Consider the following 55,789-nt stretch of genomic DNA (forward strand, 5'->3'; position numbering starts at 1 on the left):
TGAGGAGTTCTTCAGCGCTTAGTGATTGTCCGGCACCTAGATAGTTACGGAATCCATCTGCAGTTGGTTCAAGAACTGCAAAGGATGCAACATCGGTCTGCTCTTGCGTTGCATCTGTGCGACCTGGTGTAAAGGGCACTTTGATGTTAAAGCCTGCATTATCAATAGCCTTTTCGATTGCAGCAGTTCCAGCAAGAACGATGAGATCTGCAAGTGAGATCTTCTTCTTTGCTCGCTTATTAAATGTTGTCTGAATCTTCTCAAGAACTTTTAGAACCTTTGCAAGCTCCTTAGGATTATTGACCGCCCAGCTGCGTTGTGGCTCAAGGCGAATACGAGCTCCATTTGCTCCACCGCGCTTATCTGTTGCTCGGAAGGATGCAGCAGATGCCCATGCAGTAGTAACAAGCTGAGAGATGGTCAGATCACTCTTGAGAATCTTCTTCTTCAGTGATTCTGCATCTGCCTTTGAGATTGTTGATTTTGGAGCTGCTGGAAGTGGGTCTTGCCAAATCAATTGCTCCTTAGGAACTAAAGGACCGAGGTAACGTGCGATAGGTCCCATATCGCGGTGGGTGAGTTTGAACCATGCACGTGCAAAGGCATCGGCAAATGCATCAAGATCTTGTGCAAAGTGACGCGAAACCTTTTCATAAGCAGGATCCATGCGCATTGCAAGATCTGTTGTGAACATAACGGGAGCATGTGTGACGCCCTTGAGATGTGCATCAGGAACAGCCTTTGCTGCAGATTCATCTGTTGGAATCCATTGCGTTGCACCTGCTGGTGACTTTGTCTGCTTCCACTCATACTTAAAGAGAGTCTTAAAGTAGGTGTTATCCCACTTTGTTGGAGTCGGAGTCCAAGCACCTTCAAGGCCGCTAGAGATAGTTTCTGCGCCATTGCCCTTGCCATTGCTGTTCTTCCAGCCAAGGCCCATCTCCTCTATTGGTGCACCTTCTGGTTCTGCGCCAACATACTTTCCAGGATCTGCAGCTCCATGTGCTTTGCCGAATGTGTGACCACCTGCAATGAGTGCAACTGTTTCTTCATCATTCATCGCCATGCGAGCAAATGTTTCGCGGATATCTCTTGCAGAAGCTAAGACATCTGGATTTCCATCTGGACCTTCAGGGTTTACATAGATCAAACCCATTTGAACTGCAGCAAGAGGATTTTCAAGTTCACGATCTCCGCTATAGCGCTCGTTGGTAAGCCACTCTTGCTCTTTGCCCCAGTAGGTCTCGTCTGGCTCCCAGACATCTGCACGTCCGCCACCAAATCCAAAAGTTTTTAACCCCATGGAATCAAGTGCACAGTTACCTGCAAGGATCATGAGATCTGCCCATGACAAACTCTTTCCATACTTCTGCTTAATCGGCCATAAAAGTCTGCGTGCTTTATCAAGGTTGACGTTATCGGGCCAGCTATTAAGAGGTGCAAAGCGTTGCATTCCTGCACCAGCACCGCCACGACCATCGTATGTGCGATAAGTACCTGCGCTGTGCCATGCCATGCGGATGAAGAATGGACCGTAATGTCCATAATCTGCAGGCCACCACTCTTGTGATGTTGTCATCAGCTTTTCAATATCTTTCTGCACAGATTTGATATTGAGTTTCTTAAATTCTGCTGCGTAATCAAAGTCTTTATCCATTGGATCAGATGCTGTTGTGTGGCTACGTAAGACTGTGAGGTCTAAGTGGTTAGGCCACCAATCAGTGTTGTAGGTGCCCTCTTTATTGAGCTTGCTACCTGTATAGGGACACTGGGCTGCTGAAGTCTTTGATTCTGTAGTCATGCCCCAAGGTTAATGAATTTAGGGAAAATTGCTAACCGAAGATTTCAATACCGATAGGCAGATGGTCACTCACCCCTGTGGGGGCGAAGTTCCTCACAGAATATTCACCGAAGGTGAGGTCGGGTGAGAGGATGTAATCAAACTGGATCTTGCCGCCCCAGCTGGGGTAGGTGTTCTGGGTAACAAGTGATTTCCACTTGGAAGCCACAACGGGCAGATTCTTTGGCAGGTTGAGATCACCAAGGACTATCGCACGCGTTCCAGTTGATTCTGCAATCTCAAGTGCCCACTTCTTCACGCGGCGCAATTGCGCAAGATTAAATCCTGGAACAAAAGAGAGATGTGTATTAACAACGGTAAATCCATTTTCTAGAACTGCAGCTAGTGCAAGACGCGGCTCGTCTTTGACATAGATAAATCGCGGTTTACCTTTTCCAGTTTCATCACCGGGAACAATGAGAGGTAGCCCTAGTGGTGAGTTACCGAGATTAAGTCGATTCCAACTTAAGACAGGAATCTTTGAAACGATTCCAATGCCGTAACACTCATGCATTAATTCCGAGTGTGAAGAAGTATTGGAGATAATTTCCGGTTCATCTTCGTGCTTTTTGCGCCAACTCTCACCAGGTGTTCCAATAACACTGGCTCCCATTGCCCAATCTCGAGCTGCGATGCTCTCTGCAATATCGCGCATCTGTGGTCGCGACTTAGAACGCGGTAAGAAGTGATCAACTTCTTGAAAGGCGAATACATCAGATTCAAGAGATTGGATGGCGCGCTGTAGCGCCTCTGGATCGGCGCTGCCTTGCGGGGGGATAGCCATTCCATGCAGGAGATTCCACGAGGTGATGCGCACCCCCACAGACTAGTAACCTGCACCTGTGAGCGCGATACATCAACACCCTTCCCATATAGATCGCGCCGGAGAACTACGCACCAATCAATCCACATTGGATACTTTGTGGCAGAAGGCCAAGATTGCTCATATTGCAGATGGCCGCATTGCATCTGTTGATGAAAAGCTCACCTTTGCATCGGCGAAAGAGATTGCAGCACTGGTTGACTCTGGAAAATTTGAAAGTGGCTCTCGCTACTTCCTAGGTCTCGATCTTGCAGATCGCACCCCGTACTTCGTCTGGGATACGCAGTGGATCGGTGAAGTATCTGATGAGAAAAAGAGCGAAGGCTTCACAACATTGCGTGAAGTTGGGGCTCAGCTTTCTCCCCTTGAATTTGAACTGGCACTGCATGCAACAGCGCTGAGCAATTGGCATAGGGCGCATCCACGATGCCCACGCTGTGGTGGGGCAACACGGGTCGATCTTGGGGGAGCTGCGCGTTTTTGCGATGCAGATCAGAGCCAACATCACCCGCGCACAGATTCAGCAGTCATCGTTTTGATTAAGGATCGCGCAGATCGCATCTTGCTTGGACATCAACCAGTATGGCCTGAAGGACGCTTCTCAACTTTTGCAGGTTTTCTTGAACCCGGTGAAACCTTTGAACAATGTGTTTCTCGCGAAGTCTTTGAAGAATCCAATATCACTGTCAGTGAAATCAAATACTTGGGCTCTCAACCTTGGCCATTTCCTGCAAGCATCATGATTGCCTTTGAAGCAGTCACAGATAATCCAGGTGATGCAAAGGGCGATGGCGAAGAAATCACTGATGTGAAATGGTTTAGTCGAGAAGAACTTAAAACTGCAGCCAAGGATGGTTCACTCCTACTTCCACCAACAATTTCAGTTGCTCGCAAGATGATTGAAGGCTGGCTCGGTGAAGTAGCACTTGGCGGCGAAACGTGGCGATAGAAGATGAAATTCTTGCAGCGCTAGACCCTGACCAGCGCGCTGTAGCACTGGCATCTCGTGGTCCTGTCTGCGTTATTGCAGGAGCAGGCACTGGAAAAACTCGTGCTATTACCCATCGCATTGCCTATGCAGCAGCAATTGGCACGATGGATCCGCAGAAAGTATTGGCGCTGACTTTCACAGCAAAAGCTGCAGGTGAGATGCGTGCACGACTTCGCTCATTAGGTGTTCCCACCGTTGCAGCACGCACAATTCACTCAGCAGCACTGAAGCAACTTCTCTACTTCTGGCCTTCAGTATTCGGTGGTCGCACACCAGATCTGATCACAACCAAGACAGGTTTTCTTACAGAGGCGATTAATCGCGCGGGCTTAGGTGATTCTGTGCGAGCAACAAATCGCGAACTCATGCGCGATATTGCATCAGAGATTGAATGGGCAAAGGTTTCTCAAGTTGCTCCCAGTGATTATGTGGATGAAATCTCAAAGCGCATGCAGAAACCACGTGTATTACCTGAGCAGATGGTGCAGATTTACACCGCATATGAATCTGTAAAAAAACAAGAGCTGGCAATCGATTTTGAAGATGTACTACTTCTCTGCACTGCGATGTTGGAGGAAGAGCGTGAAGTGCGCGAGAGAGTACAAGATCAGTATCGATACTTCACTATCGATGAGTACCAGGATGTCTCGCCTGTGCAGCAAAGACTGATTAATGCCTGGCTTGGAAAGCGCAATGACATTTGTGTTGTGGGAGATCCTGCACAAACTATCTACTCATTCGCTGGAGCTACTCCGGTATTTCTTAATACCTTCACGCAACGTTTTCCTGATGCTGAAGTAATTCGCCTGAGCACTGGATATCGATCCACTCCAGAAATTACCTTTGCAGCAAATGCCCTCCTGCGCCATGGTGCGATGGGACAAGAACTTGTTGCTCAAAATGAACATGGCACTCAACCAAGCGTCGTTGGCTACTCTGACGAGGCTGCTGAAGTAAATGGTGTGCTCTCTGAGATCACTGAGCTTTTAAGTAGTGGAACACCACCACACGAGGTTGCAATTCTTGCTCGCACTAATTCACAGCTTAAGAGCGTTGAACGCGCTATGCAGAAAGTGAATTTGCCCTATCAGGTGCGCAGTACCGAGAGATTCTTTGATCGCAGAGAGGTTCGTGATTTCTTAAGTGAAGTTCGTAAAGCATCTGTTATTCCTGCTGAAGGCCAAGGCTGGATTGATGAACTGCGCACGCTTGCACAACCATATTTAACGGGTGAGGCAATCGATGGAATTGCAGCACTTCTACATTTAGCTCGAGAACTCGATAGCGATGAGAATTTCACACCGAAAACTCTGCGCGGATACTTGCGTGAGGTCGAAGATCGCGTGCAGCAAAATAATCCACCAACGATGCCTGTCATCACCCTTGCAACGCTGCATGCGGCCAAAGGTCTTGAATGGGAGCGGGTCTTTTTGATCGGCGCATCTGAGGGGCAGTTGCCAGTCTCTGATGCATCCATTGATGAGGAACGACGCCTGTTTTATGTGGGAATTACGCGTGCCAAGGCTGATTTACATATCTCCTACCGCAAGAGCCCCAGCCCATTCCTGCGTGAATCCGGGTTACTCGCCAGTTCGTAGGGAATTTAATTAACTTGCCAGAGTTGATAGGGCTCGCGTACCCTTGACACTTCATCGAATAATCGATGATTGATAACAGGAGGCGTTGAGATGAATTCAGTATTCACTTCAACAACAGCAGGCGCACGCGCTGCTGTTCCTTCTGCTGCTCATACAACCTCAACAGCCACAGCTAAGCGCACTCATAAGCGCGCAGCTTGGCCCACAGCAACGAAGTCAGCGTTTTACGCCAACTTTTATGCAGTGGTTGAGGCCACAGGAGCTCTAGTCGAGTAACTTCGAACAGACCCACAAGGGCCTCAAATCCACCAAGGATTTGTAGGTCCTTTTTTATTTTCCTAAAAAAACTAACAAGACAAAAAAGAAAGAAACGAGATAGATCGAAAGGTCTAGAAACAGAGAGAAGAGGTGAGAGCTATGACAGTTCTCTTCAGCGAACTACAGGTACCAGGCTGGGCAGATAACGGCGAAAAGATTGGCTTGAAGGATGTGACTTTCACATATGACAACGCCAAGGCTTTCACCCTGCCATGCCATCTAGCAGACCCTGAGCTCTTCTACTCTGAAACAGACCAGGGAGTTCTCGAGGCTAAGGCGCTCTGCGGAACATGTCCTGTGCGCAACAAGTGTCTTGATGGCGCTCTATCTCGCCAAGAGCCATGCGGCGTATGGGGCGGGCAGTTAATCGAAGATGGCGTCATCATCGAACGCAAGCGTCGTGCTGGACGACCACCACGTCAGGTGATTGCAGCTGCGCGACTTATTGAAAGCCAGATGTAAGAAGAGTTAGAAAGCACATCCACAGAGTGGGTGGCGAGTAATCGCCACCACCTGTGGTTGCCCAAGCCTTTGATAGTCAATGACAGTGATTTTTCCAAAGATCTCGGGCGCTTTGAGAGCTTCTCCTTCTGAAAGTGTGATGGCATCGCAATAAGTAGTTATCTGAGAGGCTGCCAACGCAGCAACTGCGTGAGCTGCAATTTGTGGGTATTCCACTTTCTCAGGCGCTGCCAATGTGCGACTTGAGATAACTCCACTTTGATCACATTCTGCTAATTGTGCACACCGCAAGCATGGCGTCTTTCCCGGAATAACAATCGGCCCTATCTCCGCGCGAGCTGCGCGTGGATGTGGGATATGCATAAATGCTTGTCCATAACTCATCCAGAGAGATAACTTTTCAGGATCGATATCACCACATGCAATTGCAAGATCTGGAGATGATGCCTCATCTAAGTAATTGGCGCTCTTATCAAGAGGAAAGAGTGAGTAATCACGACGAAGATCTTCACGATTTTTGGTGAAGGAGAATCCAAAATCACTTGATGTTATGCCATCGACTCCTAGATCTAGGTCTGCGATAACAGAATTCCTGCTTCTTGCTGCATAGCGGACCTGAGTAAAGCCACTGGTGAGTAAGAGCGTATAGAGCAGTGTGGCAACTCGATTGCTGCCAGAGATTTCAATCAGGTAATTCTGTCTGGCACTTAAGAGCGAAACTCCTCCATCTGTTACGCCATCAATCCACGTGCTCTGTTCAAGTTCAGGTGCAAGGCGATTGTGAAGTTGGATGTATGCACCATCTCTATTGGGCTTACTATTTTTTGTTGCTCGGCTATCGAGCTTTGAAATAAATCGATCGCTGACTGTGATGGAGCCTTGGGAAGTGTCAATCAGTGACTCATGTGCAAGTTCTGTCATCAGGTTATGAACTGCGATGGGGGAGACTCCTGTGATCTGAGAAATATCGTTCTCATCCACTCCACGAGCAAGATGTTCAGCGATGACTTTCTGTTCGCAGGTGTAGATGCGAATTGCTCGCGATGCTGTGCCGAGAAAATACTCCCCGGGTGTTGTTGTGGTAAAAAGTGATATTCCGCGCTTTAACGTTCTCATAGCTGCGCATTGTGGGTGCGCTCTTGTTATGGCAAGCGAGCGCGGATTCGAATCTGTGCAGTAAGCCCTTATTTCTCAACGCGCTGCAGTTGGTCTCTCAACGGGTAGTGAGGGTGAGCTAGTTAAGAAGAGTGGAGAAAAGAAATAACCCCCACCCGTAAAGGGCGAGGGCTATTGCTACGTATGAGTGACGTAAAACTTATTCTGGCTTCTTGCCAAGAATGCGATTTACCTTGGTGCCACACACTGGGCAGATGCCCTGTGCCATGCGACGACCAGAGTCTGAGATCTTTACAGTTCCCTCGAAATCACGCTTGGCTTTGCACTTAACGCAGTAAGCGTCACCCTTGTATGTCTCTACCTCTGCCATTTTTGCCTCCGTTCGACCCATGTGCTTGGCGCTCATGTGTACTGGCTGGAACGATACTCCCGCTCACGCTCAAAACACGCTCTCCACGCGGTGATTGTGCGTGGGGATTTGGACTAGATCTTCTCCAGCTCCGCAGGGGCAAGGAGAGACCTCTCAGCGGCCTCATATCCATCGAGATAGGCACTTGCCAGCTCTGAATCCTCGAATCTGGCCAGCGCTTCCGTGAATTCAGCTCCATGGTCGAAGTATTGAAGGTGGATTGCTTCATGAAAGAGGACGTAATCGAGTGCATAGTCAGGGGCAAGCTTGAGGCGATCTGAGATGCGGATTGAGCGATCAACGCTGGTGCAGGAGCCCCAACGCTCTCTCATCGCCCTCCATGTCACTGAAACAGGTCGTTCAGTGATTTCTGGGGCAAGTTCGGTCAGCAATTGATCGATACGTGCGATCAGGTCAGCCTCTCCCGGGGTCTTGGACTCCTCTTGGCTGCGAATCTTGGCGATCATCTCGGGAACGATGGCTCTCTCGTCAGCTTTACTGAGTCGTGCAGGGATAGAGATGACGATGCGACCACCTTGGCGATAGGCAGAGATGCTCTTTTTACGTCGAGTCGAGCGAATGACAAGGATTTCACCCTCATCGACCCCAGGGAGAGTGACCTCTTCAAATTCTGGCTGAAAGTCTCCAGTAGTCATTGAGGAAATGTATTAGATAAGACAATTATTTATCGAGGTATCGATAAATTTTGACTGAAAATTTTTCTTGTGTCTTAGCCTTTTTCGTTTGATTCTGCTCACTATTCGTCGTACTTTTCGCATACGAAGTCCTCGGATAACCGTTTGATATCAGCAAGGGGAAGGCTGATATCGAAATGTGCGCCCGGGGACTTCGCTTTTCTTTTCCCTTTAGAAGAAGTGGCTTAGAGCAGACCGCTCAGGTCATCTGGAATCTCAGATGACGTTAAGAACTTCTCAGCTTCCAATAATTCTTCGGCGCTGGGCAAAATCCCACTCCAAATCTGATCACGGGCTGCAACATCTTTTGATTCGCGCACCTTCTGCCAGAAAGCGCTCGCCTCTCGTGCAAGTTTGGGAGTTACCTCAAGTCCTAGGAGAGTTTTAAAGAGTTGTTGTGATGGCGCACTTGTTGCTCTCTGTCGCCGATTCATTTCACGAAGCTGAGCAAGTGCAGGAAGTCGCTCACCTGCTGCAAGTGTTGTGACCTCATCAGCCCAACCATCAACAAGTGCAAGTGCTGTCTCTAACTTGGAGAGAGCTGCGCGCTGTGCTGGTGTTTCCTCCGGTGTGAAAATCCCATTATTGAGTGCAATAGTGAAAGAGTTTTCATTGGATTCAGGGTTGCCTTGCGATGGATCAAAGTTCTGCATCGCCTCCTCTGCTTGACGTTGAATTGCTTCCATATCAATGTGAATACCTCGACCGTAATCAACGATGGCGCTGCGAATATAGGAGACAAGCCACGGGTTTGATTCAAAAAGTCTTGCTACAGCTGCTTCGCGCAGTGCATGGAAAAGATAGATCTCTGTCTTTGGTATCTCAAGGTCCTGACTCCACTTCTCAATGTTTTCAGGAATCAACAGTGGGCGCGCAGGGTCCAGAAGGGGTAGCCCCACATCATGAGCACCGGTTGCTGTTGCTGAAATTCCACCTATTGCTTGGCCTAATTGAGTAGCAATGAGAGAACCAATAAAGGTGCGCAGTAAACCTGCGATAGCGCCCATAGGTCCTGCCATCGCTTCACCAGAATCGACATCTTGTGATTGTTGGGCCATCGCATCATCGAGAAGGGATGAGATTGCTGATGAGAGACCTGTGGCAAGTGGCTCCATCGTTGCCTGCCACCCAGCGAGAGTTTCATCTACCCAATCGAGTCGACTGACAGAGCGCTGTGATGAAGTCCCAGAGGTTGCAGGAAAGACTGTTGCTTCATTGAGCCAGAGATCTGCAATTTCAAAGGCGTTATCTACGACAGTGACATCTTTAGTTCCAAGAGGTTGAGATCCTTGAGCTTGCACAAATTTCTTTGCCGTATCACGGACGACTGCTTGAGGAAGTGCATCTTGTGAACCTTGCGCAAAAGATGCAAAGGGGTTGACGAAACCCGCTGGGTTAATTCCAAGTTGTTCAAATTGTTTTTGAATCTGTTCTTGCATCTGACGCATCATCGCATTTAAGTCTTCTGGCTTACCATTTTCTTCATCACCATCATCAGGTGTGAATCCAAAAGGTGACATCAGTTACTCCCTTAAGAAAAGCTAGGCCAGGTTGCGGATGGATTGATTCTATCTACAGGGTGTAACCATCAGAGTGGGCACTTTCTTCCCAGAAGGACTAAGATTTTTACATGCCCCACACCGAATTACTCGCAGGATCAAGCGCCTTCGCAGCCCTTATCTGGTGGGTCGTTCCCGCAGCTGGCCTCATTGGGGCGATCGGTTATGTCATCTGGATCTCAAAATTCAAGTCAAAGTTTGAAACTGAAACTTCTCGCTCAGTGGGGCAATTCCAACGTTTCCAAGATTCCTTCCGCGACACAGAAATTGCTGAGCAACAATCTGTTGAACCAAAGCCCGATAAAGATTCTCTGTTGTAGGTAGTAGTAATCCCACCATGGCGCCTCGTTTCTCTAAGACTCCGCGTTTACTGACTCTCTTCTTCTCACTCTTCTTCCTCATCCCGTTAGTTACACCGGTCAACTTTGTCGTGATCCAACCTGGTGAAGGCACGCCCCTTTTTCCTAAAGTGCTGAAGGTAAAGAGCGCAGATGTTAAGACATATAAGCCCAATGGCCAGGTCTATCTTCTCTCCATTTGGGTCTCTACAGCAGATGCAAAGATTCTTGGAGCTGAAGCAATTGGCTGTTGGGCTCGCGCAGACTGTGTTCTCTTCCCTCGCTCGGCTATATATAAACGAAATACGACATCTGTTAAGGAAGAGAAGATCGCGTTACGTGAGATGAAGCTTTCACAGAGCGATGCAATGGCTGCGACGAAGAATTATCTGAGAAAGAATTTTCCATCGATAGATATCTCCAAGCTCTCTGATAGCTCATTGAAAATTTCCCTTCCCAATACGGGTGGCCCTAGTGGTGGATTGATTTTTACTATTGGTCTCATTGATTTCTTTACACCTGTTGATATTTTGCAGGGACAGAAAGTTGCAGGATCTGGAACTATTGCAGCCGATGGAAAAGTTGGAGCAATTGGTGGCATCTCCGAGAAGATCATTGCTGCCAAGAAGGCTGGCGCCACCGTGCTCTTCGCCTCGCGTGAAAATTGCGGAGAAATTCCGGAGAATGTGAGTGGCATCTCCGTGGTGGCCATTTCCACGCTTGAAGAAGCTATGACATACCTTCGTAAGCCACCTGATTCCAATTTTCGAGGGGTTACAGGTTGCACTAACCTAGGTGCATGAATAGAAATCGCAATCCGCTTGTCATTACCGCAGCAATCTTGGTCGCACTCGGTGCGCTCGTTGCCTACTTCAGTGGCTTCTACATAGATTGGCTTTGGTTCAAATCAGTTGACTTCACAACAGTGTGGTCAACGGTTCTAGTGACAAAGATTCAACTCTTTCTGATTGTTGGTCTCATTACCTCGCTTGTGATTTCTCTCAATATATTCCTCGCATATAAGCGCCGCCCACTCTATGTTCCAACAAGCATCGAAATCAGTGGCCTTGAAAGACTGCGCGCACAAGTAGAACCGATTCGCCAATGGGTATTTCTAGGAATTGTTCTTGCACTTGCTTACTTCGGTGGAACATCAGGAATGGTCTTCTGGCGTGAGTGGATGCTCTTTAAGAACTCAACAGATTTCGGTGTCAAAGATCCTCAATTCGGTCTCGACATCTCATTCTTTGCCTTCCGTCTTCCAATGTGGCAGGCAATTATTGGGTGGGCAATCTCTACCCTCGTTCTTGCAACTCTTGCATCAGCATTTATTCATTACATGTATGGCGGAATCCGTACTCAAGTACAGACAGATCGCACAACAGTTGCAGCTCGCGTGCAGATCTCTGTTCTTCTTGGTCTCATCGTTCTTCTCAAGGCTGTTGCGTATTGGTTTGATCGTTATGCGCTTGCTCTCAAGGAGAGCAGACTCATCACAGGTCTCACCTATACAGATGTCAATGCAACACTTCCCGCCAAAGCGATTCTCTCCGCCATTGCAGTTGTCTGCGCAGTTCTCTTCTTTGCAAATATCATCCGCCGTTCATGGCTGCTTCCAGCTGCCGGAACCGCGCTCCTTGTTGTCTCATCAGTTCTGATTGCAGGTATTTATCCAGGTGCTATTCAGCAGTTCCAGGTGAAGCCATCAGAATCATCAAAGGAAGCCCCATACATCCAGCGCAATATCGATGCGACCCGTGCTGCCTATGACCTCAATGACGTAGTGATGCAGGATTACAACGCAACCTTGTCAACGAGTGCAGGACAGCTCGCAAAGGATGCAGCAACTATTGCAAATATTCGCTTGATGGATCCAAACGTTCTTTCTGCAACATTCCGTCAGCTTCAGCAAATCAAGCCTTACTACACATTCCCAGAGTCACTCGATGTCGATCGTTACACAGTCAATGGAGTATCTCGCGATGCAGTTGTTGCGGTTCGTGAACTCAATATTGATGGCAACCCAAGCCGTAACTGGATTAACGACCACCTTGTCTATACACATGGATTTGGATTCGTAGCTGCATATGGAAATCAAGTTGATGCAGATGGAAAGCCAAACTTCCTTGTTGGCGACCTTCCACCAACAAAGGGGCTCGGAACATTCCAACCTCGCGTTTACTTCGGTGAGAACGTTCCCGATTACTCCATCATTGGCGGCAAGAAGAGCAATGCACCAGTCGAGTTTGACTACCCAGATGACACATCTGCCAATGGGCAGAAGAATTACACCTACACAGGTCAGGGTGGAGTTCCTGTCGGAAGCACCATCAACAAGTTGCTCTTTGCAATCAAGTATGGCGAACAGCGCATCTTGCTCTCTAACTTGATTAACGCAGATTCAAAGATTCTCTACAACCGTTCACCTCGCGAGCGAGTTGCAAAGGTTGCTCCATGGCTCACACTTGATGGAGACCCATATCCAGCAATTGTGGATGGAAAAATCACATGGATTATTGATGGCTACACAACAAGTGCTGGTTACCCTTATTCAAGGTCAACCTCTCTTGCAACAGCTACCAATGATGCACTCACTGCAAACTCTGCATCCATTACTGCTCAATCAAATAGGGCTGTTAATTACATCCGTAACTCAGTGAAGGCAACTGTTGATGCATATGACGGATCAGTTACTTTGTATCAATGGGATACAAAAGATCCTGTTTTGCAGACATGGATGAAGGCATTTCCTAATACGGTCAAGCCAAAGAGCTCTATTTCTAAGGGACTTCTTGAGCACATTCGCTTCCCAGAAGATATGTTCCGCGTTCAACGCGACATCTTGAGTTCGTATCACGTCAAGAGCTCAGCTGCGTTCTATGGTGGACAAGACTTCTGGCGCGTACCTCGTGATCCATCAACATTCGGAGCTAATGCGGGCGCACAACCTCCTTATTACATGACAGTTCAGATGCCAGGTTCTGCAACTCCAGCATTCTCATTGACCACACCATTTGTTCCACGTGGTGGCCGTGAAAACCTTTCTGCATTTGCAGCAGTTAATTCAACAGCAGGTCCTGACTACGGAAAGATCACTGTGTTGCAGCTTCCACGAAGCACCAACATTGCAGGTCCTTCACAGGTAGCATCAAACTTTGAAGCAAAACCAGAGGTCGCAAATGCGCTCTCACTCTTGCGCCAAGGTGGCTCTGATGTAGTTCTAGGAAACCTTCTTACGCTTCCAGTTGGAAATGGTCTGCTCTATGTGCAACCTGTCTATGTTCGTGCAACAGGAAACTCATCTGCATATCCTCTCTTGCAGAAAGTCTTAGTTTCATTCGGCGATGTCATCGGATTTGATAGTTCACTCAAGGGTGCACTTGATCAAGTATTCGGTGGAAACTCCGGAACAATCTCGACTTCAGCAAATCCAACAACATCAAATAGTTCAGCAGATGTTGCAAGTGCACTGCAAAGTGCAAAGCAAGCAATTGCTGATGGACAAGCTGCACTTGCAAAGGGTGATTTCGCTGCATATGGTCGTGCGCAAGATCGACTTAAAGCAGCGATTGCTGCAGCAGTTGCTGCGCAATCACGTAAGTAATTCAGTACAAACTTCACCGATTTGGTAGAAGTACCTGGCTCGCTCTACACTTGCACTTCCGACGCGGGGTGGAGCAGCTCGGTAGCTCGCTGGGCTCATAACCCAGAGGTCGTAGGTTCAAATCCTGCCCCCGCTACCAAAAGATTAAGGCGCCTATATAGGCGCCTTTTTCACTTTATACGCAGTGAATTGGTAACGACAAAGAGGCTACTCATCGCCATCGCAGCGGCTGCATACATCGGCGACATCAAGCCCATCGCAGCGATAGGAAGTCCGATTACGTTATAGGTAAATGCCCAACCGAGATTTACTTTGATGGTGCGCAGGGTGCGCTTGGAAAGTGCAAGTGAATCAATAATGCTCATTAATTGAGGGCGCATGATGGTGATATCTGCTGTCGCAATTGCAGTATCTGTTCCCGTTCCCATAGCGATACTCAGATTTGCCTGAGCAAGGGCTGCTGCATCATTGACGCCATCGCCAACCATCAGCACATGCTTTCCAACCATTTGCAGTGCTGAAATCTTGGCTAATTTTTCTTCAGGTTTTGCAGAAGCGATGATGCGATCGGAGTTAATTCCAACGAGTGCACCAACTTTTGCTGCTGCCTCTGCGTTATCTCCAGTGAGTAGCCACACATCAATATTTCGATTACGAAGCTCTGTAATAGTTGCAGAAGCATCGCCCTTAATGACATCACCTGCGGCAAAGACTGCAATAGCCACGCCATCCCACGCGAGGACGGAGACTGCATGAGAATGTGTCTGCCCATCGCGAATCGCCTGTTGAATTTCAGAATCAAAAGGAACGCAACTATGTGCGACAGAGTCAGGGGAGCCGATAATGACAACAGGTGATTTATCTCCGATGCGCACGCGTCCTGCAACACCTACTCCTGGTGTTTGCGTGAATTCAGTGACCGGCAATTGTTCAGCGCTTCGAGAAATGCAATAAGTAGCTATTGCCTGTGAGACAGGGTGATCGCTCTGACTTTCCAGCGCTAGCGCTGAGGAGAGAACATTCTTCTCAGTGAGAATGGATGCAAATGTTGCGCCCAATACCTTCTGAGGAGATAAAGGAATAGATGCCTGCTGCACCTTCATCGCACCGTCTGTGAGAGTTCCTGTCTTATCGAGAACTACAGTGTCGATGGATTGTGATGCTTCAAGGACTCGTGGATGGCGGATAACAATTCCACGTAGCGCACCACGGCCTGATGCGACGAGAAGCGCAACAGGTGTTGCAAGCCCCAGAGCGCATGGGCATGCAATCACAAGGACTGTGATTGCAGTTGAGATTGAGTATGTCAACGACTTATCGCCTAAGTAATACCAGCCAGCAAATGTTCCAATTGCAAGCACGGTAACGACCGGAACAAAAATAGATGCAATCTTGTCAGCAAGTGCCTGAATAGGAGCCTTGGTACCTTGGGCTGTAACAACCATCGCAGTGATTCGTGCTAGTTCTGTATCGCTACCAATTCGAGTTGCTCGCACAATGATGCGACCATTGTTATTGAGTGCTGATCCAATGACGTTCATACCAGGAGTAATCTCAATTGGTTTTGATTCACCAGTGATGAGTGAGTTATCAACGGTGCTCTGACCTGAGATAACAACACCATCTGTTGCGATTCGAGCACCAGGCTTTACGACAAATTCATCGCCTATAACTAAATGTGAGATTGGAATAAGCACTTCGGTGCCATTGCGAAGGACGGCGACTTCTTTTTCGCCAAGAGCTAAGAGAGTAGAGAGAGCGCTGCCCGCACTTCTCTTTGCGCGAGTTTCAAGGTATCGACCAAGAATGACAAAGAGGAGGACGCCTGCAGCAACTTCGGTGTAGACATCACCTTGGTTTGTATAGGTTGCATAGATTGACCATATATACGCACTCAAAGATCCAAGTGAAATCAGCGTATCCATCGTTGGATGCAAGATGTTTCTTATAGCTGCTCGGTGAATAGGAAAGGCCACAATGAAGATGAGGGGTGCTGTAATTGCAAGTACGAGCCAGGAAGCAAAGAGATGATCGGCATGAGGCGGAAGTGCGATGGAGTAATTGGTAAATAGCTCAATCAACCAATCATTAATGGGTTGATGCCAACTCATCACCATAGAGATTGCAATCGAAGGAACGGCTAAGACAATAGCGAAGAGGAGCGCGCGTGCTGCACCTTTGCGATGCAGTGCTGGATCTGCGCTATCTTTCAACAGAGTTGCGCTATATCCCGCAGATTTGATTTTCTTCATCACAACATCAGGTGAAAGATCTGCAGGTCTGACTATGTGAACGGTCTCTGATGCGAAATTAACTGAGGCTGTGACGCCATCAATCTCATTGAGTGCGCGCTCGATGCTATTGACGCAAGAAGAACAGGTCATGCCTGATACTGCATATGTCTGGACCTGAATATCTTTCATAGTTTTCTCAACCCGCTACTTTAAGAGCGCTTACTACATAGTCGTGAAGTGCTGCATTGGTGGAAAGCCCACTACCCCCGAGTGATCCATCGACTCCGTCAACGTTGGTAAAACGACCACCAGCTTCGCGCACAATAATGTCTAGAGCTGCCATATCCCAGAGAGCAAGTGAAGGTTCGACTGCGATATCGACAGCACCTTCTGCAACCAACATATGTGACCAGAAATCACCGTGTGCTCGTGTGCGCCAAGCCTTATCCAGAAGAGCGCGAAATGGCGCAAGACGTGAGCCCCACCCGATGAAATCGGAGTGAGAAATAGATGCATCTTCAATCTTTGCAATTGAGGAGACGTTAATTCTCTTCGGTACTTCGCCATTTACTCTGACAAAGGCCCCACTACCTTCGAGTGCATACCAACGTCGGAAGAGTGCAGGTGCGCTGACAACTCCAACAATCACGCGCTCAATTCCATCTTCGCCTTTTTCAATCAATCCAATCAGAGTGGCCCATGTGGGAACTCCACGCAAGAAATTCTTTGTGCCATCAATAGGATCGATAACCCAGTAGCGATTCTTCTCTGTTCCTTCAGTACCAAATTCTTCGCCAACGATTCCATCATCTGGGCGGTGTGCATGAAGTAATGAGCGAATTGCATCTTCTGCTGACTTGTCTGCATCTGTCACAGGTGTGTTATCTGGTTTTGTTGTGACGGTGAGATCAATTGCTTGATAACGCGAAAGAGTTATTGCATCTGCCGCATCAGCTAATCGGTGGGCGAGAGCGAGGTCTTCACCACGTCGCGTGCTCATAGTGCGAGTCTACTGCTCGTCGCTCACGGGCTTGACTTCTAAGAGAGAGCGCAAACTTGTGACTCTAATCAATCGTTCACTCTTCAGCGCAGAATCAGATTCAATCCAGGCATTGAGTGCACAGGATGCTTCGTGGTGTGAGCAGTTGGGCATACATGTTTGTATCACCTGATAGATATCAGGAAATGACTCAATGACGCGATCCTTATTGAGGTGAGATAGGCCGAAAGCTCGAATTCCAGGAGTATCAATAATCCAGCCCCCATTGATTAACGGGAGAGCAATTGCACTAGATGAGGTGTGACGACCGCGACCAGTGACATCATTAACATCGCCAGTCATACGTTGTGCCTCCGGTACCAAATCGTTAATCAGCGTTGATTTTCCCACTCCAGAATGGCCAACTAAGACTGAAATCTTCTCATCGAGAATTGCAAGGATTGCCTCAACATCCTTGGTGCGCTCTTCACTCTTTGATGAAGTAGTGATGATTTCAACGCCAAGTGCTGCATACTCTTTAATAAAATCTGGAACTGGTGAAACATCCACCTTGGTAACAACGATGATTGGCTTAATCGATTCATGAAAGGCACTCACCAAAAAGCGATCGATAAGCCCTCGTCGTGGTTCAGGGTTTGCTGACGCAACGACAATGAGTAGTTGATCAATATTGGCAACGATGGTGCGCTCAACGCGGGCAGCATCATCGACTGTGCGACTTAACGAGTTAGTGCGTTCGTTGACGGTAACGATACGAGCAAGAGAGCCCTCGGTTCCTGTCACATCTCCCACGATTTCAACGAGATCACCAACGACGACAGATTTAGGACCTAGTTCGCGAGCTTTCATTGCGGTAATTACTAGCCCATCGTCGGTGACGCATGTTGTGCGACCACGATCTACTGTGGTGACAAATGCAGTAATGGAATCAGAGTGAGATGGTCGATCCTTGGTGCGTCTACGCGTGGTGCGAGAAGGGCGGATACGTGCATCCGATTCGTCGTATTCGCGTGGACTCATAGAACCAAACTATTCCAGAGCCCTGGGAAATCAGTGAGCGTCTTACGTGTTGTTGCAACATTTTCAACAAGAACATCAGGAACGACCAGACCAATGACTGCCCCTGCTGTTGCTAGGCGATGGTCTTCATAGGTATGAAAAGTTCCACCGTGAAGAGGTGCAGGAGTAATGTGAAGAGCAGTCTCTTCTTCAACAACGTTGCCACCAAGTGAGTTAATTTCACGGGTCAGAGCAGCAAGGCGATCTGTTTCATGAAGGCGCAAGTGACCGATTCCGCGCAGATGCGAAGGAGAATCAGCAAGGGCTGCAAGGGCTGCAATAGATGGAGTGAGCTCACCAACATCATGAAGGTCAATATCAATTCCGTGAATTGTTTTGCCACCAGTAAGAGTTAGGCCATCTGCAGTAAATTCAACATGCGCACCCATCTGCGTGAAGATGTCACGGAGTTGATCACCAGGTTGAGTGGTGCTCTCTGGCCAATCAGCGATAGTGATACTTCCACCACAGACCATTGCAATTGATAAGAAAGGTGATGCATTGGAAAGGTCTGGTTCGATGACAAGTTCTTGTCCGCTCAATGTGCCAGGTTCGACTCTCCAGCTTTGTGCTTTCTTATCAACATGTACCACTGCTCCAAAATCTCGAAGCATTTGCACTGTCATATCGATATGAGGCATTGATGGAAGAGGTCCACCGCGATGCTGGGCTGTAATTCCATTTGTCATACTTGGCGCAACAAGGAGAAGAGCCGATAAGAATTGGCTTGAAGCACTTGCATCAATGATGAGCTCGCCGCCAGGGATTAATCCCTTTGCTTTAATCACCATCGGCAGTGAGTAACGACCTTCATGTTCTATCTCGATACCGAGTTCCTCAAGGGCCTTAATCACAGGGCCAAGTGGACGTTCATATGAACGGGCATCGCCATCAAATGAGATATCACCTTGAGCAAGTGCTGCAAGTGGTGGAAGAAAACGCATCACAGTTCCTGCATTTCCAACATCAATCTTCGCCGGCCCACGCAGTGGAGCAGGAGTGACTACCCACCCATCTTTTCCAGTAATGGTTATGCCCATTGCTTGGAGTCCAGCCGACATCAATTCTGAGTCACGTGAAATCAATGGTCTGCGTAGCTTTGATGGTGAATTTGCTTGAGCAGCCAGAATGAGCGCTCTGTTTGTTACTGATTTTGATCCAGGGATGGTGACACGAGAAGTTACTGGCTTTTGTCCGCGAAAAGGCGCGGGCCAGAGTTCGTGTGCAGTCATATGCGAAGTCTAACGGTTCAAGCAGCACGTAGGATTGCCTATATGTGCGGTAGATATGCGCAATCACTTGGCGCCGAGGAGATTGTTGAATCCTTTGATTTAGCTGGCTCGACTCTTGATCAGTCACTTCCTCTTAATTGGAATATCGCTCCCACCAACGATATCTACATCATCCGCAATGAATCTGAGTCTCGCATTCTTGACTCTGCATCGTGGGGGATTATCGCGCCGTGGCAGAAGTCCTTAACTGAAGCGCGAGCATCACAATCACATGCAATAAACGCACGTAGTGAATCAATTCATGAGAAGCCAACTTTTCGACATGCATTTAGAACTTCACGTTGCTTAATTCCTGCAACGGGATATTACGAATGGGCTACATCACTTGGACGATATGCACCTAAGCAACCGTTCTATATTTCTAATGAAGATGGCAACCAACTTTCTATCGCTGGCATTTGGAGTTCATGGCAGAGCGAAAAGGGGCAGGTAATTCAAAGTGCAGCAATCATTACTCGCGAAGCAGTAGGAGAACTTGCAACCATACATAGCCGCATGCCAGTTTTCATGCCGAGTGAGCGATGGAGTGATTGGCTCGATCCACAATCACGCGATATCAATCGCCTGATTAACATGATGAATATTGCCGATCCCGATGCAGGACTGATTGCCACACCCGTATCTTCAAGAGTGAACGTAGTTGCTAACAACGGCCCTGAGCTAATTATTCCCATTGAACTTGGAGCGCCAGAGACTCTATTTTGAGATAACCTAACGGTGATGACATCGAAGGATTTAGTTCTGGAAAGCGCTGCCGATCGCACCACTCGGTTCGAGCGCGATGCTCTCGTGTTCACAAATCAGTTATATGCAGCAGCACTTCGCTATACAAAGAATCCAGAAGATGCACGCGATTTAGTTCAAGATACTTACCTCAAAGCTTTTTCTTCCTTCCATCAATTTGAAGAAGGAACGAATTTACGTGCTTGGCTCTATCGAGTGCTGACAACAACTTTTATCAATACTTACCGTAAAGGTCAGCGTCAACCACAGATTGCCAATAATGAACTGGAAGATTGGCAAGTAGCGCAAGCGCAATCACATACGAGTGATCAAGGAAAGTCAGCAGAGCAAGAAGCTCTAGAGAACTTGCCTGATAGTGATATCAAACGTGCACTTCAAGAAATTCCAGAAGATTTTCGCATCATTGTCTATCTTGCCGATGTTGAAGGCTTCTCTTATAAGGAGATTGCAGAGATTGTTGGCGCGCCAGCCGGAACAGTGATGTCACGTCTTCACCGTGGTCGCAAGCAACTGCGCGAGAAGCTTTCAGATTATGCACGTGAACTCGGTTACTCAACCGATGCTCCTGCTCCAAAGGCTAAGAAGAAAGGGGGCACAGAATGAGTTTCATAGAGATTCAATGCGGAGATGTCTTGGCATCTGTCGTATTCATCGTTGAAGGTGAACTTCAAGAGATTCCACAGGCTGATGCGATCCAATCTCACATCATTACCTGTGCTGCCTGTTCTGCTGAAGTCGAACATGAACGTTTAATGCATCAAATGCTGCAAGATGTCTTGAAGCGCTCATGCGATGAGCAGGCACCCGAGGAACTTCATCAGAGCCTTCACAACCAGCTACGCGCACAGATGGCTGGGGCTGGAGCGACCGAAGTTGTTACTCAGTTCAGCATGACCGAAATTTCTATCGAAATTGATGAGTTTGGAAATGTTGAGCATCGGGAAATTCAAATAGAACAGACTCATATCCAGCACTTTATCGACGACGAGGACTAACCTCTTAAGTATGAAACCAGCTGATGAGGTACTCGGAGCAGTTGGATTCTCCGTCCTCTCAGTTCGTCCAGGAGATACCTGCGTGACGATGGGCGTCTCAGATCTTCCCGTTGTAGCTCCCTCTATCTATCTCTCACTCATGGAGAGCGCATGTGTTGCAGCGCTGATGGAGTATCTGGAATCTGGTGAGACAACTTTTCTTACCCATTCTTCTCTTGAGATAGTGGGATCAGCAGAAGCAGGCGTTGAAATCCGCGCCAATGCACGTGTGATAAATATTGAAGGGCGCGAGCTCACCTTTGAATGCGATGTCTATGACGGTGAACGCCATCTTGCGCAAGCAGAAATAAAAAGAGCGACTGTCGAGCGATTATCTTTCCTCGCTCGCACAGCCGCTCAATCTTTAATTAACTAATTAAGCCTTCTTGGTCTCCCAGAAGATTGCTGCAATTTCGTCGATCTTTGCGATCAAACTATCTGCAACTGCAACATCTTGAGTTCCCTTTGTGCCTGCAGCACCTGCAAGCTTTGTCGCCTCGTTAAAGAGTGAGTGCAACTGTGGGTACTTCTCAAAGTGTGGTGCCTTGAAGTAATCAGTCCAGAGAACCCAGAGGTGCTCCTTAACCTGATGTGAACGCTCTTCTTTAATTGCAACAGAGCGTGAACGGAAATCTGCATCTGGGTTAGCTGCATACTTTTCCATGCATGCCTTAACAGAGAGCGCTTCAATCTTCGCTTGTGCTGGATCGTAGACACCGCAAGGTAGATCGCAGTGTGCGTGGACAGTTATTTTCGGTGTAAGAATGTTTCTCATAAGCGCGAGAGTACTCGAAGCTCTAGAATCCTGCCATGGCAAAGCATGCATCGATGATCATCGAAGGCGATTCCATGGCGCCCACATATAGCGCTGGCGATTGGTTGATGGGGCGATGGGCCAAGTACAAACTCACAGGGTTTAATCGCATCAAAGTAGGTGATGTAATCGTCATCGAACGAGATGAACAACCAGGCATCTTCTATGTGAAGCGCATCAGCGAGACCCGTGCATCTGGTGGCCATATGCCCACAATTTTTGTCTTAAGCGATAACGAGGCGGGCACCGATTCACGTACCTGGGGCTGGCTCCCAATCACTGCAGTGCGCGCAAAAATTCAATTCAGAATGAAGCGCGGAAAGTAATTTAAAGGCTAGCGAGCTTCTCTTTAACTGCAATGACAGATGGATTGGTGAGAGCTGCACCATCTGAGAAGAGAAGTGTAGGAACGACGCGGTTTCCGCCATTTACCTTCTCAACAAATGATGCATAGTTCATCTCTTGCTCAACATTGATTTCTCGGAATGTAATTCCATTTTCATCAAGCTGACTTTTGAGGCGCTTGCAATATCCACACCAGTCGGTGCTAAACATGACAAACTCTTGTCCAGTTAATCCGAGCTCTTGAACTTCAGCGCTCATCGAGTAAATGCCTCATCCATTAATGCCTTTGCCTCATCCTCGTGCAAGTGGTGATTACCAGTTGCAGGGGATGCGGATGCTCGACGAGAAATGCGACGGAGAACACGAGAATCGACGGCAGTGCCACCAATTACTTCAGTCGTGCTGAGTGCGACGTGTGGCCATGCACCTTGATAAGCAGGCTCATCTTGAACCCAGAGCAAGTTAGCATTTGGATGCTTCTTCGCTTCAACTTCCATTTGTGCAACAGGAAGTGGGTAAAGGCGCTCAACACGAACAATCGCAGTGCTGCTGTCATTAAGACGTGTGCGCTCTGCAACAAGATCGTGATAAACCTTTCCTGAACAGAAGATTAAGCGTGATGCGTTATTGACAGTTGAATCACCAATAACAGGCAGGAACGTTCCTGAAGTGAAGTCACTGATGGATGATGCAGCAGCTTTCAGACGCAACATCGACTTCGGTGTGAAGACAACCATTGGACGTCGCTTTGGATTGGCTGCATGAAAGCGCAGCAAGTGGAAGTAAGAAGCAGGAGTTGAAGGCTGAGCAACAGTCATATTCTTTTCAGCACAGAGCGCCAGGAAGCGCTCAATGCGAGCGGAAGAGTGATCTGGTCCTTGGCCTTCATAACCGTGAGGCAACAAGAGCACTACAGATGAACGCTCACCCCACTTTTGTAGTGCAGAAGATATGAATTCATCGATGATTGTCTGTGCTCCGTTGGCGAAGTCACCGAACTGACCTTCCCACAAGACGAGAGCTTCATCGCGGACTACTGAGTATCCGTATTCAAAGCCCATGGCGGCATATTCGCTGAGCAATGAGTCGACAACAAAGAATTGATTTGCATCTGAGATGAGCGAGCGAAGTGGCGTCCACTCGCTTCCATTCTCTTTATCAATGATTACTGCGTGGCGATTCGAGAATGTTCCACGACGTGAATCTTGTCCTGCAAGGCGAATTGGTCGACCTTCCTTAAGAAGGGAGCCGAATGCAAGCATTTCACCTGTTGACCAGTCAATGGTTCCATCGTTAATTGACTCTGCACGCTTTTGTAGCTGTGGCAAAAGCTTAGGATGCACATGGAATCCTTCTGGAACTGCAACTTGTGTAGCTGCAATCTCGCGGATGAGCTGCTCAGAGATGAATGTAGGAACATCCTCTGCATTAGGAACAATTGGTGGAACAAAGTTTGGATCATGCTCTTCTTGGTAGTTGGCAACGGATGCGAAGACTTCTTCAAGTTGAGCCTGGTAATCACGTGCGATCTCTTCAGCTTCAACAGGTGTGATATCTCCACGCCCAACAAGTGCTTCTGTATAGAGAGTACGAGTCGTGCGTTTTTCATCGATGAGCTTATACATGAGAGGTTGAGTAAAGCTTGGTTCGTCACCTTCGTTATGGCCGCGACGTCGGTAGCAGACCATATCGATTACTACATCTTTATTAAATTCCTGACGATATTCAAATGCAAGATGTGCAACGCGAACACAGGCTTCAGGATCATCTCCATTAACGTGGAAGATAGGGGCTTCAATCATCTTTGCAACATCTGTGCAGTAACGAGCAGTGCGAGAAGCAACAGGTGAAGTTGTAAATCCGACTTGGTTATTGACGACAATGTGAATAGTTCCACCAGTGCGATATCCCGGAAGTCCAGCTAGCTGCATGGTTTCAGCATTCACGCCTTGCCCCGCAAAGGATGCATCACCGTGGAGAAGAATTGGAAGAACGCTGTATGCACCCTTGGTATTGAGGCGATCTTGCTTAGCGCGCACAATGCCTTCAAGCACTGGGTTAACTGCTTCAAGGTGTGAAGGATTTGCTGCTAGATAAATCTTTGTCTTAGCTCCTGATTCGGCAGTGAAGACACCTTCAGTACCTAAGTGGTACTTCACGTCTCCTGAACCATGAACTTGGTTCTCGGCATAGTGGCCTTGGAATTCCTGGAAGATCTGGCCGACTGGCTTACCTGCAATATTTGCAAGCATATTGAGACGACCGCGGTGTGGCATACCGATACACACTTCATCAAGCCCTCGTTCTGCTGCTGCAGAGACAATTGCATCTGTAAGTGGAATAACTGATTCGCCACCTTCGAGTGAGAATCGCTTTTGTCCAACGAATTTTGTTTGCAAGAAAGATTCAAATGCCTCTGCGCTATTGAGTTTACGCAAGATTCGAAGCTGCTCTTCGCGTTCAATGGAAGGCAATCCCACTTCAATATGTTCTTGCATCCACTTACGTTCTGCAGGTTCTGAGATATGCATGTACTCAACACCGATAGAGCGGCAGTAAGAGTCACGAAGAATTCCAAGAATTTTACGAAGTGGAAGGAACTTCTTTCCACCAAACCCACCTGTTGCAAATTCGCGATCGAGATCCCACAAAGTGAGTCCGTGAGTCACAACATCGAGATCTGGATGTGTGCGTTGTGCGTAGACAAGTGGATCGATATCTGCCATGAGGTGGCCCCAGATGCGATATGCCTGAATAAGTTGTTGCACGCGCGCTGTCTTATCAATTTCTTCATCTTTTGTTACTGCAAAGTCAACTGCCCAGCGAATAGGCTCGTATGGAATTCGAAGTGCGGTAAAGATTTCATCATAGAAGTGATCGGCACCGAGTAAGAATTCGTGAATACGACGTAAGAAATCACCTGATTGAGCACCCTGAATAACACGGTGGTCATATGTACTGGTGAGCGTTACGACCTTACTAATTGCCATGCGAGCAAGGGTCTCTTCATTTGAACCGTGGAATTCTGCTGGGTAATCGAGTGCACCAACTCCCATGATCAGGCCCTGGCCTTGAACTAGGCGTGGAACAGAGTGAACAGTTCCGATTGTTCCTGGGTTTGTTAGTGAAACGGTTGTTCCTGCGTAATCCTCAACAGTCAGAGTTCCGCTACGTGCCTTCTTCACAATTGCTTCATAGGCAACCCAGAAATGGCCGAAATCAAGTTCTTCACAACCCTTGATTGATGGAACAAGTAGTTGACGAGTTCCATCTGGCTTTGCCAAGTCGATGGCAATACCTAAATTGATATGTTCTGGTTTTCCAAGAGCTGGCTTTCCTTCGAGTTCTCCGTAGAAAGCATTCATCTCTGGCATGGCACGAAGTGCTTTGATCATGGCGTAGGCGATGAGATGAGTAAATGAAACTTTTCCGCCTCGTGTGCGCTTAAGGTGATTATTAATAACAATGCGGTTATCAATCATCAACTTTGCAGGAATTGCTCGCACTGATGTTGCTGTTGGAACAGTCAGCGATGCTTCCATGCTCTGCACAACACGAGCTGGCACTCCACGAATTGGTTCTAGCGTTGACGCGCTCTGTGTTGCAAGAGTTGGAATAGGTTTTGCAATTGGCTGTGCTGGGGTTGCAGGAGCTGCGTTGACGTTACGAACAACAGGTTGTGTCTGCGCGGGTGTGGCAACAACAGGGGCTGCAGGAGTTGGCGCAACAGGTGTAGTCCCTGTCATTGAAATATTTGGTGGAGTTACTGTCTTCGGAGTTGGCGGAGTTCCACCTTTAGGAGCGCCTGCAACGGGTGCGGTAGGAGTACCTGCTTGAGGATTATTTTGGAAGTGGACTACCCATTCAGGTGGAACGGAGGTTGGATCGGCTTGATATCGCTCGAACATTTCTTCGACGAGCCAATCATTTGCGCCGAAGTCCTGACCTGATTGCGACACTGAGCGCCCCTTTGCAAATTCCAGTATTTTTCAGGCTAAGACTATCGGCTGTGAGCGCATGAGTTAAATGGCGTAATGGGCCAGATATCGCGAGATTGCGCACATTTTCAAGGGTTACAACCCAACCTTCACCTTCGAAAGGCGAGGTATCCCAAATTTTGAGAGAGTTCGTTCATGTCATCTCAGAGCACCCGCCCGATTGCCATCATTACGGGCGGAAGTCGTGGACTTGGCTTTGAGGTCGCAAAGGCGCTGACTTTGCAAGGTTTCGATATTGCACTGATTGCAAAAGATCAGCAAGGTCTTGAAAGTGCAGCAAATCTGATTCGCGAAGCAGATCGATATCACAATGGGGTTTCCACTTCACAGATTTCAACTTTTGCATGTGATCTCGAGCAGCCTCATCTAGTTCGGGAATTGATTGATGCACTTAACCAATCTCTTGCAACTCCAGCAGTACTTGTTCTGGCTCATGGAGTGATGAGTGAAAAAATGTCGAAGACTTTGAAAACTAATGATGCTGAATGGCGACGAGTAATGGCAATCAATCTTGACTCGGTCTTTCAACTTGTTAATGGCATCGCACCTGCAATGGCTGATGCACGTAATGGTCGCGTCATTATCTTCTCTGCATGCCTCGGCCGAATGTCGGGACCAGGAAATGCGGGAGGACTTGCTCCATACAGAATCAGTAAGGCAGGAGTCAATGCACTTGTTCGAAACCTTGCACATGAAACAGGATTAGGTGCTCGTGGATTCCTTGTCGATGCAACTTGTCCTAATCATTCACGCACAGATATGGGTGGGCCTGATGCGCCACGTTCTGCAGAAGAAGGTGCAGCGACTGCAATTTGGCTCGCAACCAGGCCATTCAACGCGGGAGATGTAACGGGAGTTCTCTGGGAAGATCAGAAGATAGTTGAGTGGTGATGCGTATCCGCATCAAACCCAACTCCTGATGCGTATCCGCATCATCCTCATACCCTGATGCGTATCCGCATCAGCCTCATACCCTGATGCGTATACGCATCAGCCTCATACCCTCATGCGTATCCGCATCAGCCTTCGTCTTTAGCGATACTGAAAGCAAAATACAGCGTTGGAAGTGCGAGAATCAGAATCACTAGTGCACCGATATAGAAGGCCCCTTGTATTTGATAGTAGGCAACGCCAAGTGCAATCAAATTGGCCAAAATCGCAGGAGATCTTCCATAATTTCTACCTTTCGCATATCCGCGACCTGCAATAAATAGCCCAAAAGCCCCGAGTGAAGCGAATGAAATTTCCCCCAATAAAGGAGCAACTTCTTCATTTTCATGGGTGAAGCTAAAGAAAATTAGCCACAAACCAAGGGCCAGCACGATGGCGGCTTCGATATATAGAAGTATTGCGATTTTTGCTCTCATGCCTATCACTTTATCAGTCACATAAATTTCATGTAAAAGTAGTCGCTATCCTTTATCTATGGCTCGCGAATACAACCTTGAGATAAACGAGATTGGCGCGACCCTTACCTCTATTGAAAAGGTATTAGATCTTCCAAAGCTCGAAGCAGAAGCTGTTGAACTTGAGGCTGCAGCAGGCGTTCCTAATTTATGGGATGACCCCGAAAAGGCTCAGGCGGTCACAAGTAAGTTATCTCGAGTTCAATCAACGATTGCCCGTCTCAAAGGATTGCGCCGCCGCGTAGATGATCTACCCGTCCTCTTTGAGTTGGCAGCAGGCGAACCTGGCGGTTCGGCACTTCATGATGCAGAGAGTGAGCTCGATGCAACAATCAAAGCAATTAGTGAACTTGAAGTAACGACACTCCTCAATGGTGAATACGATGATCGTGATGCTCTAATCACGATTCGCTCCGAAGCCGGTGGCGTTGAAGCAGCGGATTGGGCTGAAATGCTGATGCGTATGTATTTGCGATACTGTGAACGTCACGAATACAAAGTTGATGTACTTGAAACTTCCTACGCTGAAGAGGCTGGAATAAAATCAACAACATTCCGGATTACGGCACCTTATGCATATGGAACTTTATCTGTCGAGCAAGGAACACATCGCTTGGTGCGCATTTCTCCATTTGACTCACAATCTCGTCGCCACACCTCCTTTGCGGGAGTTGAAGTAGTCCCAGTTGTTGAACAAAGTGATCACATAGAATTAGATGAAAAAGAAATTCGTGTCGATGTCTATCGCTCTTCAGGTCCTGGAGGGCAAGGAGTTAACACAACGGACTCGGCCGTGCGCTTGACTCACATTCCAACCGGAATTGTTGTCTCATGCCAGAACGAACGTTCACAGATTCAAAATAAGGCAACGGCAATGGCAGTATTGCAATCAAAATTGTTAGAGCGCCGCCGGCAGGAAGAGCAGGCAAAAATCAATGCGCTCAAAGGCGATAACTCTGGATCTTGGGGAAATCAGATGCGCTCCTATGTATTAGCCCCGTATCAAATGGTGAAAGATCTCCGAAATAATCATGAGACAGGCAATACATCGGCTGTATTAAACGGCGAAATTGATGATTTCATCGAAGCTGGAATTCGCTGGCGCCGAAGCGCATCACATTAATTCTCACCTTAAATATCACCAGTTTTACGCCTGCTGTGATTCTTCTTTCCTCTGTGAATTCTCATAAAAAGCTCGAATTAACCCAGAAATAGCAGCTTCGCTCCATAAACTAGGGGCAGGTCTCAAAGGAGCAGCGTGTGATTAAGTTTGAAAATGTATCGAAGATTTATTCGGGGCAAGATCGTCCTGCCCTTGAGAGCGTGAATATTGAAATTCTCAAAGGCGAGTTTGTCTTCCTTGTGGGAATGTCAGGTTCTGGTAAATCAACGTTCCTGCGATTGATCTTGCGCGAAGAGCGTCCAACATCAGGAATCATTCATGTCGCTGGAAAAGATCTTGGAACTCTGGCAAATCATAAAGTTCCCGAACTTCGCCGCCAAGTAGGAACTGTCTTCCAAGATTTCCGATTGCTTCCAAATAAAACAATTTCAGAAAACATTGCATTCTCACTCCACGTTCTAGGATATTCACAGAAGGAAATCAATCGTGAAGTTCCTGAAATGCTTGAACTCGTTGGACTCGAAGATAAAGGTGACCGCTTACCTTCAGAGATTTCAGGTGGAGAACAGCAGCGCGTAGCAATTGCTCGTGCATATGTGACTCGCCCATCAATCATCATTGCTGACGAACCAACTGGAAACTTAGACCCCGCACTTTCAGTGGGCATTATGAAGTTACTGGATCGCATTAATCGCGAGGGCACAACAGTTCTTATGGCAACTCACGATTCAGGCATTGTGGATCAGATGCGCAAGCGCGTTATCGAACTCGATGGCGGCCACGTTATTCGCGATCAAGTTCGCGGCGTCTATGGATACACGGGATAAGGGGCAGATACATGCGCGCAGGATTCTTAATGAGCGAAGTCCGTATTGGACTTCGTAGAAACCTCACAATGACTTTTGCAGTTGTCGTCACCGTGGCAATCTCGCTATCCCTCCTTGGAATTGGATTGCTCTCTAACTCACAGGTGAGCGCAATGAAGGATTATTGGTATGACAAGATCGAAGTTTCAGTATTTCTCTGCGGATCACTCTCTGAGTCCCCTTCTTGCGGTGCAGGAGTAGTTTCACCAGATCAACGCTCATCAATTAAGGCAGATCTCGAAGCACTTCCAGTAGTCCAGAGCGTCTTCTATGAATCTCAGTCTGAAGCCTTTAAGCGTTTCCAAGAGCGATTTAAGAATTCTGCAATCGCACAGAATGTGACTGCAGATCAGCTTCCAGAATCATTCCGCGTCAAACTCAAGGACCCAACACAATTTGATGTTGTTGTTAGCGCATTTAGTGGTCGTCCTGGCGTCGACATCGTTCAAGATCAACGCACAATTCTTGAGAAGTTCTTTAAATTGCTTGCAGTACTTCGCAATGGCGCACTGATTGTTGGCCTTCTTTCAGTTCTCACTGCAGCGTTGCTCATTAGCAACACACTTCGTATTGCTGCATTTAACCGACGACGCGAAACAGGCGTGATGAAACTTGTTGGTGCATCCTCTTGGTCAATCCAGCTCCCATTCCTCCTCGAAGGAATTTTCTCTGCATTTGTTGGATGGATTTTGGCAACCGGACTCCTCAGTGCACTGAAATACGTTGTGCAGGAAAAAGTGGCCCCCCTGCTTACCTTTACTAAGTTCTTTGGGTGGGGCGAAGTTGCAGCAGCATCTGCCTGGTTATTACTGACAGGCCTTGTTGTTTCAACAATCGCATCGCTGGTTACACTTCGCCGTTACTTAAAGGTTTAATTACCTCAACGAATCAACACTTACTGGGAGGTGAGCTCATGGTCAAAGAGGTAGGCAAGAAGCTCATCGCTCAGAATAAGAAGGCTCGTCACGATTTTTCCATCGATGATGTCTATGAATGCGGCATTGTCCTCATGGGCACTGAAGTGAAATCACTACGTGCAGGTCGTGCATCTCTGATCGATGGCTTTGCCATGATTGAAAATGGTGAACTCTGGCTACATGGCGTTCATATTCCTGAATACACGGAAGGAACATGGACTAATCACACACCTCGTCGTAAACGAAAGTTATTAGTTCATAAACTTGAACTTAGAAAGATCGCCGCACGCGTGAAGGATTCTGGAATTACTCTTGTGCCTTTGCAGCTCTACTTTAAGGATGGAAAAGCAAAGATTGAAGTAGCTGTTGCTAAGGGAAAGAAGGCGCACGATAAGCGCAGCACCTTGATGGAGCAGCAAGCGACCCGTGAAGTAAATCGTGAGCTTTCCCGCCGCCAATCAGGAAAAGATAGTTTTTAACGAGCGTAATTCTGAGTGGATTTCTCACTTGCCGTGGTGTTCTCTATACTTGGCACATAGCTTAGATAGATCGAGTTGGTAGACAAGAATGCCGCTCCATACCTTCTAAGAAACAAATCCACTTCAATTTTCATTGGGTGAGTTGTCTAAAAATATAAGTAAAACTAAATAGTGTGAATTACGTTTTCCACGTAATTCCCCAATTTAACTTGGGGGTGAACGGTCTCGACTTTAGTTGTTGGGGCAGGGGAAGCGGGCCGAGGAAGCCGGGATGATCTCGTAAACCATGAAACCTGTGCAAAAATAACTGCAGACAACAGTCGCAGTGATTTCGCTCTAGCTGCATAAGCTAGTACCGAATCCGTCAGCCCGGGCGCGCTCTCGTCCCGGAACCTGGCGTCGCTAGAGAGCTCTTCATCGAGATAGCGTTGCGAATATCTCGAGAGAACAGTTTCGCAAATGAGTTCGTTGAATACTTGTGTGTAAGAGATTCAGGACTGAGAAAACGTTAAACGCACTACGCCCGTAGAAGCCCTGTTTTAATTCTGAAGGACCCGGGTTCGATTCCCGGCACCTCCACCAATATTTAAAAGGAAGTGTTATTCCTTGCTGTCTCCATCATCAGAACCTGGTTTTAACCCCTCGAATATTTCTTTACAGATTGGGCAGACAGGATATTTCTGAGGATCGCGAGAAGGAACCCATTTCTTTCCGCAGAGTGCGCGAACAGATTTTCCACTTACTGCAGATTCAATAATCTTTTCTTTCTTGATGTAATGAGCGAATCGATCATGACCGCCATCATCTTCTTGCTCAACAGGGCGCGTGAGTGTGTCTTTATCAGAATCCAGAGTCGGAGTACCGCGTCCAAAGAGAGGCATGTGCTTATTATCTACGGAAAACCTGTCGACGTGAACAATCTAAACCACTGTAGAATCTCCCAATGAAAGACTTATTGCGCACTGAGCACCTTTCCCGTGCTGATGTCGACCTACTGCTCGATACAGCTGCTGACTTCGCATCAAAGCCGCTCCGCTCCAACACAGCGTTAAGCAATAAGACTGTCGCAATTTATATGACCAAACCTTCAACACGTACCCGTCTAGCCTCTGAAACTGCAGTAGCGCACCTAGGTGGAACTCCAATTTTTATCCGTGGTGATGATCTACAACTAGGTCGCGGTGAAACTATTGCCGATACTGCAAAAATTATTAGCGGATTCTGCGATGCACTCATTATTCGAACATTTAAGCAATCTGATGTGGATGAACTGGGTGCGCAATCTTCAATTCCTGTAATCAATGGCCTGACCGATGATGATCACCCAACACAGTTGTTGGCAGATTGGGTCACCATCCGAGAAAACTTCGGCAAGGACATCAAAGGTCGCAAGTTTGTCTATCTTGGCGATGGAAACAATATGACTCACGCATGGTTGATCATGGGCGCAATCATGGGAGCCCATGTTGTTGCTGCAACTCCTGATGGCAAGTGGGCACCTGATGCAGCCATAGTTGCAAAGGCGAAAGCGATTGCAACAAAGAGCGGTGCAACGATTGAAGTAACAACAGATGCAGAAGCCGCCGCAAAGGGTGCATCAGTTCTCTATACCGATGTCTGGATGTCGATGGGTGATCCTGAAGCGGAGCGAGCTGAGAAGATGAAAGCACTTGCACCATATGCAGTGACAGAAAATCTCATGAAACTTACTGAGAAAGATTCCATCTTTATGCATTGTCTTCCTGCGCATCGTGGCGAAGAAGTTGAGGCGTCTGTCATCGATGGCCCGAAGTCGGTCATCTGGCGAGAGGCCTATCACCGCCGCACAACCATTCAAGCTCTGCTCTATCACTTAACTCGCGGTGAACTTAAGGGAAATTAACTCGAAATCAAGTAATTGAGTAGTGCCCCTCAGCAGAAACTGACGTAATTCACATAGCCTTCATGGCATTGACCCACTACCTTTAGCCGCATGAGAATTGCCGTTCCTAGAGAAATTAGAGATGGTGAGAAGCGCGTAGCGCTTGTGCCAGATGTCATCAACAAGTTGACCCGACTTGGCTATGAAGTGGTCATTGAAGCTGGAGCAGGCGTTCATTCGCAGGCAACTGATGATCTCTACACTGCAGCAGGTGCCACAGTAAAGAGTGGCAATGTCATCAGCGATGCCGATGTAGTTCTCTCTGTTACATCACTGACACCAGCACAGATGGGTAGCCTGAAGAAAGGCGCCGTCACAATCTCTTTTTTGTCCCCTGTCACCGGAACTGATTCAATCGATGCAGCAGCAAGTGCGGGAGTGACTGCATTTTCACTCGAACTTGTTCCACGTATTTCACGTGCACAATCAATGGATGCACTCACTTCGCAAGCTCTCTGTGCTGGATATCGCGCAGCACTTGTTGGCGCAGAACTTTCACCACGATTCTTTCCCATGTTGATGACAGCTGCAGGAACAGTGACACCAGCACAGGTATTGGTTCTCGGTGCAGGAGTTGCAGGGCTGCAAGCAATTGCAACAGCTCGCAGACTCGGTGGAGTCGTTAGCGCTTACGACGTTCGCCCTTCATCTGCTGATGAAGTTAAATCAATGGGTGCAACATTTATCAACCTTGAACTTGAAGCGCTCGAAGGCGCTGGCGGCTATGCACGCGAGATGACTGAGGAGCGGGCTGCAAAGCAACGCGAACTTCTAACTCCTTACATCGCCAAATCACACCTTGTCATTACTACTGCAGCAGTTCCTGGTCGCACAGCGCCACGATTGATGACAGCGCAGATGGTTGATGCGATGGAAGCTGGAACAATCATCGTTGACCTTGCTGCTGAAACAGGTGGAAACGTTGAAGGTTCTAAGCCTGGCGAGATTGTTGTTACAGCAAAGGGAGTTCAGATCTGGGGCGGTAAAGATGTCCCTAGCCAACTCCCATTCCACGCTTCTAGCCTGTATTCACGAAACGTCGTCAACCTACTGACGTTAATGACCACTCCAAGTAAAGATGGAGCACCGGTTTCGCTCAATATTGATTTCACTGATGAAATCATTGATAAGTCAGCAACAACTCATGGCGGTGCAAAGCACACACCAGGTGCGAGCGAGAAAGGCGGTGCAAAGTAATGGATGCAATCGCAATCATTTCCATCTTCGTTCTCGCAGTATTTGTGGGATTTGAAGTTGTATCAAAAGTTTCTTCAACTCTCCACACGCCTCTAATGTCAGGTGCTAATGCTATTCACGGCGTGATCCTTGTGGGCGCAATCATTGTTGCCGATCACAGTGAGACCAATCTAGAACTTGGGCTTTCACTTGCTGCAATTGTTCTTGCCACCATCAATATGGTCGGAGGATTTGTAGTGACCGACCGAATGCTCGAAATGTTTAAGCCGAAGAAGTCTGCAGATAAGGGAGGCGAAAAATGAGTAGCACTCTCTATAGCTTGATCGGCCTCGGGGCAGGCGTTGCCTTTATCTTGGCCCTTAAAGGTCTATCTCACCCAAAGACGGCACGTCGCGGAAATCTCATCGGGGCATTCGGTGCAACTGTTGCAACTCTCTCAGTATTTCTCTATGTCACTCCATCACATGGGGAAGAAGTTGGTCACTCACTTCCACTACATAACTTCTGGTGGATTCTTGGTGCAATACTTGTAGGTCTCATCATTGGTGTTCCTGCTGCACGTAAGGTCGAAATGACACAGATGCCGCAACTTGTTGCACTCTTTAACGGAGTTGGTGGCGGTGCAGCTGCCCTCGTTGCAATCGTTGAATATCTCAACCTTGGCGCTGAGGCGACAACCGCAGAAGTCATCTTTACCGTATTCACTGTTGTCGTTGGTTGCGTCTCTTTCAGCGGATCAATCATCACCTTTATGAAGCTTCAAGAGTTGATGACTACTCGTCCTGTTGTATTCCCAGGTGGACGTTTCCTCATTGCAGGAACACTCGTTGCAGTGCTTGGTGTATCTGTCTGGGTTGTTGCAGCTCTGGGCACAACTCCACTTCTAGTGCTTGCAGTGCTCTCACTTATCTTTGGTGTGCTCTTTGTGCTTCCAGTTGGTGGTGCAGATGTGCCGATTGTTATCTCACTTCTTAACGCATTCACAGGTCTTACCGTTGCGGCAAGTGGTTATGTACTCTCATCAACGCTTCTGATCATCGCAGGAACACTGGTCGGTGCATCAGGCACTATCTTGACTCGCTTGATGGCAGAGGCCATGGGTCGTTCTCTCTTTGGAACTCTCTTCGGTGCATTTACTGCAAAGCCACAAGCTGTGTCAGATTCAGCGGAGGAACGTCCAGTACGTTCAGGTTCTGCTGATGACGTTGCAATTCTTCTTAACTACGCTCGTCGCGTCGTTATCGTTCCTGGCTTTGGTCTTGCCGTTGCGCAAGCGCAACACACTGTCCGCGAACTCGCTGATTTGATGATCTCTAAGGGCATTGATGTGGCCTATGGAATTCACCCAGTTGCAGGACGTATGCCAGGACATATGAACGTTCTTCTTGCTGAAGCAAATGTTCCTTATGATCAATTAGCTGAGATGGATGAAGTAAATCCAACATTCGGTCAGACTGATGTTGCAATCGTTATTGGTGCAAACGACGTTGTGAACCCTGCAGCGCAGACAACTCCGGGATGTCCTATCTATGGCATGCCAATTCTTGAAGTAAATAACGCAGCGAACATCATCTTCTTAAAGCGTTCTATGCGTCCAGGATTTGCAGGTATTGAGAATGAACTTCTCTATGACCCAAAGACAATGTTGCTCTTTGGTGATGCAAAGGCATCACTGACAAAGGTTGTCTCTGCGCTTAAAGCTCTTTAATTCGGACGAGCGCTCAGGACGCAGAACTCATTGCCTTCGGGATCTGCCATGACTACCCAAGTACATGTTGGTTCTGCTGACTGACCGATATCAACTCTCTTTGCGCCGAGCGATTCGAGGCGGGCAACCTCTGTATCTTGATTATCTGGGCGCAGATCTAAGTGCAATCTATTCTTGACGTTCTTCACGGATGCATTCTTCAAGAAGAGAATGTCAGGAAAGCCAGTGTTCTTTGGATCTCCTAGCTCGCGTTCAATCCAGACTTCAACATCATTTATATCTTCGCCTATTTTCCAGCCAAGTGCCTCAGCCCAGAATTGAGCCAGCGCTAACGGATCACGGGCATCCACAGTGATGCATTGAAGTCTGAGAGCCATGCAGGAAATTATCCCTCTTGAAGATCAGTAGGAGCGTTATGCACATCAAGGATGTCGCCGGATAACTTATCTGTGCGATTGAGGGGCTTCTTCGCATCCTCTTTATAGATCGCAGGAATTGATCCGAGCAGACCTTTTTGGAAATCTTCAAATGCTTGCATTACTTCAACCTTGGTATTCATAACGAATGGGCCCATCCATGCAACAGGTTCCTTGATTGGTTGGCCACCAAGAATGAAGAGTTCAAGGTTTGGTGAACGTGACTCTTGCTGATTTGCAGCACGTACAACAATTGTGTCTCCATCTCCGAAGACAGTGAGCTGACCCATTGAAACTGGACGCTGTTCGTCACCAACAAATCCATGTCCTGACATTGTGTATACAAGTGCGTTGTAATCCTTGCGCCATGGAAGGCGAAGTTCTGCACCAGGTGCAACAGTTGCGTGAATCAATGTAATCGGTGTCTGTGTTGTGCCAGGGCCAACATGTCCATCTAGTTCACCAGCGATGATGCGGATGAGTGATCCACCATCAGTGGAAGAAAGTAGCGCAACATCGTTTGCGCGAACATCCTGATAGGCAGGAGGTGACCACTTCTTACTTGCGGGAAGATTTACCCATAGTTGGAATCCGTGAAATAAGCCACCAGACATCACAAGATGTTCTGGGGGAGTTTCGATGTGAAGAATTCCACCACCGGCTGTCATCCACTGAGTATCACCATCAGTGATTGTTCCGCCGCCACCATTGGAATCTTTGTGATCGAAGATGCCATCAATAATGTATGTAACTGTTTCAAAACCGCGATGTGGGTGCCAAGGAGTTCCCTTTGGTTCACCTGGTGCGTATTCCACTTCACCCATTTGATCTAAGTGAATGAATGGATCAAGTTCTGCTAAATCAACACCAGCAAATGCGCGACGAACTGGAAAGCCTTCACCTTCAAAACCTTGCGGAGCAGTTGTGATGCTCTTTACGCGTCGCGCGCGTAGCGTTGTTGCATCGCTAATGCGCGCAAGGATGGTGATGTCACTGACTGTTACTGCTGGCACTTATGACTCCTTTTTCACTTAGCTGAAATCTAGTTGAACTTTCAACTAGTCGCAACTTGTAGGGAAATCTCTAGTGAGCGCGCTTGATTGATTGGGGAATTCTACGTAGCGGAAAGGCTGAGTAGAATGAAGGCGTGAACAAGCACGCGCCCAAGTTAAATAAGGTGATTCTGTACTACATCTTTACCCCAATCACCGATCCTGACGCTGTGCTGCTCTGGCAGCAAAATCTCTGCCAATCCCTGAATCTCAAGGGACGCATCCTGATTTCCAAACACGGGATAAACGGAACTGTGGGCGGGGAGATGGCCGATGTGAAGAGGTATGTGCGCGAAACACGCCGCTATGCAGGCTTTAAGAAGATTACATTTAAATGGTCAGATGGAACGGGTAATGAATTCCCTCGACTTCGTGTTGTCGTCAAGGACGAACTTGTTGCTTTTGGAAGTCCAGGTGAAATTGAAGTCGATGAAAATGGGGTTATTGGTGGCGGTGTGCATCTTCGACCAGAACAGGTTGAAGAGCTCGTGAAAGAGCGCGGAGATGAAGTTGTCTTCTTTGATGGCCGCAATGCTTACGAGGCGAAAATCGGGAAGTTTAAGAACGCAATTGTTCCTGACGTTGATTCATCGCGTGATTTCATCCGTGAAATTGAGAGTGGCAAGTACGACCACATTAAAGATAAACCCGTCGTTACATACTGCACTGGCGGTATCCGCTGTGAGATTTTATCTGCTGTCATGAAAAAGCGTGGATTTAACGAGGTCTATCAAATCGATGGTGGCATTGTGAAATATGGAGAACGCTTTGGCGATGAAGCAAATTGGGAAGGTTCCCTCTATATCTTTGATGATCGCATGGCGATGGATTTCAGCGATAAGGCAAAGGTCATCGGTGAATGCGATAAGTGCAGTGCACCAACGAGGGATTTCCGTAATTGCAATACCGCTTCATGTCACCAACTAATCCTTCTCTGTGATTCATGTGCATTGCTATCTTCAAACTTGAGCTGCACGCATGACCAATCACGCGCGCATGATTCCGAACTCGTTGGCTAACCTCACATGATTTGGTGGCCGACAGAGATTCCTACTCTGCAATATGGACTTGTGACACTTCGCCCAAGTGAAGAAAAAGATATCGACTCAGTATTTAACGCCTGCCAAGATCCGCTCATCCCTGCATTCACCACGGTTCCTGCAGCGTACACAATCGACCATGCAATTGATTTTGTGCGATCTGACCCATTTAGCTTTGCCGAACGTCGAGAATTTCGCTTTGTCATTGATTATGGCAACGGCGATGATGTGAAATTTGCTGGAGTCATCTCTCTACACACCATTAACATCAAGAATCACACTGCTGAAATTGGTTACTGGCTAGAGAAGTCGATGCGCGGCAAAGGTATCGGCACAATCGCGGCAAAGATGATTACTGATTACGGTTTCAAGACTCTTGGATTTCGACGCATTGATGGCCTTGCAGATGTCGACAACACGGCTTCACAGAAACTTCTCACAAGTGCGGGGTATCAAAAGGAAGGAATATTGCGCAACAAGGTCACACGTGATGATGGACGGCAGATTGATATGGCACTCTTTGCAACGACTGATCTCACCTGGAAACCGCTAGATAACTAGTGGTGGCCATCTAGCAATATTTGAGAGGAACGCGATGGAGTCTCTTGCCCTCATTGTCTCTCTCATGATTGGCAACATTCTCTTCTCTGGTCCATTTGCTCTCCTCTTAACGCTGCCAAGAATCCGCGCCATCAGCACTGGTATCCCATTTCTCATTTTCCGACGTCTGGCGATGGGAACTTCTGCGCTTACTGGAATCTTCTTAAGCGTCATCTTTCTTTTTAATGATCTTCAATTGATCGTTAAAGCGCTTTCACTGCTCTGTATTGGGACACATTTGTGGGCTGCAGATCGCGAGTATGGGAAGTTCATTTCATCAAGGCTTCGTCGCAATGGTTAAGACCCAGAGAAAGTTCATTGTTGTTGCAGTTGCAACGCTCTTCTTGTCCCTGATATCTACTCCAATCAGCACAGCAGATAACCCTCCCCGCAAAATTATGACTGGCTGGGTTCCGTATTACTCAATGAAGACTGCATTACCTGATGTTCTCAATAACATCGATCTCATCAAAGAGGTGATGCCATTTTGGTACACACTCAAATTTGATGGCAAAGCAAAAGCTGCTGTTGTCACCGATCTCTATGCGCCAGCTAACCCCAGTGTTCCAATCTCTGAACCTCTTACTGCGATGCGCAATGCAGGATTATCTATCATCCCCACAATTACTGATGGGACGGACAAATTAGTTCTAGCGGGTTTGCTGAAGAATCCAGCATCTCGTACTCAAGTCGTTTCAGCAATTATGAATTTAGTGCGAGCCAACAATTACGACGGTATCGATATCGATTTTGAAGGGTTTGCCTTTGTTGATGGAAACTCAACTTGGACAAGCACGGCACCATCCTGGGTCGCATTCATCAAGGAGTTAAGTATTGCCTTACGCGCAGAGAAGAAGCTCCTGTCGGTGTCTACCCCGTATGTGCTTAATCCAAATGAGGCGCAGAAGGGCTATTTCGTCTATGCGTGGGCAGCGATTGCATCATCAATCGATAAGTTGCGAATCATGACGTATGACTATTCGGTTTCAAAGGTTGGTCCAATGGGACCAATCACATGGGCAGAGAGAACGGTTCAGTATGCAGTCTCAGTCATGCCTGCATCCAAAGTTTTTGTTGGCGTGCCTGGTTATGGACGAGATTGGGTAACTGCCGTCACCGGCGTTTGCCCAGCAAATGTTGTGAATTCAGTCAAGCCCGGTGCCAAGGCAGCAACGTTTGTAATGCGTGATGCAGTTGCACTTGCTGCAACTTATGGAACCGTCCCAAGGTATGACGAGAAATTTGGTGAGATGACTTTCTCGTATCAGAAGGTTTACAACGGAACTACTGCAACTGGTTTAGCAACCTCATGCACGGCATCTCGCACCGCTTGGTATCAGGATGCGCGTGGCTGGGCGCTACGGGCAGCACTTGTTACTAAATATCGTATTGGTGGAATTACTGCGTGGACTTTTGGAATGGAAGAACCACTTGCGATGGAATCAATTCGCCAAGTTGCCAAAGAGATAGCGCCAGATCAAGTAGCCGTAACAGCTGCTATCGATAATTCAACGATTGACTACGGAAATCCAATCACGGTGACTGCAACATTTACTATTAAAGATAAATCCCCAGTGGCCGGAGTACCAGTACGGATCGAAGGAAAATCTGCTGGAGATACTAATTGGCGCACTTTAGCCACTGTCACAACTGGCATTGATGGAAAAATTGAAAAAGCTGTATTAGTTGGAAAATCAACAGCCGTGCGCGTCTATTCAGATTCGACATGGGAGCGCACCGAAGGTGCAAGCTCTGAGTTCCCAATCGTGGTTAATCGACTTCTTGTTATCAGCGCACCGGGAACTGCGAAGTCTTCTGTGGCCAAGGTAATCACAGGAAATATTCGACCTCGGATTGCAGGAGCATCAGTTCAACTTGAAAAGCTGGTTGGAAAAGAGTGGAAACCACTGGATGTAGCGGTTCTAACCGATGCTCAAGGAAACTTCTCACTCAACCTTTCTGGTCAAACACGAGGCGTAAGTTCCTTCCGCATCTCAGTCGCTGCAGATTCACTATGGAGTGCTGTCTTAAGCCCTATCTTTAATATCATTATCCGATGATGGTCAAGACCGCAGATAAGATTGAAGAAGAGATTCGTGCAATCTTTTCTAGCGATACACCCTGGGTCACAGTCGTCTGGGATGACCCAGTAAATCTGCAGACCTATGTTGTCTATGTCTTTATGGAACTCTTTGGGTATTCCAAAGCACGCGCAACAGAGTTGATGCTGCAAGTGCATAACGAGGGCAAAGCAATCGTCTCAACAGGCAGTAGAGAAGAGATGGAACATGATGTGGCTCGGCTTCATGAATATGGACTGTGGGCAACAATTCAACGCGGTGATCAGTTATGACAGCTACTGAAGGTTTTAGTCGCCATGGTGACCACTCTTATGTGGCTACCTTTGCCGATAGTGAGAAAGAGGTACTTCTAAATCTCTGCGAGCAGATCATCGAGTTGCTAGCTGAACGCCAAGACCATGGACATGAAGATCCACTTGCTGCGATGGTTGGAATCACCTCTCATGATTCTCCACCTGAAGATGAAGTTCTACATCGGCTTCTCCCAAATGCATATGCCGATGAGGTTGATGCTTCGGAATTTCGCAGATATACAGAGTCAACACTGCGCCAAAAGAAGCAAGCACATGCAATCTCTATGCGTATTCATCTGAAGTCTTCCGATGATGGGACTATCGATTTAGATCATGACAATGCAAATGCATGGCTAGGTGGAATTAACGATATTCGTTTAGCCCTTGGAGTGAGATTGAAAGTTGAGAACAATTCGCATGAAGAGCTTGAGCTCTTATCTCCCGATGATCCTTTGCGTGGGGTTTACGCTGTTTATACCTGGCTTGGCTGGCTTCAAGAGACTCTGCTTTCTGCACTGATTGATGATGCAGATGAAGATGAAGAATCTCAGCTCGGTAGTTCGTAAGTAATCTCTGTGTAAGATTGCGCTATGACACTCGAGATTTCACAAGCATTCGTTGATGCGATACTCGAGCAATCACGCGTTGAATACCCCGATGAGTGCTGTGGAGTAATCCTTGGCCCAGCAGGTTCGGGCAAAGCTCTTCGCCATAAACCAATGATCAATGCAGCGCACTCACCAACTTTTTATGAATTTGATCCCAAGGATCTCCTCGCTCTCTATCGAGAGGCAGACGATAACGATGAAGAGATTGTCGTGATCTATCACTCTCATACCGAAACTGAGGCATATCCCTCTCGCACAGATATCGCCTACGCAGGCGAACCTGGCGCACACTATGTCTTAGTCTCTACACGCAAAGAGATTGCACCTGCAACAGAGTTCCGCTCCTTCCGCATCGTTGATGGAGTCGTGACCGAAGAGCCCGTCACAATTTCTGGTTAAAGACTTCGATTAGAGTTCAGGGCGTTTTTTCGACATAATTGAGCCATGTCAATCGAAGTTCGTATCCCAACAATTCTGCGCCCATACACAAAGGACCAGAAATCAGTTGAAGCAGCAGGTGCAACCCTTTCTGCAGTCATTACAGATCTCGATGCTAACTATGCCGGTCTTGGTGAGCGCCTTCTTGAAAATGGTGCACTACGTCGTTTCATCAATGTTTATGTCAACGATGAAGATGTTCGATTCCTTGGTGGACTTGAGGCACAACTCAAAGATGGCGATTCAATAACAATTTTGCCTGCTGTCGCTGGCGGCTAACTTTGGCACGTTACGACTCGCTCGAATCATCTGTAGGTAATACACCACTTATCGGTCTACCTCGTCTTTCTCCTGCTCCGAATGTTCGTTTGTGGGCAAAGATGGAAGATCGCAATCCAACAGGTTCTATTAAAGATCGCACAGCTATCTCCATGATTGAGGCTGCAGAGCGTGATGGTCTTTTGAAACCAGGTTCAACAATTCTTGAACCTACAAGTGGAAACACTGGAATTTCACTTGCGATGGCGTCAAAGGTACGCGGATACAAACTCATCTGCGTGATGCCAGAGAATACAAGTCCTGAACGCCGCCAACTTCTTGAGATGTGGGGAGCAGAGATAATTTCTTCACCTGCTGCAGGTGGTTCCAATGAAGCCGTGCGCGTTGCTAAAGAAATAGCTGCAAAGAATCCAGATTACGTTTTTCTTTATCAATATGGCAATCCGGCTAATACAGAGGCTCATTACAAGAACACAGGTCCTGAGATCTTTGCAGATCTTCCGACAATCACACACTTTGTTGCAGGTCTTGGAACTACTGGAACATTGATGGGCGCAGGTCGTTACCTACGAGAGCAAAATCCTGATATTCAGATTATTGCTGCAGAGCCTCGCTATGGCGAACTTGTCTATGGATTACGCAATATCGATGAAGGTTTTGTTCCAGAACTTTATGATGCAACAGTCTTAACTCGTCGTTTCTCTGTGGGCGCTGAAGATTCTGTAAAGCGAGTACGTGAGCTTCTTGAAGTAGAGGGGATATTTGCTGGAATTTCAACAGGTGCAATTCTTCACGCAGCTATTGCAATGGGTAATGAAGCTCTCCGCGATGGCCGTGATGCAGATATTGCATTTATTGTCTGCGATGCGGGCTGGAAATACTTATCTACGGGCATCTATGGCTCACAGATTGCTGAAGCAACCGAAGGGCTCGACGGCACTCTTTGGGCTTAAAGCCTTCTCACCGTTAGACTTGCGCCATGAGTAACGCGCCAATCGGTATCTTCGATTCTGGCGTTGGTGGATTAACTGTTGCTCGCGCGATCCTTGATCAACTTCCAAATGAATCAACTCTCTATATCGGCGACACAGCTCGTGGTCCATATGGTCCTCGCTCACTTGCTGAAGTTCGCGACTTCTCACTCGAAACTCTCGATTTCCTTGTTGATCAAGGTGTGAAAGCACTTGTGATCGCGTGCAACACAGCAAGTGCTGCGATGTTAAGAGATGCACGTGAGCGTTATTCAGTCCCCGTGATTGAAGTAATTCAACCTGCTGTGCGACGTGCAGTTGCTGCAACCCGTACCGGCAAGGTAGGCGTGATTGGTACAAGAGCAACCATTGATTCCAAGGCCTATCTTGATGCCTTTGCTGCAGCTCCACAATTAAAGATTTCATCTATTGCTTGCCCATTATTCGTTGAATATGTTGAACGTGGTGAAACGTCGGGGGATGCAATCACAAAAGTTGCTCGCGAGTATTTGCAACCGATGATTGATGCTGAAGTGGATACGCTGGTTCTTGGCTGCACCCACTATCCACTACTTACTGGTGTTATTTCATATGTGATGGGTAACGATGTCTCACTCGTCTCTAGCGCAGAAGAGACTGCAAAAGACCTTTACCGAGTGCTCGTTGAAAATTCCTTACTCCGCGGGCCTTCCAGCACACCTGCTTCACATAAATTCCTTTCGACAGGTGATTCAAAAGCATTTGAAGTATTGGCACGACGATTCTTGGGGCCTGAAGTGGGTTCTGTGCAACACCAAGTTCTCTAATCAAAATACGTTAAGAAAATGGGGCAAGAGATGGCACGCAACGATGGACGCACAGTAGATCAACTTCGCGATATCAAAATAACTCGTGGATGGCTTGATCATGCCGAAGGTTCAGTGCTTGTCGAATTTGGTAAGACTCGTGTTCTCTGTGTTGCATCATTTACCCCAGGCGTCCCACGTTGGTTAAAGGATTCTGGCACCGGATGGGTCACATCTGAATATGCAATGTTGCCACGTGCAACACATACTCGCTCTGATCGTGAGAGCGTCAAGGGAAAACTTGGTGGACGAACTCAAGAGATTTCACGTCTTGTTGGACGCTCCCTACGCGGCATTGTTGATATGAAAGAACTTGGGGAAAACACAATCGTTATTGACTGTGATGTTCTCCAAGCCGATGGTGGAACTCGAACAGCAGCAATCACAGGTGCATATGTTGCTCTCGCAGATGCAATTTCATGGGCACAGAAGCAAGGACACATTAAGGCAAACGCTAAGCCACTGGCAGATTCAGTTGCAGCAATTAGCGTTGGAATCATTGATGGAGTGCCAATGCTTGATCTTTGCTATGAAGAAGATGTTCGCGCCGAAACTGATATGAATGTTGTTTGTTCAGGGGATGGTCGCTTCATTGAAGTCCAAGGAACTGCAGAAGGTGCACCATTTGATCGCGCGCTCCTTGATTCACTGCTTGACCTTGCTGTTGCTGGATGTGCAACTTTGACTAATCTTCAGAAGCAAGCTCTCGCAAAGTAAATGTCTCATAAGCTCTTACTTGCAACACGCAATAAAGGAAAGATCGAAGAGTTCCGTCGCATTCTTGATGCCGTAGCACCTGGAGAGATTGATCTAGTTGGCTTAGATCAATTCCCAGATCTGCATGATGTTGTTGAAGATGGCGCAACCTTTGAAGAGAATGCACTTAAGAAAGCTCGTGAAATGTCATTGGCCGTAGGAATCCCTGCCATTGCAGATGACAGTGGACTCTGTGTTGATGCCCTCAAGGGCGACCCAGGGATCTTTTCTGCTCGGTGGGCAGGTAGCCACGGAGATGATGCGGCTAACACTGCAAAAGTTCTCCAGCAACTCAGTGATATTCCAGATGAAAAGAGAAGTGCTCACTTCACCTGTGTTGCAGCTCTGTACTTACCAGATGGCAGAAGCCATTGCGAAGAGGCCCACTTCGATGGATGGATTCTTCGGGCTCCAATAGGAGAGCATGGTTTTGGCTATGACCCAATCTTCCGCCCCGATGGATTAGAGCTCTCCAGCGCGCAAATGAGCGCGGAAGACAAGGATGCGATTAGCCATCGAGGGAAATCACTCCGTGCAATAGCTCCTCATGTGATCACTTTGCTCAAAACCCTAGGTTAAACTTTCACCTATATTCCATCGTTCGACCCGCACAAGCATTTCAGGCGTCACTCAACTCAAGGAGATATACCGTGGCAGTAAAGAAGAAGACAGCAGCTAAGAAAGCTGCACCTAAGAAGGCCGCTAAGAAGTCAACCGCGAAGAAGTCTCCTGCGAAGAAGACGATCGCTAAGAAGTCTGTAGCTAAGAAGAAGACAACCAAGAAGGTTGTGAAGAAAACTGCAGCGAAGAAGACCACTGCAAAGAAGGTTGTAGCGAAGAAGAAGACGACGAAGAAGGCGGCACCTAAGAAGGCTGTTAAGAAGTCACCTGCTAAGAAGTCTGCATCTTCTACGTTTGTTGTCCCACCAGTTCCAGCAACTGGTTCTGCGCGCGTAAATGTCTCGACAACGCCTGCGGCTTCAAAGCCAGCGGCTAAGTCAGCGCCATCTGCTGCGCCACGTCAAGGATCATCAAGCAAGACACTTCTTGCAGTTCTTGTCGGTGTAGTACTTCTCGGTGCAATTGTTATCTCTAACTCAAGTAAAGATAACGATGATTCAACACCTGCTGCAGAACCAACGATGTCAGAATCAGCAGAACCAACAGCGACTGAGGAAGCAGCAGCCGAAACTCCAGCTGCTACAGATGCTGCAACAACAGGCGAAGCACCAACTCGCTTTATCGGAAATTGGAAAGATAGCTCAAAGGCCGTCATGGTCATTACATGGAAGGCACCAGCCGGAGATGTAACAGGTTACAAAGTAGAGACTCGCTCAAACCAAGGCGCATGGAGCGTTGTATCTGAAGTTTCAGGAACAACATATGCGGCTGAGTTTGCAAAGAAGTCTGAAGATGGCTCAACATCATTCCGAGTTAGCGCAGTTTATGCTGATGGATCACTCGGTGTTGCGAAGGCCTTCGGATTCGCTGGCCAGTTCGAATAAATAGTTAAGAAGAAAACCCCGTCCATAAAGTGGGCGGGGTTTTTCTTTTAATCTAGATGCTTAAGTATTTCTGCGACGTAGACATCAACCCCAGTGGGAACTAAGTGCACACCATCTGGTGCGAAGTATTCAGGGCGACCTTCTGAAATCGCGTTCCAGTCAACAATGATGACGTTAGCGTATTTGGAAGCAACCTCAGCAATTAGGGAGTTATTTCCTTCACGCCATGGGCGCGGAACTGCTGTGTTAACAACGATTATTCGAGGTTGATCCTTTACCGCTTCAAAGATTGCCACAGTCTGCTCGCGGGTTAGAGCATTGTTATTTCCTAAGTTAAAGATAACTGGAACATTGGCTGCTTCCATTTTATCCTGCAACATGACTGAAAGCAGCTCAGGTGCTTGTCTTCCAATGCGTGCATTCATGATTGAGATTGGATGAGATTCTCCCAATTTCGAACGAATTCCAAGGATGACTGAGTCTCCCGTTACCCATAAGCCATCTTTCACAACCTCAGTGTTGGCAGTGGGTGTTGCTGTGAGTGAATCTTCAAGCCTCTGTCTTTGATCGTTAGCAATTCCAATGGCGCGTACGCTCACAACGGATGCTAGAAGTAGAACAATCACGGTAATGATGGAGAATGTGCGAGTCTGCTGAGAACGTTCTTTCTTAGTCCGATATTTCAATCCCTTCCACCAATATTGAATGACCCCACGTCGTATCGGAAGCTCCACATAGCGCAAGGAGATATCGCTCAGAGCTAAGACGATAAGAATGCGCAGAGAATAAAGAGCCCACTCTTTACCTGCGAGATCAACACTCGGACGAGTAACTTGAAAGATAACCCAATGCCACAAATAGATGGCATATGAACGTTCACCAATCCAGAGAAACACTGGGTTTTGGAGAACAGGTGCAAAGCGCGAAGCAGGATGAACTACTGACATGATGATTGCAGCTCCACACAGTCCAGCAAGCGGAAATGCAATTTTGTAGAGGGTTGGTTGATTCTCATCAATCAGTAGAAATGCTGCAAGGATTCCAATAAAGCCAAGGAAACCAACACCATCAATAAAGTCTTGTGCTTTCCTTGAAACTGTTTTAGTGAAGTTCTGTGGAATCCAACTCACAGCTAGCGCTGCACCTAAGAAGAGTCCGATGCTATGTGTGTCTGTTCCGAAGTAGACGTGGCTAACCTTTGAGGCATTTGATGCATCGAGTGAGAAAGATACAAGAAGCAGAGTTATTCCTGAGGCTGCTGCAATGGCAAGAGATGCAAGAGGGATATGTTTCTTACCGAATTGCTTAAGAATAAAGTAGAGAATCAAAGGCCATACAAGATAGAACTGAGCTTCAACTGCCAGAGACCAGGTGTGCTGAAGAAGAGGTGGCCGCCCGATACTTTCAAAGTAATCCTGATGACGAGCTACAAGCCACCAATTCATCGTGCCGGTTAATGAAAAGGGAGTATCAATCAGCAGACGTTTAATTGCATCTGGAGCCCAAATCCCGATTGCGATTGTTGTGGAGACCAACATGAAGACAAGCGCCGGCAAGAGGCGACGCGCACGAGCGATATAGAACCCTCGCAGATCTAGGCCACCGCTCTGTTCAATTGAATCAAGAAGTAGGCGAGTGATGACATAACCGGAGATCACAAAGAAGAGATCAACGCCGAGAAAGCCACCTGGAATCCATGTAAAGCCAAGGTGATAGAACATGACTGCGATTACAGCGACAGCACGCAGCCCATCGATTGCAGGGATGTATTGGATACCGCGACTGGCAGCCATGGAAGTTACTTACGCTTTGCTGGTTTTTTCTTAGGAGCTATTTTCTTAGCTGGAGCCTTTGATGTCTTTTTAGGTGCAGCGATTGCAGCACGTGTGCGCTTGCTTTCAACGCGAATTGGCGCAGACTTCTTGACAGTTCCATCTTCATTGAGTGAATTATCAACAACTTGCTGCATCTTTGTCAGGCGGGCAAATGCTGAATCAAGTTTTTCGCGGGAAGCTGCAATTGCTGATTCAGCAGCTGAGAGCGCGGTTGCCTGTGAACGGTAGAGGCGCTCTGATTCAGCGATGATGTCTGAAAGCCAGGTGCGGTATTCGACTACATTGTCAGCAGCTTCTGAGATCACGCGCTCTGCTTCGCGGCGAGCAGCTGTTGTCAGAGCCGCAGCATCGCGACGCTTTGCATCTACTGCCGAATCTGCTTCAGCAATTTTTGCATTAGCAACAGCAGTTGCTTCTCGTCCGGCATCACGCACAATCTCTGAGGCTTCAGCTTCAGCAGTTGAAATGTATTTACGTCCACGAGATTCTGCGCCAGCCAAAATGCTGCGCGCCTTATTTTCAGCACCTTCAAGGGTGTCTTTTGCAGTTCGATTTGTTTCATTGATCACACGATCGGCAGCAGCGGTTGCCTTCGCTTCACGTGCTTGTGCTGACTTAATCATCGCCATTGCAGTTTCAGTGGCGAGAATTTCAAATTCTTCTCGGCTTAGTCCGGTGATATCACGACGAGATTTGAGATCAGCAAGCTGTGATTCCAGTTCACGGATGCGATCGACAGGATTGGCAACAGGTGCGCGATCTGCTTCCTCGCGAAAACCTACCCAGTTGCGGAAGTTCTTCTCTGCCATCGTCAATCTCTCAATCAATTACTCGGGGGGATGCACTATGAGAGCCCAAGATTAGGGCATCAAGCTACTTTCGGTAAATGGCGAATGAGACTGCTAAATACTGAGAAATCCAGGCCGCAAGCACGAAGATGTGAAAGAGCTCGTGGAATCCGAAGTACTTTGCATTGCGCCCTGGCCGCTTGAGCGCATAGAAGATAGCGCCGATTGAGTAGAGAAGTCCGCCGATGATGATTGGCAGTATCACCCATAGACCACCCTCTTTATAGAGCTGAGGTGTGTAGATGATTGCCACCCAACCAAGAAGAAGGTAGTTGGCAACATAGAGAAAACGGGGAGCGTTTACCCAGAAGACACGAAGGGCAACACCGAGAAGTGCTCCCGTCCAAACAATTGCAAGCAGGACATTGCGATCTCGATCATCGAGAAGCGCAACAGCAAATGGTGTGTATGAACCTGCAATCAGTAAATTAATATTTGCATGATCCCAACGTCTCCAGATCTTCTTCTTGCGAGGAATCCAAGGAACACGGTGATAAATGGCAGAGACGCTAAAGAGCATAATTGCGGTGATGGAATAGAGAGCAACTGCCCACTTCAATGATTCACCACTCAAGATGAAGAGAACAAGCGATGCGATGATGACAAGGGGAGTCGCAGCTAAATGGAACCAACCTCGCAATTTGGGAGGGCTCTGGATTGGCTCTGTACTCACTTGATTAGCCTAATCGTTTCGAAGGTTTCGAACAGAGGGCACAAGTAGTGATGCCACTGCTGCGATGAGGGTGGTTATACCCGTCACAATAAGAATCGTATTGACTCCAAAATGCATCGCTAATGGGCCAGCGATAACTATTCCAAGAGGTGCGATGCCGAATGAACCCAAAGTGTCATAAGAACTCACCCGTGAATATGACTCTTCAGGAACATGGCTTTGGAGCGAGGTATTCCAAGTGACCATAAAGACTTCAAGGCTTATCCCTGATATGACAGCTGAAATCACTGAGAAGAACATCGGCACATCAAAGGCCAGCGCAAAGTCCCACACAGCAGAGAGTGAAATGAGAATCATGGCCAGAAAGAGTGGCCGGCCAATCTTTACCTTGAGCACCCATATTCCACCGATGAGCATTCCAACAGAGAGCCCTGCCAAGTTATAAGACCACTGCTTAGGTCCAGAAATAGGATCACTAAAGTTCAATGGACCTAGAACTGAAAGCATTGATTCAAAAGCCATATTGATGAGTGCGAATGCAACAACCATCGCAATAACCCAGCTGCGAGAAATGAACTCTTTCCAGCCAACCGCTAAATCATGAATGATGCCTGGGCTCTTATCTTTGATTTTTCCGATAATCGGCAAGTACCAGACAATAACTCCAGCGATAAAGAAGCTGATGGCATCTACTAAAAGTCCCCATCCTGCGCCCACTGTTGAGACGAGAATTCCACCACCGAGAGTTCCAACGATGTATCCGAAGTTGGTAAGCAATCCAATGACTGCATTTCCCTCTTGCAATTTTTCTTTAGGCAAAATCTCTGGAAGAACACCTGACATAGCTGGCCACCAAATGGCATTGAGAATTCCAAAGAGCGCACCCATAAGAGCTAACAACCATGTGCTTGAAAAACCTGCGATGAGGGAGATTGCACTTACTGCAGCAAGGAAACTTCCGATCATGTCACTTCCACCAACAAGTCGATTACGTTGGAATCGATCTGCAAGGACTCCTCCAAAGAGCATGAAGGCAAGCAGTGGCACAAAGCGAGCTGCCATCACGATGGAGAGATCTTTACCTGTCGACCCAGGAAGGCTTAAGACGCCATAGGCCAGGGCAATCGGTGAGACTCCATTGCCCACATTGGAGATAAAGCGCGAGATCGCAAGGCCGGTAAAGCCGTGATGGGCCTTCAGGTCCTTGAGTTGGGTGAGCATCCGGTAAGGCTACATCTCTGGGTGAAAAGTCCGATTTTGCCTCTGGCCCACGCTCAATCTGGGAAAAATAGTCACAGAATTTTCACATTTTTAACTGCAATTTGCTTGCAGATAGTCCACAATTTCATTTGTCGGTACTCACTGAGGCTCCTCGAGGTCCTCATGGATTGCAGACCGTATGGACCGAATGGTCTGTAGTGAAACAGCACTCATGGAGGCTTACTACATGTCAGTAACACTCGACAGCAACCAATGGAACCTCGTTTATAACGTATTTTCATTCGGTTTGATTTCAATGCTCGCATGCACTGTCTATACCTTGGTATCACAGTCCCGCGTGCTTCCTAAGTACCGCAATGCTCTAGTTATGTCATCAATGGTTACATTCATTGCTGGCTACCACTACTTCCGAATCTTCAACTCATTCGACGAAGCATCAGAAGGTATGGTCGTAAACGTTTCAGGCGAGCAAGGCGCATTCAACGAGGCATACCGCTATGTTGACTGGCTTCTTACTGTTCCACTTCTACTCGTAGAAGTTATTGCAGTACTTGCACTTGCTAAAGAAGTTTCAAAGTCACTTATCATGCGTCTCGTTCCAGCATCAGCTGCAATGATCGCTCTTGGTTACCCAGGTGAAATTACATCTGACAAGAACACAGCAATCCTTTACGGTGTTCTTTCAACAATCCCATTCCTTTACATCCTCTACGTACTATTCGTAGAGCTTGGAAAGTCATTGGAGCGCCAGCCAGCTGGTGTAGCAGAGACAATCGGACGCTTGCGTCTTCTTCTCATTGCTACATGGGGCGTATACCCAATCTCATACATCCTTGGAATGAACGGCGATCCAACAGCGTCATCATTCGTAGGTGTACAGGTCGGTTACACAATCGCAGACGTACTTGCTAAGTGTGTATTCGGTCTAACAATCTTGAAGATCGCTCGCATGAAGTCACACGCTGAAGGCATGGCAGCAGATCACTAATTAACTTAATTAATTAGGGAAGGGCGTCGGGAAACCGGCGCCCTTCTGCTTTATCCTCATCTTATGAATATGCAGCGAATCAATAACTTTCGTATGGGCGGCTACCTACTTCTTGCAGTAGGTCTGATCAATTTGAGATATCAGACAGGTAAGAGCGATGTACTCAATCACAGCCTTATTCTTATAATCCCTGGAGTAATTCTGCTCGGTTTAACATTCATCAGCGCTGGAAAGAAATGGCTAAATACAAAAGCCGCCACAGCAATGGTGATTGCATGTGGCGGCCTTCTGTTGATCTATAGCTTTATTAATTAACCTCGAGCTGCTGTAAATCCATCTTCAAGGTCAGCCTTGATATCTTGGATGTTTTCTAATCCAAGACTCAAACGAACGAGACCAGGTGTAACACCAGCTTCAAGTTGCTCAGCTGGTGATAGCTGTGAGTGTGTTGTTGTTGCTGGGTGAATTACCAGTGATCGAACATCACCAATATTTGCAACGTGGCTAAAGAGTTTGAGTGATTCAACAAACTTCTTTCCAGCTTCAACCCCACCCTTGAGTTCAAAGGAGAGAACAGCGCCTGGTCCCTTAGGTGCGTACTTGGCAGCAAGTGCGTTCCATGGGGATGACTTAAGTGCTGCGTAGTTGACCTTTTCAACATCTGGATGTGCCTCTAACCATGTTGCAACTGCCTTGGCATTTTCAATATGGCGATCCATGCGAAGTGAGAGAGTCTCAAGACCTTGTGCAAGTAACCATGCGTTAAATGGTGAAACCGCGGCTCCGATATCACGGAGAAGTTGCAAACGAATCTTGAAGATGTAAGAAAGGTTTGCACCGAAGGCTGAACCAACGCCGAGAGCCTGTGAGAAGACAAGACCGTGATAGCTAGGGTCTGGCTTGTTAAATCCTGGGAAGCGATCTTGGTGCTGGGCGTAGTCGAACTTTCCAGCATCGATGATTGCACCAACAACAGCATTGCCATGGCCAGAGAGGAACTTAGTCGCTGAGTGAACAACAACATCTGCACCGAAATCAATTGGCTTGATTAGGTATGGTGTTGCAACAGTATTGTCCACAATAAGTGGAACGCCGACTGAGTGAGCAACATCTGCGATTGCCTTAATATCCAAAATTTCATTCTTTGGATTTGCAATAGTCTCACCAAAGAATGCCTTGGTATTTGGCTTTACAGCTTTCTTCCATGATTCTGGGTTATTAGGATCATCAACGAAAGTTACTTCAATGCCAAACTTAGGTAGCGTGTAGTGGAACAAGTTATATGTGCCGCCATAGAGGCTTGGGCTTGAAACAATATGATCGCCAGCTTCAGCAACATTCATGACTGCAAATGTTGTTGCAGCAGAGCCTGATGCAAGAAGGAGTGCGGCAACGCCACCTTCAAGGGCAGCAAGACGTTGCTCAACTGCATCCTGAGTTGGGTTCATAATGCGCGTGTAGATATTGCCTAGTTCGGCAAGACCAAAGAGATTTGCCGCGTGAGTTGTATCGCGGAATTGATAAGCAGTTGTTTGATACAACGGAAGTGCGCGTGCACCTGTTGTTGGATCTGCAGTCTGCCCTGCATGAATTTGCAGAGTCTCGAAGGACCAATTGCTAGACATGTATTTCTCCATCGCAGTAGGTGTCAGTTATCAGCAAGAGCGATGTATTCAGCTTTGAAATTCGCACTTGCCAGCTAACTGACCTGTTCGTCACCCGGAGCACCCCACCGCGGTGGAGGGTTGCCGTCTACTGAGCCGGGGCTAATACGTAGAACTCGTGAACGTGGGAGATATTAACTGGAAGAAATTAAAATGAAAAATCGCCTATCAATCTTCTTTGCAAGTTACTTGCAAGATCACTTTCTAAAGGAGAGATCGGCCTTTTTCATTGCTGTTGTGAGGATTCGAATGGCGTTTGGGCCCATGCCATGTAAATCCTTGATGGCATCTAGAGATACCTTGCGTAAGTCACTGAGCTTGTAATAGCCCTCATCAATGAGTGCTCTGCGTGCAGGAGCAGCAAGGCCTAGTTCGCGCCATGGCCCATCGACGCTGGCATATGCATCTAGATCTACTTCGCCCCGAGTTACTTCACATTGAGATGCCACTCGGGCAGCTTTACGAGCGGCTGCAGCGCGCATGGCTTCGCCACGTAACTTCTTTATCTTTGCTGGAGATTGCTTTGCCATGGGGCAATTAAATCAACAGTTGATGGTGCGGGAGGCGGGACTTGAACCCGCACGCCGGAGCACAAGTTCCTAAGACTTGCGTGTCTGCCATTTCACCACTCCCGCTGGAGTTGCATGCGAAAGGTTACGCGCCTTTGGCTGATGCAACAAATCCGTGCCTATTGTTTAGTTTGTTAGCGCTCCACGACGAGAAATCGCATCAACGCCAGCTGAGACCAAGAGAACAGCACCGGTTACTAGGTATTGAATTCCTGCACCATATCCAAGAAGTCCCATACCGTTATCAATGACAGCCACAACAAGCCCTCCGAGGATTGCATCGCGCATGCGGCCCTTACCGCCAAAGAGTGAAACTCCACCGATGACAGCAGCGCCCACTGCATAGAGAAGTGTTGAAGATCCACCGGTAGATGGCGAAATCGAGTTCATGCGAGATGCAAAGAGCATTCCAGCAACTGCAGCAAGTGCTGAGCAGAGTACGAATGCAATCGTGCGAACGCGCTTTACATTGATACCTGCGCGACGCGCCGCTTCGGCATTTCCACCGACTGCATAGATGTGGCGACCAAAAGCTGTCCTAGATAGCAAGAATGTGCCAGCAATAAGGATGACAAGAATTAGTGGTGCAACGATAGGAACACCTTTAGTGCTATTGGTTGCAGAGAGTCCACGCTCTTGATTGAGTTGATAGACAGCACCACCTGTGATGATCAACAGGGCAATTGTTTTCATCGCCCAAAGTTGTGTCAGTTCCACGACAAGACCTGCCTTGCGGCGAGAGTTGATGCGACTGAGTCCACCCAAGACATAAGCAGCAGATGAAACTGCCCAGAGGATCCACCCTTGCATCGGTGTCATGTTGCTATTTTCAACAGCCAAAATAGTTTTATCTGCAATAGGAATGGTTCCACCTTCACCTGCGAGCAAGAGAAGGACGCCTTGGAATGCCAAGAATGCTGCGAGTGTGACAACGAATGAAGGAATACCTAGCCTGGATACGAGCGTTCCGATAAGAACTCCGAGAAGTGCACCGACAGCAATACTTGCTCCGAGTGCTGTGTACCAGCTCCAACCTTCATTAGTGACAAGAAGAACGAGAACAGCGCCGCACACACCTGATGCGTAACCAGCCGAAAGATCGATTTCACCGAGAAGGAGAACGAAGACAAGACCCATGGCAATAACCATTACTGGGGCTGCTTGGGTGAGTAGGTTTGCAAAGTTGCGGTTGGTGAGGAAGAACTCAGACATCGCAC

General features: G+C 47.6%; 60 protein-coding genes, 2 tRNA genes, 1 other RNA gene and 1 riboswitch (2 of these 64 running past the window's edge). Of the genes, 38 read left to right on the plus strand and 25 right to left on the minus strand.

The genetic code is table 11. The features are described 5' to 3' along the window. Both katG and A1sIIA65_RS00835 read right to left on the minus strand, forming a co-directional pair. Positions 1 to 1,801, minus strand: partial view of a catalase/peroxidase HPI gene (gene katG, locus A1sIIA65_RS00830; protein WP_095675724.1) — the 5' portion only. Its footprint begins 398 nt before the window's first position; 1,801 of the gene's 2,199 nt are visible here — the first part of the coding sequence; it begins with the start codon at positions 1,799 to 1,801; the stop codon falls past the left edge of the window. Positions 1,802 to 1,832: 31 nt separating this feature from the next. Continuing rightward, a complete protein-coding gene (locus tag A1sIIA65_RS00835) occupies positions 1,833 to 2,657 on the minus strand; it encodes an endonuclease/exonuclease/phosphatase family protein (protein WP_125932720.1) in 825 nt (274 codons plus the stop codon). Positions 2,658 to 2,682: 25 nt separating this feature from the next. Here A1sIIA65_RS00835 and nudC point away from each other — a divergent pair, with 25 nt between their 5' ends. From nudC to A1sIIA65_RS00855, 4 genes are all read left to right on the plus strand, one after another. Then, positions 2,683 to 3,612, plus strand: a complete 930-nt coding sequence (gene nudC / locus A1sIIA65_RS00840; RefSeq protein WP_095675726.1) for an NAD(+) diphosphatase — start codon at positions 2,683 to 2,685, stop codon at positions 3,610 to 3,612. Then, the gene (locus A1sIIA65_RS00845) at positions 3,603 to 5,252 is read left to right on the plus strand and encodes an ATP-dependent helicase (RefSeq protein WP_095675727.1); all 1,650 of its coding nucleotides are present in this window, start codon (positions 3,603 to 3,605) and stop codon (positions 5,250 to 5,252) included. Before nudC ends, A1sIIA65_RS00845 begins: the two co-directional genes overlap by 10 nt. 90 nt (positions 5,253 to 5,342) lie before the next feature. Continuing rightward, positions 5,343 to 5,528, plus strand: coding sequence for a hypothetical protein (locus A1sIIA65_RS00850; protein WP_095675728.1), 186 nt, complete (start codon positions 5,343 to 5,345; stop codon positions 5,526 to 5,528). Between the two features lie 141 nt (positions 5,529 to 5,669). Beyond that, entirely contained in the window at positions 5,670 to 6,032 is a 363-nt protein-coding gene (locus tag A1sIIA65_RS00855) for a WhiB family transcriptional regulator (protein ID WP_095675729.1), read from the plus strand. Between the two features lie 6 nt (positions 6,033 to 6,038). Here the strand turns inward: A1sIIA65_RS00855 and A1sIIA65_RS00860 are convergent, their stop codons facing one another. The 4 genes from A1sIIA65_RS00860 to A1sIIA65_RS00875 form a co-directional block, all read right to left on the minus strand. Continuing rightward, entirely contained in the window at positions 6,039 to 7,148 is a 1,110-nt protein-coding gene (locus A1sIIA65_RS00860) for a hypothetical protein (RefSeq protein WP_095675730.1), read from the minus strand. Positions 7,149 to 7,347: 199 nt separating this feature from the next. Next, positions 7,348 to 7,518 (minus strand): DUF5679 domain-containing protein, encoded by a 171-nt coding sequence (locus A1sIIA65_RS06990; protein WP_095676810.1) that lies wholly within the window; start codon positions 7,516 to 7,518, stop codon positions 7,348 to 7,350. Between the two features lie 113 nt (positions 7,519 to 7,631). Beyond that, positions 7,632 to 8,213 (minus strand): M48 metallopeptidase family protein, encoded by a 582-nt coding sequence (locus A1sIIA65_RS00870; protein ID WP_095675731.1) that lies wholly within the window; start codon positions 8,211 to 8,213, stop codon positions 7,632 to 7,634. A gap of 224 nt (positions 8,214 to 8,437) precedes the next feature. After that, a complete protein-coding gene (locus A1sIIA65_RS00875) occupies positions 8,438 to 9,772 on the minus strand; it encodes a zinc-dependent metalloprotease (protein WP_095675732.1) in 1,335 nt (444 codons plus the stop codon). Between the two features lie 110 nt (positions 9,773 to 9,882). Here A1sIIA65_RS00875 and A1sIIA65_RS00880 point away from each other — a divergent pair, with 110 nt between their 5' ends. From A1sIIA65_RS00880 to A1sIIA65_RS00895, 4 genes are all read left to right on the plus strand, one after another. Further along, on the plus strand, positions 9,883 to 10,131 hold the full coding sequence (locus A1sIIA65_RS00880) for a hypothetical protein (RefSeq protein WP_095675733.1): 249 nt from the start codon (positions 9,883 to 9,885) through the stop codon (positions 10,129 to 10,131). A 17-nt stretch (positions 10,132 to 10,148) separates the two neighbouring features. Beyond that, positions 10,149 to 10,952 carry a S16 family serine protease gene (locus A1sIIA65_RS00885; protein WP_095675734.1) on the plus strand — a complete coding sequence of 268 codons (804 nt, stop codon included), beginning with the start codon at positions 10,149 to 10,151 and terminating at the stop codon, positions 10,950 to 10,952. After that, positions 10,949 to 13,753: a UPF0182 family membrane protein gene (locus A1sIIA65_RS00890; RefSeq protein ID WP_095675735.1), complete on the plus strand. Its 2,805-nt coding sequence runs from the start codon at positions 10,949 to 10,951 to the stop codon at positions 13,751 to 13,753. The genes A1sIIA65_RS00885 and A1sIIA65_RS00890 overlap by 4 nt, the downstream gene beginning before the upstream one ends. 62 nt (positions 13,754 to 13,815) lie before the next feature. Continuing rightward, positions 13,816 to 13,892 (plus strand) — tRNA-Met (locus tag A1sIIA65_RS00895). Positions 13,893 to 13,923: 31 nt separating this feature from the next. On the opposite strand, the gene A1sIIA65_RS00900 is transcribed toward A1sIIA65_RS00895, so the two are convergent. From A1sIIA65_RS00900 to aroA, 4 genes are read right to left on the minus strand one after another with little or no spacing between them, the layout of a single operon-like run. Beyond that, on the minus strand, positions 13,924 to 16,176 hold the full coding sequence (locus A1sIIA65_RS00900) for a heavy metal translocating P-type ATPase (RefSeq protein ID WP_095675736.1): 2,253 nt from the start codon (positions 16,174 to 16,176) through the stop codon (positions 13,924 to 13,926). A gap of 7 nt (positions 16,177 to 16,183) precedes the next feature. Next, on the minus strand, positions 16,184 to 16,987 hold the full coding sequence (locus A1sIIA65_RS00905) for an inositol monophosphatase family protein (RefSeq protein ID WP_095675737.1): 804 nt from the start codon (positions 16,985 to 16,987) through the stop codon (positions 16,184 to 16,186). Between the two features lie 9 nt (positions 16,988 to 16,996). Then, a complete protein-coding gene (gene rsgA / locus A1sIIA65_RS00910) occupies positions 16,997 to 18,007 on the minus strand; it encodes a ribosome small subunit-dependent GTPase A (RefSeq protein ID WP_095675738.1) in 1,011 nt (336 codons plus the stop codon). After that, positions 18,004 to 19,278, minus strand: a complete 1,275-nt coding sequence (aroA, locus tag A1sIIA65_RS00915) for a 3-phosphoshikimate 1-carboxyvinyltransferase (protein ID WP_095675739.1) — start codon at positions 19,276 to 19,278, stop codon at positions 18,004 to 18,006. The genes rsgA and aroA overlap by 4 nt, the downstream gene beginning before the upstream one ends. Here aroA and A1sIIA65_RS00920 point away from each other — a divergent pair, their 5' ends adjacent. The 4 genes from A1sIIA65_RS00920 to A1sIIA65_RS00935 are packed head-to-tail and all read left to right on the plus strand — an operon-like array spanning position 19,279 to position 21,492. Next, complete coding sequence (locus A1sIIA65_RS00920) at positions 19,279 to 20,043, plus strand: SOS response-associated peptidase (RefSeq protein WP_223298055.1); 765 nt, start codon at positions 19,279 to 19,281, stop codon at positions 20,041 to 20,043. It abuts the gene before it with no gap. A gap of 15 nt (positions 20,044 to 20,058) precedes the next feature. After that, positions 20,059 to 20,685, plus strand: coding sequence for a sigma-70 family RNA polymerase sigma factor (locus tag A1sIIA65_RS00925; protein ID WP_095675741.1), 627 nt, complete (start codon positions 20,059 to 20,061; stop codon positions 20,683 to 20,685). Continuing rightward, positions 20,682 to 21,077, plus strand: coding sequence for an anti-sigma factor family protein (locus tag A1sIIA65_RS00930; RefSeq protein WP_095675742.1), 396 nt, complete (start codon positions 20,682 to 20,684; stop codon positions 21,075 to 21,077). Before A1sIIA65_RS00925 ends, A1sIIA65_RS00930 begins: the two co-directional genes overlap by 4 nt. Positions 21,078 to 21,087: 10 nt before the next feature. Further along, the gene (locus tag A1sIIA65_RS00935) at positions 21,088 to 21,492 is read left to right on the plus strand and encodes a thioesterase family protein (protein ID WP_095675743.1); all 405 of its coding nucleotides are present in this window, start codon (positions 21,088 to 21,090) and stop codon (positions 21,490 to 21,492) included. On the opposite strand, the gene sodN is transcribed toward A1sIIA65_RS00935, so the two are convergent. Further along, a complete protein-coding gene (gene sodN / locus A1sIIA65_RS00940; protein WP_017954721.1) occupies positions 21,493 to 21,891 on the minus strand; it encodes a superoxide dismutase, Ni in 399 nt (132 codons plus the stop codon). It lies immediately after the preceding gene. 35 nt (positions 21,892 to 21,926) lie between these two features. Here sodN and A1sIIA65_RS00945 point away from each other — a divergent pair, with 35 nt between their 5' ends. Further along, positions 21,927 to 22,256: a S26 family signal peptidase gene (locus tag A1sIIA65_RS00945; protein WP_095675744.1), complete on the plus strand. Its 330-nt coding sequence runs from the start codon at positions 21,927 to 21,929 to the stop codon at positions 22,254 to 22,256. A 1-nt stretch (position 22,257) separates the two neighbouring features. Here the strand turns inward: A1sIIA65_RS00945 and A1sIIA65_RS00950 are convergent, their stop codons facing one another. Both A1sIIA65_RS00950 and A1sIIA65_RS00955 read right to left on the minus strand, forming a co-directional pair. After that, entirely contained in the window at positions 22,258 to 22,533 is a 276-nt protein-coding gene (locus tag A1sIIA65_RS00950; protein WP_095675745.1) for a mycoredoxin, read from the minus strand. Beyond that, positions 22,530 to 26,234 carry a multifunctional oxoglutarate decarboxylase/oxoglutarate dehydrogenase thiamine pyrophosphate-binding subunit/dihydrolipoyllysine-residue succinyltransferase subunit gene (locus A1sIIA65_RS00955; protein WP_095675746.1) on the minus strand — a complete coding sequence of 1,235 codons (3,705 nt, stop codon included), beginning with the start codon at positions 26,232 to 26,234 and terminating at the stop codon, positions 22,530 to 22,532. The genes A1sIIA65_RS00950 and A1sIIA65_RS00955 overlap by 4 nt, the downstream gene beginning before the upstream one ends. Positions 26,235 to 26,408: 174 nt before the next feature. Between A1sIIA65_RS00955 and A1sIIA65_RS00960 the strand changes: the two genes are divergently transcribed. Then, positions 26,409 to 27,164 carry an SDR family NAD(P)-dependent oxidoreductase gene (locus A1sIIA65_RS00960; RefSeq protein WP_095675747.1) on the plus strand — a complete coding sequence of 252 codons (756 nt, stop codon included), beginning with the start codon at positions 26,409 to 26,411 and terminating at the stop codon, positions 27,162 to 27,164. 128 nt (positions 27,165 to 27,292) lie between these two features. Here A1sIIA65_RS00960 and A1sIIA65_RS00965 read toward each other — a convergent pair whose 3' ends face one another. Beyond that, on the minus strand, positions 27,293 to 27,640 hold the full coding sequence (locus tag A1sIIA65_RS00965; protein WP_095676811.1) for a hypothetical protein: 348 nt from the start codon (positions 27,638 to 27,640) through the stop codon (positions 27,293 to 27,295). A 58-nt stretch (positions 27,641 to 27,698) separates the two neighbouring features. On the opposite strand from A1sIIA65_RS00965, the gene prfB reads away from it, so the two are divergent. The 5 genes from prfB (at position 27,699) to ssrA (ending at position 31,646) form a co-directional block, all read left to right on the plus strand. Beyond that, on the plus strand, positions 27,699 to 28,802 hold the full coding sequence (prfB, locus tag A1sIIA65_RS00970) for a peptide chain release factor 2 (RefSeq protein ID WP_095675748.1): 1,104 nt from the start codon (positions 27,699 to 27,701) through the stop codon (positions 28,800 to 28,802). Between the two features lie 137 nt (positions 28,803 to 28,939). Then, positions 28,940 to 29,629 (plus strand): cell division ATP-binding protein FtsE, encoded by a 690-nt coding sequence (ftsE, locus tag A1sIIA65_RS00975; protein ID WP_095675749.1) that lies wholly within the window; start codon positions 28,940 to 28,942, stop codon positions 29,627 to 29,629. 11 nt (positions 29,630 to 29,640) lie between these two features. Then, positions 29,641 to 30,543 carry a permease-like cell division protein FtsX gene (gene ftsX, locus A1sIIA65_RS00980; RefSeq protein ID WP_095675750.1) on the plus strand — a complete coding sequence of 301 codons (903 nt, stop codon included), beginning with the start codon at positions 29,641 to 29,643 and terminating at the stop codon, positions 30,541 to 30,543. Between the two features lie 38 nt (positions 30,544 to 30,581). Then, positions 30,582 to 31,064, plus strand: a complete 483-nt coding sequence (gene smpB, locus A1sIIA65_RS00985) for an SsrA-binding protein SmpB (RefSeq protein WP_095675751.1) — start codon at positions 30,582 to 30,584, stop codon at positions 31,062 to 31,064. 211 nt (positions 31,065 to 31,275) lie between these two features. Next, positions 31,276 to 31,646, plus strand: a transfer-messenger RNA (tmRNA) gene (ssrA, locus tag A1sIIA65_RS00990). Positions 31,647 to 31,663: 17 nt separating this feature from the next. On the opposite strand, the gene A1sIIA65_RS00995 is transcribed toward ssrA, so the two are convergent. Further along, a complete protein-coding gene (locus A1sIIA65_RS00995) occupies positions 31,664 to 31,945 on the minus strand; it encodes a DUF3039 domain-containing protein (RefSeq protein ID WP_095675752.1) in 282 nt (93 codons plus the stop codon). Positions 31,946 to 32,007: 62 nt separating this feature from the next. On the opposite strand from A1sIIA65_RS00995, the gene argF reads away from it, so the two are divergent. The 4 genes from argF to A1sIIA65_RS01015 all read left to right on the plus strand — a co-directional run bounded on the left by argF (position 32,008) and on the right by A1sIIA65_RS01015 (position 35,890). Then, entirely contained in the window at positions 32,008 to 32,946 is a 939-nt protein-coding gene (gene argF, locus A1sIIA65_RS01000; RefSeq protein ID WP_095675753.1) for an ornithine carbamoyltransferase, read from the plus strand. 90 nt (positions 32,947 to 33,036) lie between these two features. Further along, positions 33,037 to 34,182 carry a Re/Si-specific NAD(P)(+) transhydrogenase subunit alpha gene (locus A1sIIA65_RS01005; protein WP_095675754.1) on the plus strand — a complete coding sequence of 382 codons (1,146 nt, stop codon included), beginning with the start codon at positions 33,037 to 33,039 and terminating at the stop codon, positions 34,180 to 34,182. Next, positions 34,182 to 34,484 (plus strand): NAD(P) transhydrogenase subunit alpha part 2, encoded by a 303-nt coding sequence (locus tag A1sIIA65_RS01010; protein WP_095675755.1) that lies wholly within the window; start codon positions 34,182 to 34,184, stop codon positions 34,482 to 34,484. The genes A1sIIA65_RS01005 and A1sIIA65_RS01010 overlap by 1 nt, the downstream gene beginning before the upstream one ends. Continuing rightward, positions 34,481 to 35,890 (plus strand): NAD(P)(+) transhydrogenase (Re/Si-specific) subunit beta, encoded by a 1,410-nt coding sequence (locus A1sIIA65_RS01015; protein ID WP_095675756.1) that lies wholly within the window; start codon positions 34,481 to 34,483, stop codon positions 35,888 to 35,890. The genes A1sIIA65_RS01010 and A1sIIA65_RS01015 overlap by 4 nt, the downstream gene beginning before the upstream one ends. On the opposite strand, the gene A1sIIA65_RS01020 is transcribed toward A1sIIA65_RS01015, so the two are convergent. Beyond that, positions 35,887 to 36,267 carry a VOC family protein gene (locus A1sIIA65_RS01020; RefSeq protein ID WP_095675757.1) on the minus strand — a complete coding sequence of 127 codons (381 nt, stop codon included), beginning with the start codon at positions 36,265 to 36,267 and terminating at the stop codon, positions 35,887 to 35,889. The genes A1sIIA65_RS01015 and A1sIIA65_RS01020 overlap by 4 nt on opposite strands. Before the next feature lie 8 nt (positions 36,268 to 36,275). Beyond that, complete coding sequence (locus A1sIIA65_RS01025) at positions 36,276 to 37,319, minus strand: pirin family protein (protein WP_095675758.1); 1,044 nt, start codon at positions 37,317 to 37,319, stop codon at positions 36,276 to 36,278. A 134-nt stretch (positions 37,320 to 37,453) separates the two neighbouring features. On the opposite strand from A1sIIA65_RS01025, the gene trhO reads away from it, so the two are divergent. The 13 genes from trhO to A1sIIA65_RS01090 all read left to right on the plus strand — a co-directional run bounded on the left by trhO (position 37,454) and on the right by A1sIIA65_RS01090 (position 46,774). Beyond that, complete coding sequence (gene trhO / locus A1sIIA65_RS01030) at positions 37,454 to 38,377, plus strand: oxygen-dependent tRNA uridine(34) hydroxylase TrhO (RefSeq protein WP_095675759.1); 924 nt, start codon at positions 37,454 to 37,456, stop codon at positions 38,375 to 38,377. Between the two features lie 6 nt (positions 38,378 to 38,383). After that, positions 38,384 to 38,959: a GNAT family N-acetyltransferase gene (locus tag A1sIIA65_RS01035; protein WP_095675760.1), complete on the plus strand. Its 576-nt coding sequence runs from the start codon at positions 38,384 to 38,386 to the stop codon at positions 38,957 to 38,959. 34 nt (positions 38,960 to 38,993) lie between these two features. Then, positions 38,994 to 39,299, plus strand: a complete 306-nt coding sequence (locus A1sIIA65_RS01040; RefSeq protein ID WP_095675761.1) for a hypothetical protein — start codon at positions 38,994 to 38,996, stop codon at positions 39,297 to 39,299. Further along, complete coding sequence (locus A1sIIA65_RS01045; RefSeq protein ID WP_095675762.1) at positions 39,292 to 41,058, plus strand: glycosyl hydrolase family 18 protein; 1,767 nt, start codon at positions 39,292 to 39,294, stop codon at positions 41,056 to 41,058. The genes A1sIIA65_RS01040 and A1sIIA65_RS01045 overlap by 8 nt, the downstream gene beginning before the upstream one ends. Then, positions 41,058 to 41,351: an ATP-dependent Clp protease adapter ClpS gene (clpS, locus tag A1sIIA65_RS01050; protein WP_095676812.1), complete on the plus strand. Its 294-nt coding sequence runs from the start codon at positions 41,058 to 41,060 to the stop codon at positions 41,349 to 41,351. Before A1sIIA65_RS01045 ends, clpS begins: the two co-directional genes overlap by 1 nt. After that, complete coding sequence (locus tag A1sIIA65_RS01055) at positions 41,348 to 41,938, plus strand: DUF2017 domain-containing protein (protein ID WP_095675763.1); 591 nt, start codon at positions 41,348 to 41,350, stop codon at positions 41,936 to 41,938. Before clpS ends, A1sIIA65_RS01055 begins: the two co-directional genes overlap by 4 nt. A 24-nt stretch (positions 41,939 to 41,962) precedes the next feature. After that, entirely contained in the window at positions 41,963 to 42,379 is a 417-nt protein-coding gene (locus A1sIIA65_RS01060; RefSeq protein ID WP_095675764.1) for a M67 family metallopeptidase, read from the plus strand. Positions 42,380 to 42,424: 45 nt separating this feature from the next. Next, positions 42,425 to 42,697 (plus strand): MoaD family protein, encoded by a 273-nt coding sequence (locus A1sIIA65_RS01065; protein ID WP_095675765.1) that lies wholly within the window; start codon positions 42,425 to 42,427, stop codon positions 42,695 to 42,697. Between the two features lie 2 nt (positions 42,698 to 42,699). Beyond that, entirely contained in the window at positions 42,700 to 43,650 is a 951-nt protein-coding gene (locus tag A1sIIA65_RS01070; protein WP_095675766.1) for a PLP-dependent cysteine synthase family protein, read from the plus strand. Positions 43,651 to 43,676: 26 nt separating this feature from the next. After that, on the plus strand, positions 43,677 to 44,474 hold the full coding sequence (gene murI / locus A1sIIA65_RS01075; RefSeq protein ID WP_095675767.1) for a glutamate racemase: 798 nt from the start codon (positions 43,677 to 43,679) through the stop codon (positions 44,472 to 44,474). A gap of 30 nt (positions 44,475 to 44,504) precedes the next feature. Beyond that, positions 44,505 to 45,230, plus strand: coding sequence for a ribonuclease PH (gene rph / locus A1sIIA65_RS01080; protein ID WP_095676813.1), 726 nt, complete (start codon positions 44,505 to 44,507; stop codon positions 45,228 to 45,230). Further along, positions 45,231 to 45,848 (plus strand): RdgB/HAM1 family non-canonical purine NTP pyrophosphatase, encoded by a 618-nt coding sequence (rdgB, locus tag A1sIIA65_RS01085; protein WP_095675768.1) that lies wholly within the window; start codon positions 45,231 to 45,233, stop codon positions 45,846 to 45,848. Between the two features lie 71 nt (positions 45,849 to 45,919). Then, positions 45,920 to 46,774 (plus strand): hypothetical protein, encoded by an 855-nt coding sequence (locus A1sIIA65_RS01090; protein WP_095675769.1) that lies wholly within the window; start codon positions 45,920 to 45,922, stop codon positions 46,772 to 46,774. Between the two features lie 47 nt (positions 46,775 to 46,821). Here A1sIIA65_RS01090 and A1sIIA65_RS01095 read toward each other — a convergent pair whose 3' ends face one another. From A1sIIA65_RS01095 to A1sIIA65_RS01110, 4 genes are all read right to left on the minus strand, one after another. Continuing rightward, positions 46,822 to 48,567 (minus strand): acyltransferase family protein, encoded by a 1,746-nt coding sequence (locus A1sIIA65_RS01095; RefSeq protein WP_095675770.1) that lies wholly within the window; start codon positions 48,565 to 48,567, stop codon positions 46,822 to 46,824. Positions 48,568 to 48,572: 5 nt separating this feature from the next. Beyond that, a complete protein-coding gene (locus A1sIIA65_RS01100; RefSeq protein ID WP_095675771.1) occupies positions 48,573 to 49,418 on the minus strand; it encodes a hypothetical protein in 846 nt (281 codons plus the stop codon). Between the two features lie 64 nt (positions 49,419 to 49,482). Beyond that, the gene (gene trhA, locus A1sIIA65_RS01105) at positions 49,483 to 50,130 is read right to left on the minus strand and encodes a PAQR family membrane homeostasis protein TrhA (RefSeq protein WP_095675772.1); all 648 of its coding nucleotides are present in this window, start codon (positions 50,128 to 50,130) and stop codon (positions 49,483 to 49,485) included. 9 nt (positions 50,131 to 50,139) lie between these two features. Then, positions 50,140 to 51,351 carry an MFS transporter gene (locus tag A1sIIA65_RS01110; RefSeq protein WP_095675773.1) on the minus strand — a complete coding sequence of 404 codons (1,212 nt, stop codon included), beginning with the start codon at positions 51,349 to 51,351 and terminating at the stop codon, positions 50,140 to 50,142. A gap of 226 nt (positions 51,352 to 51,577) precedes the next feature. On the opposite strand from A1sIIA65_RS01110, the gene A1sIIA65_RS01115 reads away from it, so the two are divergent. Together A1sIIA65_RS01115 and A1sIIA65_RS01120 are read left to right on the plus strand one after the other, a co-directional pair. Further along, positions 51,578 to 52,339 carry a bacteriorhodopsin-like gene (locus tag A1sIIA65_RS01115; RefSeq protein ID WP_095675774.1) on the plus strand — a complete coding sequence of 254 codons (762 nt, stop codon included), beginning with the start codon at positions 51,578 to 51,580 and terminating at the stop codon, positions 52,337 to 52,339. A 63-nt stretch (positions 52,340 to 52,402) separates the two neighbouring features. Further along, positions 52,403 to 52,654, plus strand: a complete 252-nt coding sequence (locus tag A1sIIA65_RS01120) for a hypothetical protein (protein ID WP_223298535.1) — start codon at positions 52,403 to 52,405, stop codon at positions 52,652 to 52,654. Here A1sIIA65_RS01120 and A1sIIA65_RS01125 read toward each other — a convergent pair. The 4 genes from A1sIIA65_RS01125 to A1sIIA65_RS01140 all read right to left on the minus strand — a co-directional run. Continuing rightward, positions 52,651 to 53,964, minus strand: coding sequence for a bifunctional o-acetylhomoserine/o-acetylserine sulfhydrylase (locus tag A1sIIA65_RS01125; protein ID WP_095675775.1), 1,314 nt, complete (start codon positions 53,962 to 53,964; stop codon positions 52,651 to 52,653). The genes A1sIIA65_RS01120 and A1sIIA65_RS01125 overlap by 4 nt on opposite strands. A gap of 58 nt (positions 53,965 to 54,022) precedes the next feature. Then, a riboswitch (SAM riboswitch) is annotated at positions 54,023 to 54,127 on the minus strand. Positions 54,128 to 54,200: 73 nt separating this feature from the next. After that, positions 54,201 to 54,533 (minus strand): helix-hairpin-helix domain-containing protein, encoded by a 333-nt coding sequence (locus A1sIIA65_RS01130; protein WP_095675776.1) that lies wholly within the window; start codon positions 54,531 to 54,533, stop codon positions 54,201 to 54,203. 23 nt (positions 54,534 to 54,556) lie between these two features. Beyond that, a tRNA-Leu gene (locus A1sIIA65_RS01135) sits at positions 54,557 to 54,638 on the minus strand. A 60-nt stretch (positions 54,639 to 54,698) separates the two neighbouring features. Beyond that, on the minus strand, positions 54,699 to 55,789 hold the 3' portion of the coding sequence (locus A1sIIA65_RS01140; protein ID WP_095675777.1) for a sugar ABC transporter permease. Its footprint extends 133 nt past the window's final position; the window shows 1,091 of its 1,224 coding nt (coding positions 134-1,224); the start codon falls outside the window, past its right edge; its stop codon occupies positions 54,699 to 54,701.

Origin of the sequence: Candidatus Planktophila dulcis (assembly GCF_002288225.1) — a bacterium.
Classification (GTDB): domain Bacteria; phylum Actinomycetota; class Actinomycetes; order Nanopelagicales; family Nanopelagicaceae; genus Planktophila; species Planktophila dulcis.

Excerpts from the sequence above, each read along its gene's own strand:
- A1sIIA65_RS00850 (WP_095675728.1), top strand. The coding sequence starts at position 5,343 with ATGAATTCAGTATTCACTTCAACAACAGCAGGCGCACGCGCTGCTGTT.
- A1sIIA65_RS00855 (WP_095675729.1), top strand. The coding sequence starts at position 5,670 with ATGACAGTTCTCTTCAGCGAACTACAGGTACCAGGCTGGGCAGATAAC.
- A1sIIA65_RS00860 (WP_095675730.1), bottom strand. The coding sequence starts at position 7,148 with ATGAGAACGTTAAAGCGCGGAATATCACTTTTTACCACAACAACACCC.
- A1sIIA65_RS06990 (WP_095676810.1), bottom strand. The coding sequence starts at position 7,518 with ATGGCAGAGGTAGAGACATACAAGGGTGACGCTTACTGCGTTAAGTGC.
- A1sIIA65_RS00870 (WP_095675731.1), bottom strand. The coding sequence starts at position 8,213 with ATGACTACTGGAGACTTTCAGCCAGAATTTGAAGAGGTCACTCTCCCT.
- A1sIIA65_RS00875 (WP_095675732.1), bottom strand. The coding sequence starts at position 9,772 with ATGTCACCTTTTGGATTCACACCTGATGATGGTGATGAAGAAAATGGT.
- A1sIIA65_RS00880 (WP_095675733.1), top strand. The coding sequence starts at position 9,883 with ATGCCCCACACCGAATTACTCGCAGGATCAAGCGCCTTCGCAGCCCTT.
- A1sIIA65_RS00885 (WP_095675734.1), top strand. The coding sequence starts at position 10,149 with ATGGCGCCTCGTTTCTCTAAGACTCCGCGTTTACTGACTCTCTTCTTC.
- A1sIIA65_RS00890 (WP_095675735.1), top strand. The coding sequence starts at position 10,949 with ATGAATAGAAATCGCAATCCGCTTGTCATTACCGCAGCAATCTTGGTC.
- A1sIIA65_RS00900 (WP_095675736.1), bottom strand. The coding sequence starts at position 16,176 with ATGAAAGATATTCAGGTCCAGACATATGCAGTATCAGGCATGACCTGT.
- A1sIIA65_RS00905 (WP_095675737.1), bottom strand. The coding sequence starts at position 16,987 with ATGAGCACGCGACGTGGTGAAGACCTCGCTCTCGCCCACCGATTAGCT.
- rsgA (WP_095675738.1), bottom strand. The coding sequence starts at position 18,007 with ATGAGTCCACGCGAATACGACGAATCGGATGCACGTATCCGCCCTTCT.
- aroA (WP_095675739.1), bottom strand. The coding sequence starts at position 19,278 with ATGACTGCACACGAACTCTGGCCCGCGCCTTTTCGCGGACAAAAGCCA.
- A1sIIA65_RS00920 (WP_223298055.1), top strand. The coding sequence starts at position 19,279 with ATGCGAAGTCTAACGGTTCAAGCAGCACGTAGGATTGCCTATATGTGC.
- A1sIIA65_RS00925 (WP_095675741.1), top strand. The coding sequence starts at position 20,059 with ATGACATCGAAGGATTTAGTTCTGGAAAGCGCTGCCGATCGCACCACT.
- A1sIIA65_RS00930 (WP_095675742.1), top strand. The coding sequence starts at position 20,682 with ATGAGTTTCATAGAGATTCAATGCGGAGATGTCTTGGCATCTGTCGTA.
- A1sIIA65_RS00935 (WP_095675743.1), top strand. The coding sequence starts at position 21,088 with ATGAAACCAGCTGATGAGGTACTCGGAGCAGTTGGATTCTCCGTCCTC.
- sodN (WP_017954721.1), bottom strand. The coding sequence starts at position 21,891 with ATGAGAAACATTCTTACACCGAAAATAACTGTCCACGCACACTGCGAT.
- A1sIIA65_RS00945 (WP_095675744.1), top strand. The coding sequence starts at position 21,927 with ATGGCAAAGCATGCATCGATGATCATCGAAGGCGATTCCATGGCGCCC.
- A1sIIA65_RS00950 (WP_095675745.1), bottom strand. The coding sequence starts at position 22,533 with ATGAGCGCTGAAGTTCAAGAGCTCGGATTAACTGGACAAGAGTTTGTC.
- A1sIIA65_RS00960 (WP_095675747.1), top strand. The coding sequence starts at position 26,409 with ATGTCATCTCAGAGCACCCGCCCGATTGCCATCATTACGGGCGGAAGT.
- A1sIIA65_RS00965 (WP_095676811.1), bottom strand. The coding sequence starts at position 27,640 with ATGAGAGCAAAAATCGCAATACTTCTATATATCGAAGCCGCCATCGTG.
- prfB (WP_095675748.1), top strand. The coding sequence starts at position 27,699 with ATGGCTCGCGAATACAACCTTGAGATAAACGAGATTGGCGCGACCCTT.
- ftsX (WP_095675750.1), top strand. The coding sequence starts at position 29,641 with ATGCGCGCAGGATTCTTAATGAGCGAAGTCCGTATTGGACTTCGTAGA.
- smpB (WP_095675751.1), top strand. The coding sequence starts at position 30,582 with ATGGTCAAAGAGGTAGGCAAGAAGCTCATCGCTCAGAATAAGAAGGCT.
- A1sIIA65_RS00995 (WP_095675752.1), bottom strand. The coding sequence starts at position 31,945 with ATGCCTCTCTTTGGACGCGGTACTCCGACTCTGGATTCTGATAAAGAC.
- argF (WP_095675753.1), top strand. The coding sequence starts at position 32,008 with ATGAAAGACTTATTGCGCACTGAGCACCTTTCCCGTGCTGATGTCGAC.
- A1sIIA65_RS01005 (WP_095675754.1), top strand. The coding sequence starts at position 33,037 with ATGAGAATTGCCGTTCCTAGAGAAATTAGAGATGGTGAGAAGCGCGTA.
- A1sIIA65_RS01010 (WP_095675755.1), top strand. The coding sequence starts at position 34,182 with ATGGATGCAATCGCAATCATTTCCATCTTCGTTCTCGCAGTATTTGTG.
- A1sIIA65_RS01015 (WP_095675756.1), top strand. The coding sequence starts at position 34,481 with ATGAGTAGCACTCTCTATAGCTTGATCGGCCTCGGGGCAGGCGTTGCC.
- A1sIIA65_RS01020 (WP_095675757.1), bottom strand. The coding sequence starts at position 36,267 with ATGGCTCTCAGACTTCAATGCATCACTGTGGATGCCCGTGATCCGTTA.
- A1sIIA65_RS01035 (WP_095675760.1), top strand. The coding sequence starts at position 38,384 with ATGATTTGGTGGCCGACAGAGATTCCTACTCTGCAATATGGACTTGTG.
- A1sIIA65_RS01040 (WP_095675761.1), top strand. The coding sequence starts at position 38,994 with ATGGAGTCTCTTGCCCTCATTGTCTCTCTCATGATTGGCAACATTCTC.
- A1sIIA65_RS01045 (WP_095675762.1), top strand. The coding sequence starts at position 39,292 with ATGGTTAAGACCCAGAGAAAGTTCATTGTTGTTGCAGTTGCAACGCTC.
- clpS (WP_095676812.1), top strand. The coding sequence starts at position 41,058 with ATGGTCAAGACCGCAGATAAGATTGAAGAAGAGATTCGTGCAATCTTT.
- A1sIIA65_RS01055 (WP_095675763.1), top strand. The coding sequence starts at position 41,348 with ATGACAGCTACTGAAGGTTTTAGTCGCCATGGTGACCACTCTTATGTG.
- A1sIIA65_RS01060 (WP_095675764.1), top strand. The coding sequence starts at position 41,963 with ATGACACTCGAGATTTCACAAGCATTCGTTGATGCGATACTCGAGCAA.
- A1sIIA65_RS01065 (WP_095675765.1), top strand. The coding sequence starts at position 42,425 with ATGTCAATCGAAGTTCGTATCCCAACAATTCTGCGCCCATACACAAAG.
- murI (WP_095675767.1), top strand. The coding sequence starts at position 43,677 with ATGAGTAACGCGCCAATCGGTATCTTCGATTCTGGCGTTGGTGGATTA.
- rph (WP_095676813.1), top strand. The coding sequence starts at position 44,505 with ATGGCACGCAACGATGGACGCACAGTAGATCAACTTCGCGATATCAAA.
- rdgB (WP_095675768.1), top strand. The coding sequence starts at position 45,231 with ATGTCTCATAAGCTCTTACTTGCAACACGCAATAAAGGAAAGATCGAA.
- A1sIIA65_RS01095 (WP_095675770.1), bottom strand. The coding sequence starts at position 48,567 with ATGGCTGCCAGTCGCGGTATCCAATACATCCCTGCAATCGATGGGCTG.
- A1sIIA65_RS01100 (WP_095675771.1), bottom strand. The coding sequence starts at position 49,418 with ATGGCAGAGAAGAACTTCCGCAACTGGGTAGGTTTTCGCGAGGAAGCA.
- A1sIIA65_RS01110 (WP_095675773.1), bottom strand. The coding sequence starts at position 51,351 with ATGCTCACCCAACTCAAGGACCTGAAGGCCCATCACGGCTTTACCGGC.
- A1sIIA65_RS01115 (WP_095675774.1), top strand. The coding sequence starts at position 51,578 with ATGTCAGTAACACTCGACAGCAACCAATGGAACCTCGTTTATAACGTA.
- A1sIIA65_RS01120 (WP_223298535.1), top strand. The coding sequence starts at position 52,403 with ATGAATATGCAGCGAATCAATAACTTTCGTATGGGCGGCTACCTACTT.
- A1sIIA65_RS01125 (WP_095675775.1), bottom strand. The coding sequence starts at position 53,964 with ATGTCTAGCAATTGGTCCTTCGAGACTCTGCAAATTCATGCAGGGCAG.
- A1sIIA65_RS01130 (WP_095675776.1), bottom strand. The coding sequence starts at position 54,533 with ATGGCAAAGCAATCTCCAGCAAAGATAAAGAAGTTACGTGGCGAAGCC.